The sequence below is a fragment of the Bacillus sp. JFL15 genome, assembly GCF_001184225.1.
Classification (GTDB): Bacteria; Bacillota; Bacilli; order Bacillales; family Bacillaceae; genus Bacillus; species Bacillus siamensis.
Genome location: NZ_KQ236689.1, coordinates 2340487 through 2392977 on the forward strand (window position 1 = coordinate 2340487; position 52491 = coordinate 2392977).

Here is a 52491-nt window from a genome sequence, read left to right on the forward strand (position 1 = left end):
AATAACAGGAAGGAGCAACAGGTTTAACCGGAGCAACCGGAGTAACGGGAGCAACCGGAGTAACGGGAGCAACAGGGATAACCGGTGCAACCGGAGTAACGGGCGCGACCGGGGTGACAGGAGCCACCGGAATAACCGGATCGACAGGAGTAACGGGCATAACCGGCTCAACTGGAGTAACGGGAGCAACTGGAATAACAGGAGCAACAGGAGCAACTGGTGTAACCGGAGCAACCGGAGTAACGGGAGCAACCGGAGTAACGGGAGCAACAGGGATAACAGGAACAACCGGGGTAACAGGAACAACCGGAGTAACGGGAGCAACCGGAGTAACGGGAGCCCCTGGAATAACAGGAGCAACAGGGATAACCGGAGCGACAGGAGTAACAGGAGCAACTGGGATGACTGGCTCAACTGGAATAACAGGAGCAACCGGGGTAACGGGAGCAACTGGGATAACAGGTCCAACCGGGTTAACCGGAGCAACAGGTTTAACCGGAGCAACAGGTTTAACCGGAGCAACTGGAATAACAGGAGCAACAGGTTTAACCGGAGCAACCGGAGTAACTGGAGCAACTGGGATAACTGGAGCAACTGGGTTAACAGGGACAACCGGAGTAACCGGAGCAACAGGAGTAACGGGCATAACCGGAGCGACAGGAATAACAGGAGCAACCGGAGTAACTGGTGTAACCGGAGCAGGCGCGATCATTCCTTATGCTTCAGGTCTTCCGACTGCCGTGACCACGATTGCCGGCGGATTAATCGGAACGGTGAGCCTTGTCGGGTTCGGCAGTTCTGTGACGGGCGTCAATGTCGGAGGGGGAGGCGCAATTGATCTTACCGGAGCCGGAGGGACTCTGCTGAATTTTGCTTTTTCTGCTCCGAGAAGCGGAACCATTACATCAATTGCCGCCTATTTCAGTACCACCGCAGCATTGTCGCTTGTCGGCTCGACTGTTACCATAACTGCACAATTATACAGTTCCACTGTGCCGAACAATACGTTCACGCCGATTCCCGGAGCATCCGTCACTTTAGCTCCTGCCCTTACCGGCGTATTGTCAATCGGCAGCATCAGCAACGGAATCACTACAGGGCTGAACATTGCGGTAACTCCTCAAACCCGGCTGTTAATGGTATTCTCCGCCACTGCGTCAGGTGTTTCCCTTGTTAACACGGTAGCGGGATACGCAAGCGCGGGAGTTACGATTTCTTGAGCGAAAACGGCCAGACTGGTGTGAATCATCTAAGCTTGGAGAAGAAATCACTTTTCTTCAAGCTTTTTTGTTTTTTCGTCTTTCTGAGTAAATAAAAGATGACGGGTATTTCCCGACAGCCAAAAGAAGTATTTATTTGTTTTCATGCCCGGAAGATAATCAGTATCTTAAAGAGATGACGATGTTTTTAATGAGTCGAGATCATCCGTTGTACCAGAGGTGTGAAACATCATCAAAAGGCGATCAAGCACGGCATGGTGGGTGGGCGTTTTATTTACTTATTCCACTTACCTTAAAGCCAATGCCAACAAGCATAAATAAACAAGTTGGAAGTGAAGGTGTTTAAAAATAATAGAGAAAACATATTTATAAGCCGATAATTTTTTTTGAAGTCTAGTGAAAAAGTTTTTTATTGTTTTTTGTTGTATGTTTTCTTAAGTAAAAAAAGAAAATCTTTAATAGTAGGAATTATAGAATTGTATTATTATAAGGGGATATATTTGGTTTTTGATCATTTTGTATAAATAGGAGAGTAATATGATTTTAGTAAAAGTCTTAGTAACCATTGCACTTTTAATTTTATCCGTAACAGCTACTGCTTTTGCGTTTGCAAAAGAAAAGGATGAAAAATTTTTCTCGGAAATGATATCAGATGGTTCCGGTATTCTTTTTTTTTTTGGTGTACTTGGTTTGTCGGTTTTCAAATTTTTAAAGTTTATATTACCTGAGATGTTCCATCTTTTCATCTATAAATTGGTTTCTCTGCTTATTGCAGCTCTCTGTATTATTGCTTCAATTATAGTTTGGATAGTGTGATATGTTTTGAAGAATAAAAAATGTTTCGATCTTATCTCTGACGGCAGTGGTTGGCCTCTTTTTTAATAATCTATTCGGTCTGTATATAGTCTTTTTTGGAAACAGTATCTATTACATAGCATAACGAAAAGGCAGACGCAGTCTGTCTATTTGCCTATTCTAAGAGATAAAGTTGCAGTATGTCTGTCGTGTTCGTATGCTTCTTTGTCCTATTCTTCCTAAAATTATTGCCGGCTGATTAATCAGAACGGTGAGCCCTGCCGGATCGTCTATCACCATAACTGCACAATTATACAGTTCCACTGTGCCGAACAATACGTTCACGCCGATTCCCGGAGCATCCGTCACTTTAGCTCCTGCCCTTACCGGCGTATTGTCAATCGGCAGCATCAGCAACGGAATCACTACAGGGCTGAACATTACAGTAACTCCTCAAACCCGGCTGTTAATGGTATTCTCCGCCACTGCGACAGGTCTTTCTCTTATTAATACAGTGGCGGGATACGCAAGCGCGGGAGTTGAGATTTCCTGATAGAAAGAAGGCTCACTTCGGTCAGCTTTCTTTTTTTGTTACATAAATCCTCAAAAGTGAAAATATGCCTATCATCCTTTTTGAAAATCGGCAAGAGAAAAAGATCACGAAAATTCTTAAAAATAAAAAATAAGGATATAAAAAGTGGTATGATTTTAGGAGGAAAGGACGGCTGGTGCTGTGTTGGAAGAGAAACGGTTTTATGTCTCTCTGCAAATGAAAATTGCCGGATTAATTACGGCTTTATTAATACTTGTCATCGGAACGCTCACCGTTATATTTGCCTTTCAGCAATTAAAGGAAGGCCAGAAGCAGGCGGAACAGCTGGCGGTGCAGACGGCAAAAACCATATCATACATGCCGCCTGTAAAAGAGGCATTCCGGCTTGCGGATCAAAATGCTTTTAAAAAGTTAGACGTCATTGAACAAATGAAAGAACAGGCAGGTGCGCACGCCGTCTACATTACCGATCAAAAAGGGCGTGCCGTGTTTCATTCGGATCGCAGCAGCATTCCGAAAGATAATCAAAATCTGAAAAACAAAGCCGTCATGTTCGGCGGGGCTCCGGTTTCTGACGGAATGAAGGCCGTCCGGGGAAGCGCACCGGTTATTCTGGAGGAAAAAAATCATAACGAAGTCGTCGGAACGGTGACAGTCGAGTTTCTGCAAGATGAGATAGAAAAAGATATGAAAGCGCATCTGCGGCACTTAAGCTATTTTGCATGTTTGGTGTTTCTTATCGGCATCGGGGGAGCGGCGGCGCTCGCAAAAAGCATCCGTAAAGATACACTCGGCCTTGAACCGCATGAAATTGCGGCGCTGTACCGGGAGCGAAATGCGATGCTCCTTGCGATTAAAGAAGGGATTATCGCCGTAAACAAAGAAGGTGCGGTGACCATGATGAATTTGTCTGCGGCTGATATGCTGCATCTTCCGGAACCGATGATCGGAAGGCATATAAAAGAAATCATGCCGGGCGCAAGGCTCATGCCCGTTTTTGCAGGCGGAGAATTACCGCCGAACGTGGAGGTGCGAGCCGGGGATAAAGTGTTTATCTTAAACGTAAAAGAGATGAGACAGGCCGGGCAAGTATACGGAGCGGTCATAAGCTTCCGCGAAAAAACGGAGCTCAAGAAGCTGATTAACGAGCTGACTGAAATAAAAAAATACTCGGAAGATCTCCGTGCGCAAACGCATGAATTCTCGAATAAGCTTTACGCGATACTCGGTCTGTTAGAACTGGGAGAATACGATGAAGCCATTGAACTGATTAAAGAAGAGTACGCCATCCAGAATGAACAGCACGAAATCCTCTTTCAAAACATTCATTCACAGCGGGTTCAGGCCATACTATTAGGAAAAATGGGAAAGGCATCTGAGAAGAAAGTGAAGCTTTCAATAGATGAAAACAGCTTTTTAGAATCGCTGCCGGCGCATGTGGGCTCATCCCAGCTCATTACAATCATCGGAAATCTTATTGATAACGCTTTCGAAGCCGTCGCCGAAAAAGAGAAAAAAGAGGTATCCTTTTTTATGACTGATATCGGAAGGGATATTGTCATAGAAGTGGCGGACTCGGGAGATGGGGTGCCTCAGGAAAAAACAGAAACGATATTTGAAAAGGGATACTCTTCAAAGGGGACAAGGAGAGGATACGGCTTAGCCAATCTGAAGGAAGCTGTCAGTGAATTGCAGGGATGGATAGAGATTTCACAGCAAAAGAGCGGCGGTGCCGTATTTACGGTGTTTATACCGAAAGAAAGGCCAAAGGGGGAATCCGTGTGATTAATATCGCGATTGCAGAGGACGACTTTCGAATCGCGCAAATCCATGAAAAATTCATCGAACATCTTGATGGATTCAATGTCATCGGCAAAGCAATCAATGCCAAAGACACCATATCGCTGCTTGAGAACCGGCAGCCTGATCTGCTGCTTTTGGATATTTATATGCCGGATGAGCTGGGGACAGATTTGTTGCCGCTCATCCGCTGCCGTTTTCCTTCTGTTGATATCATCATTATTACGGCTTCTGCCGAAACAAGATTGCTGCAGGAAGCGCTCAGATCAGGCGTTTCCCACTATGTCATAAAGCCGGTTTCGGCACATAAATTTACAGAAGTGCTTTTGCAGTACCGTGAAAAAAGAGATTGGCTGCACTCACAGCCGGAGCTGAGCCAGTCCGTCATCGATATGTTTTTCGGAAGCGGCCAGAAAGAACAAAAACAGCTCAATGATCTGCCCAAAGGCATTAATTCTATTACACTTCAAAAAATCAAAAACGCGCTCAGGACTGCCGAAAAAGGGATGACGGCTGAAGAACTGGGTGAAAAAATGGGGGCCTCCAGAACAACGGCGCGGCGCTACGCCGAGTTTCTCGTTTCTCAGGAAGAAGCGCTCGCTGAATTAGAGTACGGCATTATCGGCAGGCCGGAACGGAAATATTATTTAGCACATGAATAAGGGATGGGAGAAATGAAGCGGTTGGGAGTGCTCCTTGTTTTGCTGGCGGCGCTGGTTTCATTTGACGGACGGCAGATGGCGGGCATCCGCTCAGCCGGAGGACCGATTGAAATCGTCGTACCCGCAGCGCCTCAAGGGGGCTGGGATGTAACGGCAAAAGCCTTGCAATCGGTAATAGAGCGGAAGCATATATTAGACCGGCCCGTAAAGATTGTCTATAAGCCCGGCGGAGGCGGAGACAGCGGCTGGAAATATGTAAACGAACGCAAAACGGATGTCATCAGTATGAATTCAAGCCTGCTGTTAAGCAATGAAATTTTAGGACAAAGCCGGCTGAAGGCAGATGATTTTACGCCTTTGGCGATTATTGCAAAAGAGTGGCAGACTGTCGCTCTTCCGAAAGATTCAAAGATAAAAAGCGGAAAGCAGCTGCTCGGCGATATTAAAACACATCCGGGCGGCATAAAGATCGGATTTGCGCCCGGTCTCGGAAATGATGACCAGCTCTCCTTTGCGAGAGCCGCGGAAATGGCGGGAATTTCGCCGTTTGATATCCGCTTTTTTCAATACGGGAGCAGCAATGAAGTCATTGAAGCTCTTATCAATCATGATATAGATGCCGCCTCGATGACCATTTCAGAAGCGAGAGACACCTATCAAAAAGGGAAAATCACATTAGCGGCCGTTACTTCTGACAAAAGGCTTTCGGGCTTCAGCGATGTCCCGACATGGAAAGAACAGGGGGTGCCGTTTGTCTTTGCCCACTGGAGAGGCATCATGGGACCGAAAGACATGACCGAAGGCGAAATCGCTTATTGGGATCAGGCTTTGAAACAGATTACCTCATCTGCGGAGTGGAAACAAATGATGAAAAAACAGGATTGGGAGAGCTTTTATAAAAACAGCAGCAGCGCAAAACACTTTTTAGAAGAGCAGACCGAGTTTTATAAAGAAATGATGAGCAGCGAAAAATAAAGATTCCGCAGACATGCGGAATCCTTTTTTATTATAAATGAACAAAATGAACGAAAAGGTTATAAAAAATTAAAAATCTTTAAAATCCAAAATATTTACTTCAATATGCAATTCTCATAATATAGCAAAAAGGCGGATAAAGGGGAATTGGGCCTTTAAAATGTAAGCGTATTCATAATAAGGGGGACATACTGTGTTAGCAATCTTAGGCTTTCTTATGATGGTTGTTTTTATGGTGCTGATTATGACAAAACGGCTTTCGGTGTTAACGGCGCTCGTATTGACGCCGATCGTATTTGCGCTGATTGCCGGCTTTTCATTTAACCGGGTCGGCGGGATGATGATCTCCGGTATTGAACAGGTGGCGCCGATTGCAGTCATGATTATGTTTGCGATTCTTTATTTCGGCATTATGATTGATACCGGTTTATTCGATCCGATGGTTGCGCATATTTTAAAGCTGGTCAAAGGCGATCCGCTCAAAATTGTTGTCGGAACAGCCGTGCTGACCATGCTTGTCGCGCTGGACGGAGACGGTTCGACGACGTATATGATTACGACTAGCGCAATGCTGCCTTTATATATTATGCTCGGAATCCGTCCGATTATTTTAGCGGGAATCGCCGGGGTCGGCATGGGGATTATGAACACGATCCCATGGGGCGGCGCGACGCCGCGTGCGGCGAGCGCGCTCGGCGTGGACCCGGCGGAGCTGACGGGACCGATGCTGCCTGTTATTGCGAGCGGCATGGTGTGTATGATTGCGGTCGCTTATGTACTCGGAAGGATGGAAAGGAAACGGCTCGGGGTGATCGAATTAAAGCAGCCGTCCCATACAAATGAAACGGCTGCGGCTGCGGAAGATGAATGGAAGCGGCCGAAACTGTGGTGGTTCAATTTACTGTTAACGCTTTCTTTAGTCGGGTTTTTAGTATCAGGAAAAGTGAATTTAACCGTGCTGTTCATCATCGCGTTTTGTATCGCGCTGATTGTCAATTATCCGAAGCTTAACGATCAAAGGGAGCGCATTTCAGCCCATTCGAGCAATGTGCTTGCGATCGGGTCGATGATTTTTGCCGCAGGCGTGTTTACCGGAATTTTAACGGGGACGAAGATGGTTGATGAAATGGCCATATCTCTCGTTTCGCTTATTCCGGAGCAGCTGGGGGGATTTATTCCGGCGATTGTTGCCTTAACGAGCGGTATTTTTACATTTCTGATGCCCAATGACGCCTATTTTTACGGCGTGCTGCCCATTTTGTCCGAAACCGCCGTGGCGTATGGTGTTGATAAGGTGGAAATCGCCCGCGCTTCGATTATCGGCCAGCCGATTCATATGTTAAGCCCGCTCGTGCCGTCGACGCATTTATTAGTCGGGCTTGCCGGGGTAACCATTGATGAGCATCAGAAATTTGCGATGAAATGGGCGGTTCTTGCCGTTATCGTCATGACTGCCTTTGCACTTCTTATCGGCGCGATCACGATTTTTTAACATAAAACAGCCTGTTCGTTGCACACTAAAGGCATCAGAGGAGGTGCCATGATGAGTGATCCGTTTATGCCGCTTTTTTCGGTTAAAAGCGGCGTCGGTTTTAAAGCGGCGGACGGCGTTTACGGACTGACCGTGCAGATTGCGAATGTTTACTTTATCGAAAATCCCTCAGTTCCGGGGGAAATCATTCTTGTTGACGCGGGAATGCCGCAATCGGCGGAAATGATTACAGATGAAATGAAACGCCGGTTCGGGCAGGGGTATCAGCTGAAGGCCGTCATTTTGACGCACGGCCATTTTGACCATGTCGGTGCGATGGAAGAGCTGCTTAAGCATTGGGATGTACCGGTTTATATTCATGAACATGAGCTCCCGTACGTCACGGGAAAAGCGGATTATCCGCCTGCCAGGCCGGATGCGAAAAAAGGGCTTGTCGCAAAGCTGTCACCGCTGTTTCCCCGCCATACGATCCGCATTCCGTCCGTTCAGGCGCTGCCTTCAGATGGCGCCGTTCCATTGCTTGAAGATTGGAAATGGATTCATACGCCCGGCCACACCACCGGCCATATTTCATTATTCCGGGAGAAAGACCGCGTTTTGATTGCCGGTGATGCCGTGATCACTGTTGAGCAGGAATCCCTTGCGGACGTTGTCATTCAAAAGCAAGAGCTTCACGGGCCGCCCGCCTATTTCACAGCGGATACGCAGACTGCGGCAGCATCCGTTCAAAAACTTGCCGAACTGGAGCCGGAAGCGCTTTTGACGGGTCACGGGATTCCGATGTCAGGAAAAAACTACCGTGATGATTTGCTTACACTGGCTGAAAAACTGCATTCCGTTTTGTGAAACACCTGCGAAAATCACAGGTGTTTTTTCTTTGCACTTTCCAGTATGAGACAAAAAAACCATTGTGTTCACCCTTAAAAACGATACAATGGGAAGCAGATGTAAATTGAAGGAGAGAGTTTTTTGAAACATACGGAATTACTCTGGGATGAGGCGAAGGATTTTATTGAGGTCTGCTATCAGGAACTCGGCATGGAATCGCAAATCAATGCGCGTCTTCATGCGATAAAAGATGAGATAGATCGAACGGGCAGTTACGTCCATACAGCGGAAGAGCTTGAACACGGGGCAAAAATGGCATGGCGCAACAGCAACCGCTGTATCGGGCGTCTGTTCTGGCAATCGCTGAACGTCATTGACCGGCGCGGCGTGAATACAAAAGAAGAGGTGCGCGACGCTTTATTTGAACATATCGAAATCGCGACGAACGGCGGAAAAATTAAACCGACAATTACGATTTTCCCTCCTGAGAAGAATGGGGAGAAACAGGTCGAAATCTGGAATCATCAGCTCATTCGCTATGCGGGATATGAGACTGAAAAAGGAAGAATCGGCGATCCGGCATCGTATGAGCTGACGGCTGTCTGCGAAAAACTCGGCTGGCGCGGAAAGCGGACCGATTTTGATATTTTGCCGCTGCTGTTCCGGATGAAAGGGGACGAGCAGCCCGTTTGGTACGACCTGCCTCAGGCTCTCGTGAAAGAGGTGCCGATCTCTCATCCTGATATTGAAGAGTTTGCCGATTTGAATATCAAATGGTACGGGGTTCCGATTATCGCCGATATGAGGCTTGAAATCGGCGGACTGTCGTACAACGCGGCGCCTTTTAACGGCTGGTATATGGGAACCGAAATCGGCGCAAGGAATCTTGCTGATGAGAAACGGTATGATCTGCTCAGAAAAATCGCGTCGGCCATGGGGATTTCATCCAGCCTGAATACCGACCTGTGGAAAGATCAGGTGCTTGTAGAACTGAATAAGGCAGTGCTCTATTCATACAAAAAACACGGTGTCAGCATTGTCGATCATCATACGGCGGCAAATCAGTTTAAGCGTTTTGAAGAGCAGGAACAAGACGCGGGCAGAAAGCTGACGGGAGACTGGACCTGGCTGATTCCGCCGATCTCGCCGGCTTCCACCCACATTTTCCATAAATCATACGACAATACGATTGTGAAGCCGAATTATTTTTATCAGGACAAGCCTTATCAGTAGCTGATGGAAAAGGTGCGGTACCCTTTCAGATGGCGTGATTCTTCGATGGTTACGCCTGTTACATTTGAGAAGGAGCTGCCTTTTCTGACGGCTTCGGCAAAGTGTTTTAACGACTCTTCAGGGCCTTCGGCAGGGATTTCAACCCGGCCGTCATCGCGGTTTTTGACCCAGCCGGTAATCTTATGTCTGTCTGCTTCCATCTGGACGAAGTAGCGAAAACCGACGCCTTGAACCCGGCCGTCTGCAAACATATGATATTGAAGCATGGAAAAACCACCTTTTTCCTACTATGATAAAGGATAAATATGATATTTCGCAAAGGATGTGAACGGGATGACGCAAGACTATTCTGTCTTATCTATCAATCTCGGAATGCCGGCAATTCATGAATTTGCCGGCAGACAAATCAATTCCGGCATCGTCAAGCGGCCTGCGGATTCTCCCGTCATGCTGTATAAAACCCATTTTGCGGGGGACGGACAAGCCGATCTGAAGAATCACGGCGGCCCTGATAAAGCGGTGTGCGTGTATCCCGCCGAGCATTATTCATATTGGGAAACAACGCTTGCGAGAAAACTGCCCGCCGCAGCGTTCGGAGAGAATGTAACAGTCAAAGGGCTGGCCGAACAGGACGTATGGCTCGGAGACGTGTTTCAGCTGGGCGAAGCCGTCGTGCAAGTAAGCCAGCCGCGCCAGCCCTGCGTCAAACTCGCCCTCAAATACGGCATCAAAGATATGGTGCTCCGTGTACAGCAGACGGGATTTACCGGCTTTTATTTCAGGGTGATTGAAGAAGGATATGTCGATCCGCATCCGGTCCTCAAGCGTTTGTCGAGAGGCAAAGAAAGCATTTCCGTCTGGTATGCGAATGAAGTGAAATACCATGATTCAGGCAATCTGCCGGCAATTGAAGAAGTCCTGCGGGAAGAAGCGCTGTCAGAAAGCTGGAGGGAGTCCTTCCTTAAAAAAAGAGACAGGCTCTTGAATGTATAGAAAAAAGCCGTGCTGCACTGACAGCACGGCTGATTGACATTATGCTTGTTTCTTTGTTTCCAGCAGATTGGCAAGGAAATACTTTTTGAAGCTTTGAAGCTTTCTTCCTTCATAGTGGGTAATTCCTTTTTTCTTTAATTCTTCTACATACCAGCCTTTACTGCCATAATGCATGTCAGAAAACTCCTTTCTCCGTTCTCCCGCAGGGGAGAGTTTCTTCAGTTTTTGCCAAACTTTTGGCATTGTAACATCTATAAAAAGACGCTGAAAAGGGGGAAAGCAAAAACTGAGCCTTTCGATTCAGAGATGTAAAGCTTTCTTACATATATATGTAAAGGGCGGTCTTTTCATGCTTAGTGGCCGGTTAATTTTAACAGCACCGTGCCGAGTGTCATGATTCCGAATACGATGCCGAAATAAATCAGCATTCCCTTCTTTTTCTTCACCCCGTAAACGGTCAGAATGATGCTTTCAATAAAGAAAATAAACCCGAAGATAATAAACCACATATTGAAAAATGGCTCCTTTCACAGACATATGTCCAGTGTAGCACACCTCTTGTCACGAAACATAAAAAGCCGGGCACTGTATCAGTGTCCGGCAAGTTTGACGAGAAGCTGGGCCAAATGCTGTTTTTCATTGTCATCCGCAATATCCCACAGCTCTTGTAAAAGTTTTTCTTCCGCATTGCGGGGCTCCTCGTGCTTGGCGAGATAGTCCCCGAGGATGGCGGCGCTTTTGATGATTTTGCTGTCATCCAGGCCTAGTTTCTTTCCGGCGGAAATTTTCTGGTGAAGGTACGCTTTAAATTCCTCGAAATCCTCTAAAATCTGCTGTTTCGTAACGCCGTGCATGGCGTGTATTTCGTTTTCGATTTTGATTTTTTCTTTATCTTTTTTCATGCGTCTCCCTCCTTCGGGTTAGTTGTTGTATACCTGTTTGGGAGGGAGACGAAACATTACAATGCCGTTAAAATAATCGGTTTGTCTTTTGTGATGACGATGGTGTGCTCCACTTGGGCGACAAGGCTTTTATCCGGTGTTTTATATGTCCAGCCGTCTCCCGCTTCAACAATGGTTTCAGCCTTCGTGGAAATAAACGGCTCAAGCGCGATCACGGTGCCGTTTTTAAACAGCGCGTTATCAAACGGATCGTAGTAATTCATGATGTGGTTCGGCGCTTCATGGAGGTTTCTGCCGATTCCGTGGCCCGTCAGCGTTTTAATGACGGTAAATCCGTTGGAGCGGGCTTCATGGTAGACGGCTCTGCCGATCTGATTTTGGCGTTTTCCGGCTTTTGCCTGATCCAGTCCCTTTTGAAACGCGGATTGTGCGCAGTTGCAAAGCTTTTGCAGACGTTCTTCGCCTTCTCCGAGCACGAATGAAATTCCCGTATCGGAATAAAAACCGCCGAACTCCGCCGAAATATCGATATTTACAAGATCCCCGGCTTTTAAGATTTTAGAGGCGCTCGGAATGCCGTGAGCGACTTCGTCATTTACGCTGATGCATGTCACGCCGGGAAAATCGTATTCCTTCTCCGGAGCGGAAGCGGCTCCGTGTTCGTCAAGCACCGCCTTTCCGATCAGGTCAAGATCTTTCGTGCTCATGCCGGGCTCTGCCTTTTTCTTCATTTCTTCACGCGCCAGGGCGACGATTCTGCCGATTTTTTTAAGACCTTCTAATTCTTGATCGTTCGTTACAATCATTGTCATTCCCGCTTTCTATGTTTAATCATCTGATTCAAGCTTACCACAACTGCTTTATAAATAGAAAACCAACAAGCCTTATGTGCATAAATGAAGGGAAAATTGGTATAGATCACTAGATAACTTATGTGATATATTTAAGAAAAAAGAAGGGGGATGGGTAAAATGCTTCAATTTTTGCAAAAACTCGGAAAATCCTTTATGCTTCCGATTGCCGTTCTGCCCGCCGTGGGTATTATTTTGGCCATCGGCAGAGAGGATTTATTAAATATTCCGTTCATTTATGCGGCGGGGACAGCGGTATTTGATCATTTGCCGCTGATTTTTGCGATCGGAATCGCGATCGGGATCTCAAAAGACAGCAATGGGGCCGCCGCTCTGTCGGGAGCAATTTCCTATATTATGCTGGACGCGGCTGTAAAATCAATCAATTCGACAAATAATATGGCCGTTTTCGGAGGGATTATCGCGGGGTTAATTGCGGGATACACGTATAATCGCTTTAAGGATACGAAGCTGCCTGAATATCTCGGATTTTTCAGCGGGCGCAGGCTCGTTCCGATTGTAACGGCGCTGATTACCATTATTTTGGCCGGGATTTTCGGCTTTGTGTGGCCGCCGATTCAGTCGGTGATTACGTCATTCGGGGAATGGATGATCGGGCTCGGAGGCATCGGCGCCGGGATTTACGGGATTTTTAACCGGCTTTTAATTCCATTCGGTCTTCATCACGTGCTGAATAATATTTTTTGGTTCCAGTTTGGCGATTTTCACGGAAAAACGGGAGATCTGGCCCGCTTCTTTGCGAAGGATCCGACGGCCGGGACTTATATGACGGGATTCTTTCCGATTATGATGTTCGGGCTTCCGGCCGCTTGTCTGGCAATGATTGCCGCAGCTAAGCCAAGCAAGCGCAAAGCGACGGCCGGGATGATGATCGGCCTTGCGCTGACGGCATTTATTACCGGAATTACAGAACCGATTGAATTTGCATTTATGTTTTTATCACCGCTTCTGTACGGAGTTCATGCTTTATTAACCGGGTTCTCTTTATTTATCGTCAATATTCTCGGCATCAGGTCAGGCTTTTCGTTCTCAGCGGGGGCGATCGATTATATTCTCAGCTACGGTATTGCGGAAAAACCGCTTTTGCTGCTCGTTGTCGGGCTTTGTTATGCGGTAATCTATTTTGCCGTCTTCTACGTGCTCATCAAATCGTTAAACTTGAAGACGCCGGGACGGGAAGATGATGAGGAAGAGGAAGAAGTGCTTAGTGAGGATACGGCCGGTTCGGTTGAAGAACATGCCATGCTCAAGGGGCTCGGCGGCAGACAAAATCTCGAAACGATTGATCACTGTGCGACCCGCCTCAGACTGACCGTTCAGGATACATCCCTCATTAATGAGACGGCACTTAAAAAAGCGGGAGCAAAAGGGGTTATCAAAACGGGGAATAAAACGGCGCAGGTCATTATCGGGCCGAACGTCGAATTTGTCGCAGAAGAGCTGAAAGAGGCCGTCCGCCATGACGGTCAGAAGTAGACCGAAGCACGAATCATCTATGTGATCCGGGTTTTTTTGAACATATATCAAGTTTCACATAATGGACAAAAAACAACGTTTCCTCCTGTGGTAAGATTCATGTAGAACAAGTATGGAGATGATGTAAGGTGACGTGGATTGCAGTTGTTTCAATTGTTGTCATAAGCCTGATTAAGATTGTGCTGACATGCCTTCCTACCGGAGCGGTGGAATGGATTCTCCGAAAATTTGAAACCCATTCGAAGCTCAGTGACGCGTCCGCTGCCGTATCCCTCGGCGGAAAACGTCTGGAAGGCGAAGACAAACGCCGGGTGATTGATGATTTTAACGAAGCCGTATTTATCGAACGGCATTATATATACCCAGGTGATGAAGAGCGGTATCTTCATCCGCAGAATGGAGCCGACCCGCTTGTCATTAAGACGAGAAAAGGGAAAAAAGATATGACGGTATTTGTATACAGCTACGAAGATCATGTAGATGTCGTCAAACAGCAGAAAAAGAAAGTCGTCGCTTATTCGGTTCTTTCCGACAGCCTGCAAAAGCGCTCTATGGCCGCTGCCGGGAGCTGAACATAAAAAAGCCAGATCATTGATATGATCTGGCTTTTGTTTATTCTTTTTGATCATCTGCTGAAGAATCTTCACGCTTTGTATAATCGATTTTTGAAGGATCCACTTTCTTGAAGCCTTTCGGCTGATAGAAGCGAAGCAGATCTCCGTTGATGATTTTATCAGACATTTCAAGCTCAGTCTTGACGAGTGAGTCTTCTTTTTTGTCGACTTCTGAATCATCTAAAAGTCTTCCGGTTTTCGTATCGTAATACTTGCCGGATACTTTCGTGTAGTTCGGTGAGATAAAGTCGCCGTTACGGAACGGAATCACTTCTCTGTGCTCTTTCGATAAGATATCAGAACCTGACATGAGATAATCTTTCGTATCGACGCCGAGCAGATGGAGAACGGTCGGCGCGACATCGACATCGCCGGCAAATTTATGATTGCGGCCGCCCTTCACGCCTGGAGCGTGGATAAAGAGCGGAACCCGCTGAAGCTGGGCATTATCGTATTCATTGATCTCATCTTTGCCAAGCACTTTCGCCATCGCTTTATCATGGTTTTCAGAGATGCCGTAGTGGTCTCCGTACATCACAATAATCGATTTATCATACAGGCCGTCTTTTTTCAGGTCGTTAAAGAACTGTTCGATTGATTCATCCAGATAGTTCGCGGACTGGAAGTAGTTATTGACGACCGAATCGCCAAAGTCTCCCGCCGGGAAGTCCGTGTCTTCTTTATCCATCCCGAACGGGAAGTGGTTTGACAGCGTAATGAACTTCGTATAGAACGGCTGCGGCAGGCTCTTTAAGAGCGGCATGGATTCTTTGAAATACGGTTTGTCTTTCATGCCGTAGTTTTTCGTATTCTCTTCGCTCATGTCATAATAAGCAGAATCGAAAAACTTATCGATGCCTTCCGCTTTGTACATTTCGTTACGGTTCCAGAAAGTCTGCGTATTTCCGTGGAAAGCGGCAGACGTGTAGTTTTTGCCTTTTAAAATCGCAGGAACGGACTGCAGCGTGTTTTGCGCTTTATTGACGAAAACCGAACCTTGCGAGAGCGGGTACAGAGAGTTCTCCATCATAAATTCCGCATCTGATGTTTTACCTTGTCCCGTTTGGTGGAAAAAGTTATCAAAGTAGAATGTTTGATTGTCATGCGCCAGTTTGTTTAAAAACGGCGTCACTTCCTTGCCGTTAATTTTGTAATCAATGATGAAGGACTGCAGAGACTCTAATGAGACGTAGATGACGTTTTTTCCTTCGGCTTTTCCGAAGTAGACGTTGTTCGGCACGTCATAGTTGGCCTTCATATAGTTTTCCACATCCGTAACATCGCTTGAATCGGCAAGGGCGCGCTGGCTGTTTGACTTCACATTCTGCACGGCATCGTAAATCGTAAAGTTGTACGTGCCCAAGTATTTCACCAGATAGTTACGGTCAAATGAGCGTGTCAAAAGCTCAGGACGGTCGGTTTCCGCTACGGCGAGGTTGATCAGGAACACAAGCACGGCGGAAGCCAAAACGATTCTGAATGATTTCTTCGCCGGTTTTTCAGCCGGTTTTTTCATCTTAAGGGCCAAAATAATCAAAATGACGGTATCCAGGAAGTAGAAGACATCTGTCCATCTCATTAATGAGAACGCGCTGTCTCCGAGCTGGCCGCCGTTTGTTTTTGCCTGCATCATGACCGGGATGGTAATGAAATCATTAAAGAATCTATAATAGACGATGTTTGCATAAAGCAAAAAAGACAATAAAAAATGAATCACAATAATGGCTGTCTGCTGTAATTTTTTCTTGAAAAGAAGTCCAAATCCAAGAAAGAACAGGCCGGAGCTCAGCGGATTCACAAAAAGCAATATTTTCTGGATCGTGTTGTCTATGCCGAGGTTAAAGTTTAAAATATAAGCAGCATATGTTTTCACCCACAATAACACGACCGCTATCAAGAAGAAGGCAAGTCCTCTTTCTTTTATAAATGTTTTCATTGTTACACTCCTTTTTTCCGATCACGGTTTACACGGAACGATAGAAAAAACGAACGTAATCAATATACCATGAAACCAGCAAATAGAAAAGGTGGAAAAGGCTCATCGGAAAAAGGGAGAAAAACGCTGTCGCAACGGCGGTTTATCTGTTGAAAGCCGGCTATGAAAAATCCGAATGGAACAAAATGGGATCAGGATTTTTGTATGGATATGATCCGGTCTAATTGAAAAAAGGAGGTAACAAGTGATGGATATTGCCCATATCGTGGCTGAAGATAAAATCAAGCGCGCCATTAAGGACGGAGAATTCGCCGGCATCAAAGGCATGGGAAAGCCCCTGCCGAAAGACGATGCCGCACATCTTCCGGAGTCGCTCAGAATGGGCTACCGCCTGTTGAAAAATGCCGGGATCGCCGAGGATGAGGGCGCGCTGAAGAAAGAGCTGATGACGCTCGATTATTTGATCGCCAAGTGCCGCAATGAAACGGAGCTGGATCACCTGCGGAACAAACGGACGGAAAAACAAGTCAGACTCGACAAGCTGACGGAGGAGAGAGACATGTTCTCAGAACCCGCATCTTCTCATTATAAGGAGAAAGTGTACAGACGCCTGAACCGTCCGTAAACCGGTTCCTTATATTTTCTGCTGAAAAGGAATGTACTCCATAAGGCGCGGATAGGAAATGTGGAGCAGGCCGTTCATGCACTGCGCCTGCAGCAGATGGGGCTCAGCCGGTTCAGGAAGTTCAATCGTCTCATCAATTTCTCCGTAATACCGATTTTGGCAGATCCTCATGTCCTTTGGAAAAAGGGGAGTGATGTTTCCTTTTATATGCAGCCGCGTTCTTGACACCAGCCTCAATGTCAATTCTTCTTCGTAAACGCCGGGCATTTCCACAATGACAAATGTGTGCTGTTCATCCTGATAGATATCATAAACCAGGGTGTTTTTTTGTAAGGAGAAAAATTCTTCGGGAGATTTCCGTTTCAGGACATTGGTCCAAAAGTCGCTGGGCTTGTGCTCGTTCGTAATCTCAAGCCACTTTCTCATTTTTTCGATATCCACTTCAGCAAACCCCCCTTATATTTGATTTGCGATCGGCATTGACGGGTTGGCGATCTGATCCTGGTCGCTCACATCAGGGTCAAGATGGCCCGAATTCAAACATCCGGCGGCCGGTGAAAAGTCTCCTAAAGAAAAGTTCGCGCCGACAAATTTGCTGTTGGCGGTATGGCTGTTTTGTACGGTCTGACCGATATCGACGTTTCCGTTTTGGGTGGCTCCGTTTACTTTTATATTGACGACGTTAATTTGGTAAGGCATTCATAAAAACCCCTTTAATCTATAATGGGCGGCACCGGTGTAATATTTGCGGTATCTGCGGTTCCGATGGCTGTCTGGTCGTTTACATCAGGATCATTTAACAAGTTCTCCATCATCGATTCTATAGGTGACGTATCGCCGAATGAAGAGTTCAGTCCTTGTGATTTGTTGTTTGTGGTGGGACTGTTGTATGCCGCTTCCCCAATCGTAATAGATCCGTTGCCAGAAATACTGTTAATCTTCAGATAGTACAGGTTGATAACAGTGGATGGCATCTCTTCACACCTCTTTAACTTAGTTGTACAGTACTGTATGCTTTTTGCGCTCCTGTTGTGAATTTCGCCCGGATTCAGCCATATGGCAGTCGTGAAAAACCGTGTCTTTTTGGAGGACACCAGCTTCTTTCAGTAACGGAAAGCCGGCACAGGCTCGATACATTCCGTTTCGTCGGCTTTGCGAGAAGAGAAAAATAAAAACGGATTGCCGCGGCAGCCGTTTTTTTGTCAGTATCAAAATGAATACTATCCAACAAAAATGTGCGTACTGGTACTTTCAAAAATAATGGCTACAATAGTACATAACGAGATAAAAAGGAGAGATCATGATGTCAGATAAAAAACAGCAGATCATCGAAGCGTATCAATTCAGACACGCCACAAAGGAATTTGATCCTGAGAAAAAAATTTCAGAAAGCGATTTTGAATTCATTTTAGAAACGGGAAGACTGTCCCCAAGCTCACTCGGTTTGGAGCCTTGGAAATTTGTCGTCGTTCAAAACCCGGAGCTTCGTGAAAAACTCCGCGAGTTCACATGGGGCGCGCAAAAGCAGCTGCCGACTGCAAGCCACTTCGTACTTCTGCTTGCCCGGACGGCAAAGGATATCCGTTTTGACGCCGATTATGTCAAAAACCACTTGAAGGAAGTCAAAAAAATGCCGGAAGATATGTATGAAGGCTATATCAGCAAAACAGAAGATTTCCAGAAAAATGATTTCAATCTGCTTGAATCAGATCGAGCGCTGTTTGACTGGGCTTCAAAACAGACATACATCGCACTTGGCAATATGATGACAGCCGCGGCGCAGATCGGAATCGACTCTTGCCCTGTAGAAGGCTTCAACTACAAAGAAATCCACCGGATCCTTGAGGAAGAAGGACTTCTGGAAAACGGAAGTTTCGACATCTCTGTCATGGCCGCATTCGGTTACCGTGTCAGAGAACCGCGTCCGAAAACAAGATCTGCCGCAAAAGACGTTGTAAAGTGGGTATAAAATCAATAAAAAAAGCTGCCGGGATTTTCCCGGCAGCTTTTAACGTTTCGTCTGTTTCGCTAAAAAACAGGCGGTGATCCAGGACGTAACGGGAATGATGATGCCGATCCCGACGCCGGCGCAAAGAATGGTGACGGCTTCCGCGCTGAAGACTTTTGAGTTCACTATTTTTTCAGCAGAGTATGATAAGTCTTTAAACCAGATAATTAAAGCCAAATAGCTGCCGAAAAAAGCAAAGAATAACGTATTCGTATTCGTTCCTAAAATATCTCTCCCGATGCTTAAACCAAATTTGTACAGATCTTTTCGGCTCATGGACGGGTTGTAGCTGTAAATCTCTCTCATCGGTGATGTAATGGAGATCGCGACATCGGTAATTGCTCCTATCGTGCCCATAATGATCATAGCCGCGGTAACCTTCACAAAATCCACCCCGACAAAAAGTGTGAATATGCCGATATCACCCAGTTCTTCTTCACCAAACCCTTGAATCGAAGTCTGTTTCGTGACGGCCAGAATAAAAAACAGCATCAATACGATCGTCAGCATGGCAGAAATAAAGGCGGTTACGGTTTTGACGTTACCCCCGTTAATATAAAAAAGTGTAATGCTGCAAATCGCGGCGGAAGAGAGCAATGTTAAAACAATCGGATTGATGTGCGGGTCTGTCATTAAAATGATGGTGAGAAAGAGAACGCCGAAATTTAAAAATAGCGCAATAAAAGACCTCGCTCCCTTTTTACCGCCGATGAGAACCATCAATAGAAATAAAATCGCCGCAAGAATTACGATGACATTCATGAGCTTGCCTTCTTTCGTTTAATAAAAAAGACAGAAGCATACAGACTGGCGGGGATGGTTAATACAATTCCGATTCCCCCGGCCAATGCTCTGGCTATTTCCAAGGAAATGTTCATAGAAAGAGTGAATCCTATCGGGGAATCATTTTTCAAATACAAAAGCATCATCGGTATAGAGCCGCTGATATAAGCAAAAAACAGAATGTTGGTCATCGCCCCCATGATGTCTTTTCCGATCTCCATTCCGGAACGTTTGAGTGCTTGTAATGAGATACTCTTGTTTTCTTCATATAATCCAAAGACAGATGACGTCATGGTAATGGCCACATCCATGACCGCTCCCAGTGATCCGATAAATACTCCGGCCATGAACACCGTGTGATAAGGACGGGTTAAATACTGCATTTCTTCATATCTGAGACCTTTTTCTCCGGTTGCCGCCATCACCAAATACGTAATGAGCAGGGAGACAAAAGTGCCTGCGAGCGTCGCGGCTATGGCGGCATATGTTTTCGCGTGAAAACCGCTGACAAGCAGCAATGAAATGACAGTAAAGATGAGAATACAGATACCGCAGATGAAAATCAGCCCGATATTCGGGTGCTTTCGGTATAAATCTAATGCATAAGATAATAAAACAGCGTTAAACATCAGGCTGATGATCGAAAAGAAGCCTTGTTTTTTGCCGACGATCAGTAAGGTGAATATGAAAATCCAAGAAATCAGCAAAAGCTGTTTATCCCGTTTTTTATCTATAATGCTTCCGGATATATCCTTACTTGATGTTTTCCCTTTATCAATTGACACGAATACTTCATCGCCGGGCTGATATTTTTGATCATTCGCTCCGGATGAGGAATACTGATTGGACAAATGAATGAGCTTTCCTTTTTGACTGCCGTTTTCAAGTTTGGCTGTAATCGTCTGACTGAAAATCTTATCTTTGTTTTTGTGCATGTCCTGCACATCAGACTGGTGTTCCAATGCTGTTTTCGTCACTTTGGCCATCGGGCGCTCATAAAAAGAAGCGTTGTAATTGACGAAAATGAGCGAGCTGATACAGCAAAGCGCTGTTATCACGTAAAACAGCTTTATTTTGTAAGTCATGCTGTTTCGTTTGTTTTTTGTTATTTTCAAAAAAAGTCCTCCAAACAGGCCCCGCCGTGAAGTGTCAAGCTATGCAGCTGCTGCATAAATAACGCTCATATTTTATCATTCGGCCGTACCGCTGTCGATTCAGAAGGCGGACCGGGAAAAGCTCCCCTGACATCAGATCAGGAGAGCTTTTGGGAGAACCGCCCGAGAAAAGCGGCCTTTTTATGCTTCGTTCACTTTTTATGCTTCGTTCACTTTTTTTGCTTTTCTTCTTTGATACAGATACAGTGCCGTTCCGAGCGCGCTGATGAGAAACCCGGCAAGGAGGATGGAATACATCGCTGTGGCTGTATCAGGAAGCAGGCCGCCCGGCGATACTCCGTCCTGCGCTTGGCCGGATGAAGGGTTTTGGCCGTTTGGCTGCTTTCCGGAGCCGTGATCTCCGCTTGTCGGCGGCGAGCTCTTCGTGTTTGCGTTTAATATCGCGTATTCACTGAAATGATTGGTATAGCCCGTGACGAGATCGTGTGAAACCGATCCGTTGTCTGTTTTTGTATAGGCGTTCTTTTTCCGGTCTATGTGATAAATGCCCGGCTGTTTCGCCTTTTTCGTATTCTCAATGCGCATGGTAAGCTTTACAGGCGCTTTGAATGTTTTGATGTCTTTGTTTTTCTGCTTCATTGTAAAGTCGTATACGTTTGAAAGCGCGCCGCTAACTTTCTTTTTCGGCGTCACGCCGAACCGTGTCTCATCAGCTGCAGCGTTTGCCATCGGCATTTTCATGCTGAACTTGTCATGCAGGATCGTAAGGGAAGAATCAGATGTTCTGTCCTTTAACAGGCCGATCTGTTTTTTGGTTACGCTGAGATCAATCGGCTTTTTGGCGCCGTCATTCTTGTCGTAGTATACGATCGGTGTATTGGCGTTTTTGGCATAAGCCGCAAATGCGCTGTCATCTTCAAGCGTCCACGAGCCGTTCTTTTGCTTTGTCGGCAGGTATACTTCTTGCGCGCGGCCGTCAACTTTCGGTTCCACCGCTTTTCCCGCTTTTTCAAGCTGTTCGATGAAGACCTCATAGTCGACAAAGCCAAGGTCTTCTTTATGGGACGCTTCGTTAAAGACGGAATATCCGTCTCCGCCTTCGCCGACAAAATTACTGGTGGCGACTCTGTATGTTTTCTTATCAGAAATCGGCTTTACGCTGCCGTCATCCTGCACGGCCGCAGCTTGAAGAACGCGGTGTCCCGGCTTTTTATTCAGTGTAAACGTGTATGTTAAACCGGCAACTTGAGGGAAGGCGCCCCCTTGAGCCTCAATTCCGCTTAACCCTTGTTCCAGGGCTTGTTTGATCTGTTTCCCGGTTAAATCCGCGACGTAAAGCGTGTTGCCGAACGGCATCACATTCAGCACATCACCGAGTGTGATGTCTCCTTTATCAATGCCCGCGCGGATGCCGCCCCCGTTTGTGATCGCGATCTGGGCGCCGGCGGCTTCCTTCGCTTTTTGCAGCATGCCGTCCGCGATGAAGTTTCCGAGATTGGTTTCTTTAGAGCGGACATGCTCGCGCCGGCCGTCAAGCGCAACTTTCGTTGAGCCGACTTTTTCATTTTTAACGGAGATGAGCTCTTTTTTAAACGGATCAAGCTCTGTTTTCAGATCCGGATCTTCTTTCGTCTGCTCATTCACCGGCAGGGCTTGAAGAGAGGATTGTTCCGGCAGGACGACCCCGTTTTTGTCAAATGCGACATCCACCCGGCCTAAATATTCGCCGTATTCTTTTGCCTGGGCGACGATGGTCGGCTCTTCGTTTTTGACAATCTCCATTTTATCTACAAGCGTATGCGTATGTCCGCCGACGATTAAGTCGATGCCTTTTACTTTTTTGGCGAGAGCGAGATCACGCTGATGCCCGATATGGGTCAGGGCGATAATTTTATTGACATGTTCCTTGTTCTGTATCTCTTTTACCGTATCTTGTGCGGATTGGAAGGCATCATGAAAGACAATGCTTTTTCCCGGGCTTGATGTGACGGACGTATCTTCTGTCGTTAAGCCGAATACGGCCACTTTTTCTCCGTTTACATCAAGCAGAATGTATGGATAGATGCCTGCTTTTTTCTTTTTCCCTGCCGTAAAGGTGTCTGCTTTTTTCATGAATGGTCTGAGTTTTGACTCTTTGGACACATCGACATTTGAGCTGACGAGCGGAAAGTCAGGCGCTTGGAAATTGTATTTTCCGGACGGGTCAGCCGCGCTTCCGTTCCCGCTCAGGAAGCTGGCGAGAGCACCCGGGCCTTTATCAAATTCATGATTTCCGAAGGTCATTGCGTCGTAGCCCATGCTGTTCATCAATTTTAAATCAGCAAGCCCCTGCCACTTCGTAAAATAGAGATCGCCTGAGAAAACGTCTCCCGCATCAAGCAGAATGCTGCGGTCGGTTTCGCCTCTGATTTCTTTGATTTTCGTCATTCGCCTCGCCGCGTTATCAAGGTGGGCGTGCGTGTCGTTTGTATGCATAACGGTGAGCTTCCATGCGTCATCTTTCGGCGGATCTGTGCCCGGTTCATCATCTTTGAACTGGAGCTTGTACTGTCCGTAGCCGGCATTTTGTGATTTTCCGATATAGGCGACGTCATCTGCGCGGTCGGCAAACGGCTTTGCAGCCAAGGAGGATTCAAATGTCAGGTTCGTCCCTTTGACCGGAAGGATGGACCAGTTATGATCAGCCTGCGGATTAATTGTTTTCTGCTGGATGATGTAATCCATTAAGACCTGCCTGTTTTCATCGGCTGATGAGTATACGATTTTATCATTGCTTAAGTGAGGAAATCCTCCGCCTCCTGAAGCGCGGTAATTATTTGTGACGATCAGAAATTCCTGCTTGGCGCTGACGGGCTTTCCTTGGTAAGAAAGGTTGACGATCCGGCTTGCATCGGGATGAATGACTGTTCCGTTTTCGTTGTATTTCGCCGGTTTAGTGACATCGACCTGATAGGTGACGCCGTCAATGACATCAAAATTGTATGAGCGGTAGGCGTCATTTAAAAGCGCTTGGCTGCCGCCTTTTGCCTGATCGATCTGATTAAATTGCCCTGCGGACATTTCAAGCCAGTCTTTCACTTCGCTGCCGTTCAGCTTGACGATCTGTACCGTGTTGTCATACAGGTATAAATCGCCGATATTTTTGATGGCGAGGTCACCTGCGGAAATGTTTGTATAGTAGTTTGAACCGTTCCGCCCGCCGGCTTTAAACGGAGCGCCCGCCGAGAGGATTGGCAGATCTTTATATTCCGTATCTTTCATCTTATTTTCGGCGTACCATTTTTGCGCATCCGTCACGATTTGAATGGACGGATCATCTTTGACTTGGGCGAAAAAACTGTTGATATCGGCTTTTGTCTGGCCGACGGGTTCTCTGATGTATTGCAGTGTGCTTTCATGCGCTTTTTTGACGGTATTGACGACGGTTTCGTTTTCCGAAGTCACATTGCCGGCAATCGGCTCGATCCTGCCTTTCCCACTTTCCACATGCCATGCGCCGTCTGTTTTTGCAAGCCGGAGGTCGATGACGCCCGCATATTTGCCCCAGCTGCTTGACATGACAACGGGGATGCCGTTAATGGTGCCTTTATCGACGTCGAATTGATCAGCGCCTTTGTATTCAGCATCGGGGAACAGACCGTGCTGATGGCCTGATACGATCGCGTCAATTCCGCTGACTTTCGTTGCCAGATCAAAAACGGCATTTTCCGCACCGGAGGACTGTGCTTTTTTTTCGATGCCGCTGTGGGCGAGGGCGATGACGATATCAGCACCTTCAGCTTTCATTTTCGGAACGGTTTTCTTCGCGGATTCCACAATGTCCTCGACTTGAACGCGTCCTTCAAGATTTTTTTTATCCCACGTCATGATTTGGGGAGGGACAAAGCCGATGTAGCCGACTTTTAGCTGGTGTTTTCCGCCGTTTTCATCCGTGACGGTTTTGTTTTTTATGACATAAGGCGTATAACGGTTTTCACCGCTCAATGTTTTCACATTGGCGTTGACGATCGGATAATCAGCGCCTTTCATCGTCCCGTCCAGAAAATCCAGCCCGTAATTAAATTCATGATTGCCGAGTGTTCCTGCGTCATAGTGCAGACTATTCATCACTTCAATAATCGGATGGGTCTTTGCGCCTGAAATGATCTCGTTTTTCTGATATTTTACAGCGTATTCTCCGAGGGGATTCCCCTGAATCAGGTCTCCGTTATCGACAAGCAGCGTATTCGGATTTTCGCTTCTGTGTTTCGCAATGAGCTGAGCCGTTCGGGCCAGCCCGAATTCCGTTGTCGGTTTGTCGCTGTAGTAATCGTAGTCCATCATATTGGCGTGAACGTCAGTTGTCGCTAAAATGCTGAGATTCACACTGGAGGATTTGTTTTCTTCTGCTTTAATGGGTGTGATTGGGAGGATTAGACTAAGTATCATAACTAGGGGCAGCAGAATACGGAGAGTCTTATTGACGCTGCATCGTCTTTTCTGTATTCTCACCTGTTCTCCACCTTTCAACAAATTTTGTCATGCAGTACCATTGTAAGAATATTTTGTGAAAGTTTATATAGATTTCATGATGATTCTTGTAAAAAGAAGAAAAATGAGGATAATGACCTATGTAAAACGAATGGGCGGCAAATGAGTCTTTTATGTTTGATGTTAGTGTGGCTGGGGTACATGGATTTATGTAGACTTCATCAAGCAGGAGGTAGTAACTATGGGTAAAAAAATTGCAGTTGTATTAACGGATTATTTTGAGGACGTCGAATATACGGAACCTGCGAAAGCTTTTAAAGATGCGGGTCATGAATTAACAGTGATTGAACAGGAAAAAGGAAAAACAGTCAAAGGCAAACAAGGGGAAGCGGAAGTGAAAGTGGATGCGTCCATCGATGATGTGAATCCGAAAGACTTTGACGCATTGCTGATCCCGGGCGGATTCTCACCTGACATGCTGCGTGCGGATGACCGTTTCGTCAAATTTGCCAAAGCGTTTATGGATGATAAAAAACCGGTTTTCGCCATCTGTCACGGCCCTCAGCTTCTCATCAACGCGAAAGCATTGGACGGGCGCAAAGCGACAGGATTTACATCCATCCGTATTGACATGGAAAACGCAGGCGCAAATGTGGTGGATGAAGAAGTCGTCGTCTGCCAGAACCAGCTGGTCACAAGCCGCACACCGGATGACATTCCGGCATTCAACCGCGAATCATTAAAACTGCTTGCATAATAAAAAGCGGAGCGCCGTATCAGGCGTTCCGCTTTTTTTGTGAAGATTCACGAATGACCAGCTCAGGCGCCAGAATAATGCGCTGTTTTTGGTGCTGGGAATTGGTGATTTTATGATGCAGCAATTGAGCCGCTTCTTTTCCCGACTGCCGCGGAAAAGAAGAAACGGTTGTAAGCGGGGGATAAGAAATTTCAGCTTCCGGCACGTTGTCAAAGCCGACAATGTCAATATCTTCGCCCGGGATGAGTCCTGCTTTTCTGATCCCTTGCATGACGCCGAACGCGACCAAATCACTGAAGCAGAAAATCGCGGCCGGGTGCTCAGGCCGGCGGAGCAGCTCCATCACTGCCTCATAGCCTGCCTCGCGGGTCGGCGCGCTGTCAATCACAAATTCATTTTTCACTTCAAGATCCGCTTCACGGAGCGCTTTTTTAAAACCTTTCATCCGTTTCGTCCATGTTGATGAGTGCTTCACGCCGCCCAGAAACGCAATCTCCTGGTGCCCTTTCTCAATGAGGTGGCGCACTGCCTTATAGGTGCCTTCCTCATAGTCAGCTCCGACAAAATCACAGTCCGCATCGGCAATCTCCCTGACGGCGAGCACGACCGGAATATCAAGCTGCTCAAGGCGGGAAAGTGTTTCCTCAGCTGTGCCTGAAACCGGGCATAAAATCAATCCGCCGACCCTGTGTTCCAGCATGGTCGAGATCAGCTGCTCCTGCTTGGCGACGGAATCAAATGTCGTGCCTAAGAGCACTGTTAATCCGACTTCCTCGAGTGTATTCTGCACGCCGATCAGAAACTCTGAGAAAAACGTATTGGAAATGTCAGTGATAATCAATCCTACCGTTGTGGACGTCTGTGATCGTAAATTCGCTGCGACCCGATCATATACGTACCCAAGCTCCCGCATGGATTGAAGCACTTTCTCACGGGTTGCTTCGGAAATTCGCGGATTATTGCGGACGATTAATGAGGCGGTGGATGTTGAGACGCCGGCATGCTCAGCGACCTGCTGCAATGTCACCCGGCGTTTTTTTTGCTGTTTCATACGTCGCATTCCTCACTTGGTTATTATTCGTTACCTCCATTATAAGCGTTTTGGCGCGTGAGAAGAAAGAGAGAGGGGGAGAAAAAGATAAAGCGCCGGAAGACGGATTGTCCTTCGGCGCTTCTGTCACAATAAATTATTCAAACATCTGCTCTTTAATATACTGAACCGGCATTTCATGGCCTGTCCAATATTCAAACGCCATGGCGCCCTGCCAAAGCATCATGCCGAGGCCGTTAATGGTCTGGCAGCCGGCCGCTTGAGCCTGTTCAAGCAATTTCGACGTAACGGGGTTGTAAACAACGTCTGTCACAATCAAATCCGGACGGAGCATGGATGTGTCTTCAATGACGCTCAAGCCTTCAAGCGGTTTCATGCCGACACCCGTTCCGTTTGTGAAAATATCGCTTGAAGCGATTTCAGCACGCAGCGCATCTTGATCTTCGAGCGGGAAAAGATTCGCTTTACAAGAAGAGCCCTTCATTTCTTCATTGATGATGCGGACATTCTCTTCCGCTTTTTCGAAAAACGCGTCATTGCGGGCGAAAATTGAGATTTCGCCGAGGCCTTCCAATGCGGATTGAATCGCAATCGGAGTAGCGGCTCCGCCGGAACCGACCAGCGTCATTTTTTTGCCTGTGATGTCGATGCCGTGTTCTTTTAGGTTGCGGACGTATCCCATACCGTCAGTGGAGTGTCCGATCAATTTTCCGTTCTCATTCACCACTGTATTCACCGCACCGGTGAATTTCGCTGAATCCGCGAGTTCATCGAGGTAAGGCAGAATGTTCATCTTATTCGGCATCGAGACATTGAAACCTCTGACGTTTAAGGCGCGCATTCCCGTCACCACATCTTCAAGCTGTTCATTGCCGACTTCAAATGCGAGGTAAGCGTAGTTCAGCCCTAATTTTTTGAACGCCAGGTTGTGCATCGTCGGAGATAAAGAGTGTCCGATCGGTGTCGCGAATAATCCGATAAGCTGAGTTTTTCCGTTAATCCGTCCTAAATCTTTCTTCATGATGTATTCCTCCGTTAGTCCATTCATTTGTTTTTCATTCCGCTTGAGGGAAGAAAAACGCTGGTTACATATTTTTATTTAAAATGCTGAGTACATTTCGCAATTCAGCAACGGGAATCTGTCCGGGCGCAGATGCTTCTTTGCCCGCGCCGAACGTACACGCCGAGCCGAAGACTTCCCCGGCCAGGCGGCTGATCAGGCCCGTTCCCGCCATTGACATCGTGATGATCGGCCGGTCTGCGTATTGTGTTTTCATCGTGTGAGTGGCATCCAATAAGACGAAAACATCTTCAGTGCTTTGCGGCATCACCGCGATTTTCGGAATGTGCGCGCCGTACGCCTGCATTTTCCGCAGCCGGGAGATGATTTCTTCTTTTTTTGGTGTCTGATGAAAATCATGATTGGACATGACGACATATACGCCGTTGTCTTCAGCAGTTTTCACAATTGATTTGACTTCCGCTTCTCCCGTAAACAATTCAACGTCTACAAGGTCAATGTGTGTTGTTTCAATTACGGTTTTAAGCAATTCAATGTAAAGGCGGACGTCAAGAACTTTATTTCCGCCTTCTTTATGGGTTCTGAATGTAAAAAGCAGCGGTGTTGCGCCTGCGGCTTTCCGCACCTTTTCAAGCATGCCTTTTACGGCGTCCGGGCTCTCAACGTGCTCATATACATCCGCCCGCCACTCAATGATGTCCGGGTTAAGCCTGTTGACGGCTTCAATTTCTTCAAGGAGTTCTTTCTCTCGGGCTGCCATCAGCGGCACAATGATCTTCGGAAGTCCTTCGCCGATGACCGTGTTTCTGATTGTAATAGATTGCATGATATGTTCTCTCCCTTTAAAAAATAGTCAGGCTTTCATCACTTGCTTAAAACGGATACCGATAAACAATGCGAGGAGGGCGCTGACGGCCGCAATTCCGATATCAAGCAGAAAAACAGGGGTCAGGCCGGCCGTTTTGGATATCGCTCCCGTTACAAGCGGAATGACAATAAAAGATAAGCTTGATGCTATATTAACAAAAGATGTGATGGTTCCTTTATTTTTAGGGAATAAAACAGCCATAACCGTCATCGCCAATTGCAGAATGCCCGCGGTTGAAAGTCCGATGACGAAGGAACTGATGACCGATACGGCCGGCTGCTGAATGAAAATCAGAGCAAGCAGCGCGATTCCCGCGATCACCGGGTACAGCACCATTACCGTAATCGGCTGAATCACTCTGTTTAACAGCACAGCCAGCAATAACACGGACACAAGCGCCCCTATGCTGTAATAGCTCAACAATTTGACGGCCTGCACTTCGGGCATGCCCAAAACAGATTGACCGAACTTAGGAAGCCATACTTGAACGAGCATAAACAGCGCCGTTGATGAAAAGCCTAACAAAATAATGGCAAGGCCTTCGCGCCATATCGACGGCTGTGATCTGAACGTGTCATCAGACGGAGAAGCATCCGTCCGGCCGCCGTCATCTTTTTGTTTATGATTCGGGAACGGAACTTTCAACAGGAAAAAGCCGTTCAGGAAGAAAATGATGCCGGGCACGAAAAACGTCCACCCGTAAAACAAATGCCTGTCCGCAATAAATGCGATAAAAAACGGAAGCACCGTCGCGCCGATGGATACAAACGCTTTGATTAACACGGTTGCAGAGCTTGCGTTTTTCGGAAATCCTTCAATAAGCGCCGGATATGTGCCGGAATCCAAAAATGAATTGGCGATCCCTGCGAAAATAGCAAAGATAAACGCTTCCGTATAGTTTGTCGAAAGCGGAATCCCGATTAAGAAAATCAGATACAGAAATGCGCCCGCCACGATAAACGGCCGTCTCCCGAATGTATCCGAAAGCTTCCCGGCAAACAGAAGCGAGATCAGCTTCCCGATCCCGATGGCGGAGACCAAATAGCTGACCCCGGCTGCGGATGTATGAAGCTGTTTTGATAATGCTTCCATATTCGATGCGATAATAATATTGATCATGCCCAGCAGGAAATAGTTGATATAAAGACCCGCTGCCATTTTGGTGTATATGTTTTTCATGATGACATCCCCTAATGCGGTTATTAAAGTTAAATTATTTTTTAAATTGATAAACGCACAGAACCATTCCCCTTTATTGAACCACTGCCTTTCTTTAAAAACTGGTTTGATAAAACGGCTGCAGGTATACTTGATTAACACTGATAAGACAGCAAGTATATCGTTCTACTAAATAAAAACAAATTAGCGGCCCGCTCTTTTAGTATATCGTTCTACCAAGTTCACAGTTACTATACGCCTTCTTTTTAATTGTGTCAAACCGATGAACTTTTATTTTTTACTTTTTTAAATCAAAAAAGCCCCGCTGTTTTTCGGCGGGGCTGACACGGGTTTATTTTCTGAGAGAGGCGAGCTCCTCAGCAATGGCCTGCATTTCACTCGGACTGAATGATGCTTTTTTCATGACCATTTGATGAAGGTATGTAAGATCTTCTATTTTTTCATCACTGAAATCTTCCGCTCTGATGACGCCGACATTGAGCATGTTGAGCTTCTGCGAAATGTCTTCAATCATTTTGTTTAACGTTTCTGTTTGTTGGCTCGGCAAATTCATGCATCCTTTCATGACCGTTTTCGTACCCTTTATTCTAACAGAATTCATTTAGAATAAAAGCTTATTTCCACAGCCGCAGAAAAATTGCTAAGATGTTGATAAGGTTTTTGATCCTCAAAATGCGGGGAAAGAATAGGGAGGTTATCGATATGATACATGTGCTGTTTGTCTGTCTGGGAAATATTTGCCGTTCGCCTATGGCAGAGGCGGTATTTTCTGATATGGTGAAGAAAAACGGGCTGAACGGGCAGATTAACATTGATTCAGCGGGAATCGGCGCCTGGCATGCGGGAAATCCGCCGCATGAGGGAACGGAGCAGATCCTTAAAGAGAAAGGGATCAGCACAAGCGGTATCACGGCGAGACAGGTCCGTGAGTCTGATCTGACCGATTTTGATTACGTCATTGCGATGGATGCTGAAAATATCGGGCATCTGCGCAGCATGGCCGGTTATAAAAAAGCGGCGCCGCGTATCGCAAGGCTGCTTGATTATGTACCGGAGTCGGATCTTGCGGACGTGCCTGATCCGTATTATACCGGGAATTTCAGCGAAGTGTACGCTCTGATCGAGTCCGGGTGCCGTCATTTGCTGGAAACAATAAAGAAAGACCATCATTTATAAGGGGGATTGACCGATGAAGCAGACACGCATCATGGCAAAAGCGATTCTGATCGGCGCTGCCGCCGGCGGAGCACTTTCTTTATTACATAAGCCGACAAGAGAGGCATGTTTCCGGAACATGGACGCGTGCAGGCGGCGTGCGGCATTTTACCGGAATAATCCCGAAGCCTTGAAACAGCAGGCTTCTGCAAAACTGGATCAAGTGAAAAGCATCGCCAATACCGTATCGGACGATCTGAGTTTTTTAAACGGACAGATCACCAAGCTGAAGCAGACGACGCCGCAGGTCATTGACCTGTTAAAAGAGACGAAGGAGCATTTTTCGAAAAACGATCATTGAGGTGGGATGTCATGAGTTTTATAAAGGAGCTGTTTGCAAGATTTTCTCTGCATGAAGGACAAAGTAAATCGGCGGAGCTGGCGTATTTTTTTCTTCTGTCATTGTTTCCGTTAATGATTTTCATGCTGACGCTCACGGCCTATCTTCCCATATCGGCAGAAGACGTGCTCGGCGCAGTCGATCAATACGCGCCTGACAGCGCAATGTCCATGGTGAAATCCATTACGGAGCAAACGCTGAACAAACGCAGCGGCGGCCTTTTGTCATTCGGGATTATCGCCGTCATCTGGTCGGCTTCTAACGGTATGAACGCGATTGTCAGAGCATTTAACCATGCCTACGAAGTCGAGGAAAACCGCTCATTTATCATCATTCGCCTGACCTCAATTTTTTTAACCATCGCGATGGTGGTTACGATTTTAATCGCACTGCTTCTGCCGGTATTCGGCAGAGAAATCGGACTGCTGGCCGCGGATTTTATCGGCGCCTCCGGCCTATTTTTGCAGGTGTGGTCGGTTGTCCGCTGGGGTATCAGTCCGCTTATCCTTTTAATCGTCTTTACCGCGCTTTACATTTTCGCGCCGAATAAAAGGCTTTCCCTCCGTTTTGTGCTGCCGGGAGCCGTATTTGCGGCAGCCGGCTGGATTATCGTCAGTATGCTGTTCTCATTTTACGTCGGCACCTTTGCCAACTACAGCGCCACATACGGGAGCATCGGGGGAATTATCGTCCTTATGATCTGGTTTTACCTTACGGGAACCCTGCTGATTTTAGGAGGAGAAATCAACGCGCTTTTACATAAACGTAAAAAGCTTCCTGATGAAAATCCGTACCGCGAGAGCAAGCTATAGAGGAACGGATGACGTTCAAGCTGAAAAACGGAGGGGAATCGGCTATGACCAAGCATACGAAAAAAGGCGGAAGCCATAATAAACAAAACTCAAAAAACGGCCCGAAGAATAAAACAAGCGGAAGCGCCAACGGGCAGAACGGATACCACTAGAAAAAAGCCGCCTGGCCTAAATCAGGCGGCTTTTTATGAGGCGGGAAAAGAATGGGATTCGGATGCGGCGCTGTGCTTTGTTTTCCCGAAGACGAGCGCAAGCCAAATACAGACCAGGATCACTGTAATAAAGTAAAACAAATTGGCGCTTTCAAACCGCTGCATATACCAGCCGCCCGCCACCGGCCCGATCATGCTGCCGAGGCTGAACGAAATCCCGCAGAGCAGATTGCCCGCCGGAAGAAGATGGGACGGCAGCAAGTCGCTCATATAGCTGATGCCGAGGGAAAACATACTGCCGACCGCCATCCCTGCCATGAAAAAGCAGCCGCCGATGACAGAAGGCGACGGAAACAATCCGGCCGTCAAAAAGCAAAGGGCACCCGTTAATAAGATGACGAGCAGGACACGTTTTCTCCCGAATCGATCGCTTAATAAACCGAGAGGGAACTGGAATACAATACCTCCGATGGCGAAAGCGGGCAATATCAGCGCGACGGCATCAACGGATATGCCTAAGCGCAGGGCGTACACGGGAAAACTCCCGTTCAGCGCCGTTTCTAAAAAACCGTAGCCGAAAGCCGGGAGAAAAGCGACCCAGCCGAAAAGAAGGGCGCGGTAAAACCGTTTTGCGCTGTTGTCCCCGGATGTTTCATCCGGACCTTGCGCCGGGTACTCGTTACGTAAGGCAAACACAAACAGCCAGGCGGCAAGACTGATACAGCCGGATACGATAAACGGAAGGGACGGACTTGTTTTCACAAGAGGGACCATGAACGGGCCGACAGCGAATCCAAGCCCGAAGGACAGTCCGTACAGCGAAATGTTTCTTCCTCTGTTTTGGGGCGTTGACTTGGAAGTCACCCACGTTTGGGTGGAAAAATGCAGCATATGATCCCCGATTCCGATCAGCAGCCGAAGAAAAAACCATAACCATATGGATTGAAGCCAAATAAAACTGAATAAGCTGATGATGACAAGAAATCCGCCCGCGACCATCAGAGGTTTGAATCCGAGCTTTCTCAGCGGCGCTTCCATAAATGGCGACGCGAGAAGCACGCCGATATACAAGCCTGTTGCGTGAAGGCCGTTTATGGCGGCTGATTCTCCGTTCGTTTCAAAAATGACGGAAATCACCGGCAAAAGCATGCCTTGGGAAAAACCGGAGATGGAAACAAGCAGAACCAAAATAAAGAAGTGCAGTCGTGACATCGCGTATTTTCTCCTTCTTCAGTATCTTTCTTGATCGTACACGGATTTTTCGCGTCCGGCAACCTGAAAATGCCAATTGGGATTTCTCCGGAAGTGTAATTGAGGGAGTTTTTGAGAAGGATAAAAAAGACTCATTCGAAAAAAGGAGCCAGGCAGAATATGAATCGGATTTTTTTCTTTACCGCTGCGGCGGGAGTGCCGCTGTCAGTCATCGGAAGCCTGATGCACTGGCCGTCAGCTGTTTTGTTTATGATTTATTGCTTGACGATTATCGCGCTTGCAAGTTATATGGGGAGAGCGACTGAATCTCTGGCCATTATCGCGGGTCCGCGGGTCGGGGGGCTGCTGAATGCCACGTTCGGCAATGCGGTAGAGCTGATTATATCGCTATTTGCCTTAAAGGAAGGGCTGACGGGCATCGTGCTTGCTTCACTGACCGGTTCGGTGCTCGGCAACCTTCTGCTTGTCGCGGGATTGTCGTTTTTTATCGGCGGTTTGAAATACAAGCGGCAGGAATTCAATATTCATGATGCCCGGCATAATTCAGGCCTGCTGATATTTGCCATTATCGTAGCTTTTGTCATTCCCGAAGTGTTTTCCATGGATATGGGGGAAAAAAGCAAGCTTGATTTGAGTGTCGGCATCAGCATCATCATGATCCTTTTATACGTGGCGGCTCTTTATTTCAAGCTCGTCACCCACCGCGGTGTTTATCAGCCGAACCAGCCGGAGGCCAAGGAAGAAGAGGAGCAGCCTGAGTGGTCGGGGAAAAGAGCGACAGCCGTCTTATTTATCGCAACCATTATTGTCGCCTACATATCTGAAAACCTTGTTCATACGTTTCATGCGGTGGCTGAACAGTTTGGCTGGAGCGAATTGTTTATCGGGGTGATTATCGTCGCAATCGTCGGAAATGCCGCAGAGCATGCGTCGGCCATCATTATGGCGTACAAAGACAAAATGGATGTCGCCGTTGAAATCGCGGTCGGCTCGACTTTGCAGATCGCCATGTTTGTAGCCCCGGTTCTTGTGATCTGTTCCATCTTTTTTCCGGTCAATATGCCGCTGGTATTCACATTGCCTGAGCTTGTCGCGATGATATCATCCGTCCTTTTGATGACGATGATTTCAAATGACGGTGATTCGAACTGGTTTGAGGGGGCTACTCTCCTTGCCGCTTATGTCATCATGGCGATCGGATTTTTCCTGCTTTAACCTGTAAAAAATGCGGATAACAACGATTACGGAGGAAAAGACTAAAGGAAAATGCTATAGAAAGAGTGATATGATGAAAAAGCTGTTTCATGCCACATTGATTCTGCTGTTATCCTTTAGTTTTTTTGCAGCGCCGTCTGCCGGTGCAAAGAAACCGTTTAAGGTTCCCAACTCTGTCGTCAGCATTTCCAAGGAAAATACGTATCCGAATGCTTCACAGGACCAGCCGATGCTTCAGCCGAGCAAACTGGCAAAGGAATTGTTAGATACATCAGAGATCAACATCGAAAATCCGCATCTGATAAAGATGCTGAATGAATCCTCGGTTTCCGGTTCACCGCTTGCCATCGGATACCGGGCGACAATATTTCTCGGGAAATGGGCGCTCGGTTATCAATCGAACGAAACGGTCGCCAACTGGGAATATAAAAAAATCAACACGAACAGAGCGGATAACCGGGGCGGGCAGCAAGCCGCGGAAATCTCATACGCCCAAGAACAGCAATACAAAATCAAAGGCGGGCTCACAGCGAAAGTGCCGAACGCAGAAGACGTAAAAAGCATGATGATGCAAAAAGCGATGAAGAAAACAAAACTGCCGCTTGCGTTTGAAACGGTCATCGGCGCCGGCACAAAACGCGATCAGATTTATAAAATTTCTCCGCAGCGGCTCGGCTATTTACATGCCTATGCCCCGGCCGTTAATGAAAAAGGAAAAGTAACATACGGCGAAGTGTATTTGGTGCTGAAAGGCAGCAAGCGGAAACTTGTCGTCAAAAATGTGACCTCGCAAGGAATCGGTGCTTGGATTCCGGTGCAGGATCATGTCACATTCGGTTTTCAAATGACAGCGCAGCCGAGATAAATAAAAAAAGCTGATTCCGGTTTGGGAATCAGCTTTTTTGTGTATGATTCATTTCCTCAAGCAATTGCACATTGTTGTTGTACAGTTCCCGGGCAAGAACGCGTCTCACCGCAAGGCTCGCCGAGAAATATTCTTTGTCTTGAACCATGCCTTTGACGGTAAACTCAATGCCTCTCGTCAATTTGTTCAGGCTCATGATTCCATGCACTTGAAACGGTTCCGTTGCATTGAGAAATTCATCCCGCTTCAGTGAATCGCGAAGCTCATCATTGAGCATGTCACAGGCTTTTTCTAAGACGGCGTATACCCGCTCAGGATCTTCCTTGTAACTGATCACGACAGACTCGGTAATCCTCATAAAATCAATGTTATAGTTTTGAAGCTGTCTCACCTCACCATTTGAAATGGTAAGCAGCTTGCCGGAGAACTCACGGATCTGCATGGAACGGAGCCCGATTTCTTCGACTGTGCCGTTGAAGAGATTATTAATCGTCACGTAATCGCCTTTATGCAGCTGGCGTTCATATATTAAAAAGACACCGGCCAAAATGTCCTTGATTAAAGACTGGGCGCCGAAACCGATGACGATACCGGCAACGCCCGCTCCGGCTAAAATTCTGCCGAAATCATGAACGAATAAAGAAATGACGTAAAAGATAAATCCGATCGTCGCCGTATACTGGGTGATGGATCGGACGAGGCTCTCAATCGTTTTCCCTTTCCGTTCCTCCAAGAAATCTGTGCGTTTAAATAACACCTGAACAAAGCGGTTGATCAGAAAAACACCGGCGTAAAGCACGAGAGCGACGATGATGATCTCAACCACTTTGCTTTTCAAAATATCCGTAATTGTCGTTTCCATCTTCTGTTATCCTCTGGCTTTTCGTAATGAAAAATCTGTCTCCTGATAATAACTGTTTTTGACAAGGACGTTCGGTCCGAGGCATCGGACGTTTGTACAGCGGCAGTTCAGCTCTTTGCTCAGCTTCGTCTGTCTCCACTTGTCATACGCTTCAGGAAGGCTGTCAGTTTTAATATTGCCGAGCGGCGGTGTATCACCGAAATCCGTGACAATGATATTTCCGTCAAAGATGTTGACGTTCAGACGGGAGCGGCCGTCAGGATCGTTTCGCACCGTAACGTTTTTCGCTTCCCGCAGTCGGCGGAGGAGCTTCTGATCTTCTTCATCAGGGCTGCATGCGTAAAACGGGAGCGTACCGAACAGCATCCATGTTTCTTCATCGCGAATATCAAGCAGATGATGAATGGCCTGTCTCATGTCCTTCAGGCTGAGTGATTCAAGCGCGCTGGCGAAATCACTCGGATACATCGGATGGACTTCGTGGCGCTGGCATTTCATTTCTTCCGTAATCTGCCGGTGAATATGTTCAATATGCGGAAGCGTGCGTTTATTCAGCATCGTTTCCGCTGAAACCATCACGCCCGCTTCGACCAGCGTGCGGCTGTTTTCAATCATTTTGTCAAAATAGCGCGCCCGCTGTTCAAATGTCGGTTTCTTCTCCATCATCGCAAATCCGATATCGGCAAAGTCCTCGACCGTTCCCCAGTTGTGGGAAATGTGAAGAACGTCTAAATAAGGAATAATCCGTTCGTAGCGGCCGATATCAAGCGTCAGGTTTGAATTGATCTGTGTGCGCACGCCGCGTTCATGCGCATATTTCAAAAGCGGGACGACATATTCCTTTACCGATTTCAGCGAAAGCATCGGTTCGCCGCCCGTAATGCTGATCGAGCGTAACAGCGGAATTTCTTCAAGCCGCTTTAATAAAAGGTCAATCGGCAGCGCATTCGGATCTTTCGGCTGAAGCGTGTACCCGACCGCGCAGTGCTCGCATCTCATATTGCACAAGGTCGTCGTTGTAAATTCAACGTTCGTCAGTTTCATATCTCCATACTGGTCGACATCCATGTACGCTTCCCAAGGATCGTACTCCGGTGTGATCGGACGCAGTGCTGTGTTTTGTGTCATGACTATCTAACTCCTTTATAAATGGGCATACTAACGTCTGCCAACTGTTAATTTTAGACCTGATCTGCCAAGATCGCAAGTAGCGGAACCATTGAAAAACGGCAAAAAATACGCTACCATTATAAAAAATGAATGGAGTGGAAGTATGGGGAATGCAGTAAACAGCAAAGATCAGCAGCTCGATTACTTGAAGAACAGACTCGATATGTTTATGAATGTCATTGATTCATTAGACCCTGAATCAACGGACGTTGAAGATATAGACCGGCTCATCGGCATGCTTGATGATCTGGAAGCGAAATACGAACGCTTCAAAAAAGATTGGGAATAAACCCCGGCAGCCCGCCGGGGTTTTTCTCTTTCCATAATGCGGCTGTATAAAAGGGGTGAGCCTACTGCAAAATAAGGAAAAATGCAGAAGGAGTGCTGGGCATGAAATGGTTTTGTTCAATTTGCTGCATGGCTGTTTTACTTGCGGGAGGCATAAACAGTGCAGAGGCCGTGCCGAATGAACGGATAAACTGGGGATTTAAACGCAGCGTCAATCATCAGCCGCCGGATGCCGGCAGACAGCTGGACAATCTTGTCAAAAAATACGATGCCTTTTATTTAGGCAATACGAAAGAAAAGACCATTTACTTAACGTTTGATAACGGATACGAAAATGGGTATACCCCGAAAGTGCTTGATGTTTTAAAAAAACATCATGTCACAGGCACTTTTTTTGTCACAGGCCATTTTGTGAAAGAGCAGCCTGATTTGATTAAACGGATGTCAAAGGAAGGCCATATTATCGGCAATCATTCTTTTCATCATCCTGATTTGACGACAAAAACGGGCGATCAGATTCAAGATGAACTCGATTCCGTCACGGAAGCTGTTTACAACATTACCGGAAAGCGGGACAATCTGTATCTCCGTCCGCCGCGCGGCGTGTTCAGCGAATATGTCCTGAAAGAAACGAAGCGCCTCGGCTACCAAACCGTTTTCTGGTCCGTCGCATTTGTCGATTGGAAGGTTAACGAGCAGAAAGGGAAAAAATACGCCTATGATCACATGATAAAACAGGCGCATCCCGGCGCGATCTATCTTCTCCATACTGTTTCCAAGGACAATTCAGAAGCTTTGGACGATGCGATTACCGATTTGAAAAAAGAAGGATACACGTTTAAAAGCATCGATGATCTGATGTTTGAGAAAGAAATGAAGCTGCCGCGTCTGTAAAAAACACCTCTCCGTTATAAGGAGAGGTGTTTTGTTATTTCAGACATTTAATCAAAGCGGCCCAATCCAGATCCCCGAAGCCTTGTTCGATCCCGCTTTCAAAATGGCTCTTGGCCAGCTCGGCAAGAGGAAGTTTGGCGGAAACCTGTTCTGCGGCGGTGAGCGCCAGATTGGTATCCTTCAGCCCTAAAGACATTTTGAAACCGGCCGGCTCAAATGTCTGCTCAGCCATAATGGTACCGTAATTTTGATAGACAGGAGAGCCAAAGAGCGCGTTGACGATTTCTAAAAATTGTTTCCGTTCTAAACCGTACTTCTCCATCATTAAGAATGATTCTGATAGCGCCTCCAGCATAGAAACGAGCAAGAAATTGATGCTGATTTTCGCAGCATTGGCGGTCTTTGTTTCTTCACCGACGTCAAATATCTGCTGGCTCAGGCTTTTTAGCAAAGGCTCGGCCTTTTTCTTTGCTTCTGCCGGTCCGGCTGTGATGATGCGAAGCTCGGCCTTCTCAGCGGCATCGGGCCGGCCGAGGACGGGAGCGGCGATAAAGGATTGGCCTCTGCCCGAATGTGCAGCGGAAAGCTGTTCTGACAGCGCCGTACTGATGGTGCTCATTGAAATATGGATGCCGTTTTCAGATAACCCGGCAATAATGCCGCAAGCTCCGAACGTCACGCCTGTTACGGCTTCATCGTCTGACAGCATTGAAAGCACAATGTCCGCATGTTCAGCTGCCTGGCGGGGCGTTTCGGCATATTCAGCCCCTTTTTCCAGCAGATCAGCCGCTTTTTCCTTCGTCCGGTTATATACAGTCAGACTGTATCCGGCTTTCATGATATTTTCGGCGATGGGGTGTCCCATGTTGCCGAGTCCCGCGATGGCGATCTTCATTTGACAGTCCCTCCAATGTAATGTTTTCCGCTATTATACATGCAAAATGTTTATTGTGCTGTGTACAGGCTTGCCACTTTCAGTTCTGGGTCTGATGACCAGCCGGAATCTGATGCGGCTTTCCCCTTATGAAATCCGGTAAACCGCGTCTTGATGATTGTTTTTGAACGGGGCTTTACTGTGAACGTTTTTGATTTGAATGTGACGCCTTTTAAGTCCTCAGATAAGTCCGGCGTGACAGAAATGGCTTGTTCCCCTTTTCCGTAGTGATTGACATAAAGCGTACAGCTCATGCTCGCTCTTTTTCCCTCAATGAAATGGCTGCATTCGCTGCGGTGCTTCAAATATTCGACAGCCTCTTTTTCGGGCGCGAATTGTTTTAAGGAAAAAGCGGCATATTCGGTGGCGGGACTGATACCGGAAGCGGCCCCCATACTGAGAAACATCAAAAACAGCCCCGCTGCGGGAAGCGTCCGCCTGAACGCGGCGGCACACCAGATTAACGCCGCAAAGTAAAGGACGACCCCGGGAATGACGGAGATATGGGCTCCATCTTCAGACCAGGGAGAAAAGCCGAGCGATTCAAAGATGTAATCAGACATCGTACAGCCGTTATACAGCGGGGCAATGGACATGACACAAAAAAGCAGGAGGACAGAAGAAATGGTTTTATGAGAAAGCATGATAACGGCGCACACCTCTTTACGTTTTTTTCCAACATATCATGTTTCCTCAAAAAAAAGAACAGCCGGCAGCCGTTCTTACTTGAAAATATTAAACCAGCCTTTGCGGGCGAACCAAAACAGCATGGCGGCCACAAGAACGGCCATGACGCCCAAAACGATAAAATATCCGTATTTCCAGTGAAGCTCAGGCATGTTATCAAAATTCATACCGTACACCCCCGCGATGAACGTCAGCGGTATAAAGATGGTCGAGACGATGGTTAATGTCATCATAATGGCGTTCATCCGGTTTGAATTCAGCGTTACGTAACTGTCCCGCAGATCTGACGTCATATCACGGTTTGACTCGATCAGCTCAGCGAGTTTTAACAGGTGGTCATAAATATCGCTGAAATAAGCCTTCGTTTCACGGCTTTCTTTTACATGGTCAAGGCTCAAAATCCGGTACATTAAATCGCGCATCGGAATGATCGTCCGTCTCAGGTTCAAAAGATCAGTCCGCAATTCAAACACTTCATTCATTAAAGTGCCGTAAGATTTATGTGTTCTGCTGTCTTCAATCTCATTCAGCCGGTCTTCAATTTTGTACAGCACAGGGAAATATTCATCGACAAGCTGATCCATAATCATATAAGTGATATGTCCGGGCCCTTTTTTAGCTAACCCCGGAGAAGCGAAAAACCGTTCTCTCACCCTTGAGACACCGGGCGATTCGTGCAAATGGAAGCTGACGATGAAACGGTCGGACTGAAAGATGTCCACCTCTTCCATTTCCAGTGTGTCCGGGTTTAAAGCGTGGAGCACATAAAAACGGTAGCCGTCATAGTGGTCGATTTTCGGCCGCTGCATGTGCTGAAAGCAATCCTCGATCGCAAGCGGATGAAAATGAAAATAATCCCGCAGCAGCTCGGTTTCATCATTCTCGGCGCCGAAAAAATCAACCCAGTACCATGCAATGTCCGGTTGTTCTGTACGTGATAGGGGGATATTATCTAATATCTCATTATGTGTTGTGATTGCGGTTATATGTATCATAAACAACCCTCCGCCTGCCATTATATCATGCTGCGTTATGAAGAAAAGTATACGAATTGCCGCCGGGCCGCTTCATGATATACTTGGACAAAAAGGGGTGGAGCATATGTGGGAGGAAACGGTTTCGGTCACGCCGCCGTATCATTTTGATAAAGTGCTTGAAAGGCTGTCACTCGATCCGCTGAACGCGGTCGATCTTAAAGCAAGATCAATCAAAGTGCCGCTCAGAACACGGGACGGCAAACTGTCCGTCATCACGGTTCAAGCGGAAGGCACCGCCGCAGACCCAGTTTTTCTCGTCAGCGGAGAAAGTGACCGCGCGGAGATGATTGAACGGATCAAACACATTTTTCAGTGGGAGCAGCCGCTTCAGCCGGTGCTTGATCATTTCTCAAAAACAAATCTGTCGGCGCTTTTTGAGGAGCATGCGGGGACCCCGCTCGTCTTAGAATATGACGTCTACAACTGTCTTATGAAATGCATCATCCACCAGCAGCTCAACCTGTCCTTCGCTTTTACGTTAACGGAACGGTTCGTCCATGCCTTCGGTGAACAAAAAGACGGCGTCTGGTGCTATCCCGAACCGAAAACGATTGCGGCGCTTGATTATCAGGACTTGCGGGAGCTCCAGTTCAGTATGAGAAAAGCGGAATATGCGATTGACATTTCACGGATGATTGCAGACGGGGCGCTCAATCTGGCGGAACTTTCCCATCTATCGGATGAAGACATTATGAAAAAGCTGATCACCATCAGAGGCATCGGGCCGTGGACCGTCCAAAACGTCCTCATGTTCGGCCTCGGCCGCCCGAACCTGTTTCCTTTGGCGGACATCGGCCTGCAAAACGCCGTCAAACGCCGCTTTGCCCTTGAGGATAAACCGTCAAAAGACGTGATGCTCCAGGTAAGCAGCGAATGGGCGCCGTATTTAAGCTATGCGTCCTTATATTTGTGGAGAAGTATTGAATGAAAACCGCTTTGATCATTTTTTGGAAACTTCCAATGAAAAACATGAAGGAACCGCCGGCTGCATGTTATACTGAAAAGATGCGGTATTTCAAATCAGCTGTTTTCCCATGAGGAAGGCTTTATATAGAAACGGAGAGAAAAAAACGTGAATCAACATCAAAAAAAGGCGCCTGCCGAATTGAAAATCGGACAGACATTTCCGCTGACCATCAAACGTCTCGGCATTAATGGAGAGGGCGTCGGTTACTTTAAGAAAAAGGTTGTCTTCGTTCCCGGCGCTCTGCCCGGCGAAGAAGTCGTTGCCGAAGCGACAAATGTGCAGCCGAAATTTTCAGAAGCACGCGTCAAAAAAATCCGCAAGCCGTCTGAACACCGCGTCACACCGCCATGTCCGGTCTATGAACAATGCGGCGGCTGTCAGCTTCAGCATCTGGCATACACCCAGCAGCTTCGCGAAAAACGCGATATCGTCATTCAGTCTTTGGAACGTCATACGAGATTCAATGCCGAAGAAATGAACATTAAAGAAACGATCGGAATGGACAACCCGTGGAATTACCGGAACAAAAGCCAGTTCCAAGTCGGACGCTCGCAAAGCGGCAGCATCATTGCCGGCTTATACGGACTTGACTCCCATAAAATTGTTCCGATCAAGGAATGCATTGTCCAGCATCCGGCGACAAACAAAACAACAGGTATCGTCCGCCGCATTTTAGAAAAACACAACGTATCTGTTTATAATGAACGGACCAAAAAAGGCGATGTCCGCACGATCGTGACGAGAGTCGGTTTTGAAACAGGCGAAGTGCAGGTCGTGCTTGTCACTGCGAAGGAGACACTGCCGAATAAAGACGAAATCGTCAAAGCCATTCAAAACCGTCTGCCGGAAGTGAAATCGATTATTCAAAACATCAACGGCGCGCGCACATCCGTCATTTTCGGTGACAAAACAAAAGCGCTGGCCGGAAGCCATGCCATTCAAGAAGTGCTTGGCGACGTGTCATTTGAACTGAGCGCCCGCGCTTTCTTTCAGCTTAACCCTGAGCAGACGGTCAAGCTGTATGACGAAGTGAAACAAGCGGCGCAGCTGACCGGAACGGAGAAAGTCGTTGACGCGTATTGCGGCGTCGGTACGATCGGCATGTGGGTCTCAAGCGGTGCAAAAGAGATCCGCGGCATGGACGTCATTAAAGAATCAATTGATGATGCGAAGAAGAACGCTAAAAAACACGGCATCAAAAACGCGGCATATGTCACAGGAACAGCCGAACACTGGCTCCCGAAATGGACGAAAGAAGGTTTCCGCCCTGACGTGGTCATTGTCGACCCGCCGAGAACCGGCTGTGACAGAACATTTTTAGACACCATCAAAAAAGTAAAACCGAAACGCTTCGTCTACGTATCCTGCAATCCTTCCACACTGGCCAAAGACTTGCAGGCGCTGTCGAAAGACTATCGCGTCGAATATATTCAGCCTGTGGATATGTTTCCGCAGACGGCTCATGTGGAAGCAGTAGCGAAGCTTGTGTTGAAATCGTCTCACTAAAATTAAACAATTTCTCATCAGATCTGGATTTCGGCAGAATGAACATTGCTGATTTCCGGGTTTTTTTATGTGCAGTCCTTATCCTGACTGTCTTTCTCATCGTCCAAGTCTCTTAAATACTTGTAACTAATGTAATAATTTCACAAACTCCTTTCTTAAAGAATAAAGCCCCTGTTACTCACTATATGTGAATAATGGCTCCTTATAATGATCTATCGCTTGATTCATACAATATTGAAATAGAAAGTCTCCATAATAGCAGATAAAAAATCAATATGATCTGTTTATTCGGACTAATGGTCGGATAATGGTCAACAACCTGATAACCACTTTTTGGATTAGCATAGACAACATGCTGATGCTCTAGTTCCACTAATGCCATTGCAACTGTATTTTTTGTGCATGGAATTGTTCAGCAATTACCCTGATAGAAGGTAATTAGTCTCCTGCTTTAAGCTGGCATTCTGTTTAATCCATTCTAAGATTTCTCTATATTCTCGTCATATATTCTCCTTAGCATCTGTCTTATGACAGATGCATTTTTTTATTTATTAATAATAGTCTCGTATCAATTACATTATGCTTAATTAGCTAACTGTTTACTATGATTATGAAATGAATTTGTGAAGGGGGAAATTTGAATTGAAAGCAATGTAAAAAGAGGTCTAATACTTGGATTATTGGAGTGATTTGTTTTAGTTTAACAATACTTGCTACAAGTATCGCTGTTTCTTATTTTGGTGAGACAATTGTTGGATTGGGTAGGACAGCATGGGGAAGAGAGATAAAAAGAGTGTTTGAGACCGCTAAGAACTAGTAAGAATTATTCTACAAACAGAAGGAAAACCAACTAGAGTGAGCCCTGCAAATATTAGGAGTTGGTTCATGGTCCCGTAATGAAAAAATACATAAAAAAGTGGAAAGTATAGAGGGGTTAGGCTAATAAAGGCTAATGAAGAAAATTAAAGCAAGGGAAAGATTGGTCTGTTTATAAGGTACTGTTACATACTGGGTCTAGTGCGGGTAAAGAAATCAACAGACCCTGCAGCTAAAGAATTGAATACTCAGGCTGAAAAAAATATGACACAAGCAACTTAGTAATAGTAGTAAGTTGCTTGTGAAATCAACTTGTTTAGTTATTCTCAATATAGTATCTCGTAAATTCGGTTTATTTCATCTCTAGCTTCATCATCATTATCGTCTAGTAATCTTTCTTTATTTATTGAAAGTTCGATAACTGCTTAATTCTTCTATCTCTCAATATTATGCAATGCTATGTAAGCATTTACGATACCGCTGCCTACTTCATTCTTATCTAAGTTTTCAACGTGGTCTGTGTTCTGATATAAGTTTTCTTCAACCTTACGACTTGGCATCTCTTCCCCATATTTTTCGTAGTATTCTGTCTTTAATAGGGCTGCTGTAGCAGTTACCATTGGAGCTGCTACACTTGTCCCTAAAGTAGGTTCATACCCCTTTTGAAAGCCTAGTGACTTACTTAGCGGAGTTTGCGGGATATTTACAGGGGAAGTAGTCCATACTAAGCTATATAGATCAACCTTATTTGTATCCAGAAAACTTGGGTCAAGATCACCGCCTGGAGCTGCAATTGAGATGTTTTTTCCATAATTTGAGTAGGAAGCTTTTGTATTTTGCGCTGTGGTGGCAGATACAGTAATTACATCATTATCTCCACCAGGAAGATGTAGGATATTGTCCTTTGGTTTACCTAATTGTTGTGCAAGTTTTTTTGAATTTGAGATATCATATCCATGGTTTCCAGCAGCTGCAACAATTAAAGTATTGTGTTTCCTAGCGTATTTAAAAGCTTTTTTAAAAAGTTTTATAGTCTCTCTATCTTCTTTATTTTTTTTTGATAAGAAAGTAGATAAACTTAAATTAATTACGTCCATATCATCTTCCGTAGCTGTAACAATTGCACTTATAACCCAACTTGTTTTAGATTTACCGTTCTTATCAAATACTTTATACGGTACTAAACCAAGATTTGGTCCAACTCCTTTTACGTCTCCATTAGCAGCAATTATCCCAGCCACAGAAGTTCCATGCCCATAAAAGTCTTGTGTATTATCTTCAGCTGGAACAAAAGACTCTCCAGTATCTACAATATTATTTTTGAGGTCTGGATGATTGAAATCTATGCCTGAATCGATTACCCCTACTTTTGTATTATGAGATCCTTTGTTTATATGATAACTTCGATAATCATTTGTAACTTGCTTGATATTCCATAACCAGCTGTCATAAAGGGTGTCATTACCTTCTGTGAATTGTGATGAAAGTATCCCATTAGCAGGAATCTGTTTACTTTTATCAGGAAGAGACAACTCTTTATCCTCAATAATTTCTTTAGCGTCTAATCTTTCTTTAGCAATATCTTTGATTGCTGAAGATTGGCTTGGTTTTATATTGTCGATTACCAATAAATCTAGTTCTTTAATATAATTTGTTTCTATATTTGAATATTTTTCCTGAACCTTGTTGATTGTCGATTCGCTTACTTTTGAATCGAGATTAATTAAGATAGATTCATCATAATTTGATTCTTCAGCATGAGAGCTAATAGGCTGTAAGCTGGATACAATTACAAATATGAAAGCCATCGAAATTCTTCTTAAATTCTTCATTTTTATACTCCTTCCTCTTGATACATCTCAAAATACCTGCCTTCCAAAAAATGAAATATAAGTATTTTTGATTCGATTTTATAAAATATAAGTAGATTAGTCAATGAATATTTTTTTAATTATCAGTAATTTCCCAAAAAGTTTCCCTTTAGCGTGTTTGAATTAAATTTCTTTATAATCTTTTATGCTGCACCTATGGTTTTGTGGGTGAAAATCACTAAGCAAAAATATATGTACCATAATATATATGAGTAGAACAATGTAAAACTAAAGACCTGTTTTTTTCTAATTTGTAAAATTATATATTGACTTACAGTTATTATGTGTGAAATATTGTTTATAGGAATATTAGGAAAGGTATGGCGTATATCATTCATGAGTCATTCGATATAAAAATTGAAACATTGGAATAAACGGAAGAGGTGAAAATGATGACCAACCCCAATTTTAAATCGAAAGAGTTTTTCTTCTTACTGAGAAAAACCAGACCGAATATAAGATTATTTATATTGGCAATATTTTTAAGTGGATTAAGCGCAATAGCTTCTACTTTAGTGCCTCATTATTTAAAAAGTCTAATAGACAATTACAATATCCTTAATAAGATTAATTTGCGGGATCTTTTAGGACTATTGGGGATATTTTTGAGTAGTGGAGTAATTGGAGCAGTTGGTAGTTATATGTTAAGCGTAGTAGGATATAATGTTGTCGCAAATCTCAGAAATTTATTATGGGAAAAGATAGTTATACTGCCTGTAGAGTTTTACGATAAGAATCGTTCTGCGGATATAGCAAGTAGATTTGTTAATGATACTACGGTGATTTACAACTTAGTAAGTAACTCTTTTTCGCAATTTATCAATGCTATATTAATAGTGCTTTTTTGTGGATTTTGGTTATTTTACTATGATTGGCAATTGACACTAGTGATTATAGCAGCAATTCCAATTTATTTGTTGATTTTTATACCTTTAGGAAGAATTTTGTCTAAATTATCTAAAATGACACAAAGCTTAACAGGAGAATTAAATGTAAGAGCTGTTGAAACAATATCCGCAATAAGACTGATTAAATCTTCGACTGCAGAAAAATTACAAGCAGAAAAAGGAAAAGAAGATATTGAAGCTTTAAGAAACATAGGACTAAAGCAGACAAAATGGATGGTTATTTTAAACCCTATCATTAATTTAATGATGATGCTTATCATTATTAGCATAATTGGATTCGGAGGGGTTAAATTAGCCAATGGAAGTTTATCGCCAGGAACGTTCATAGCATTTCTGACACTTATGTTCTATATCATAGGTCCACTTAATAATTTTGGGTTATTCTTTACTCAAATACAAAAGACAATAGGTGCAACAGAAAGAATTTCTCAATTGATATTTGAGCAAGGAGAAGATCAGCATAAAGGAAAAGAATTAGCGGAAACCTATAAAGATTTAGTGATTGAAAATTTATCATTTTGCTACGGTAAAGAGGATAAAGCATTTTCCTTGAAAAATATTAATTTAATAATAAAAAGGGGAAGTGTTAATGCCTTAGTAGGTCCTAGTGGTAGTGGTAAAACCACAATTATTTCTATTCTGGAAAGATACTACAAGCCCAATAGCGGAAATATTTATTTTGGTGAAGAGAATATTGAGTTATTTTCATTAAAATCATGGCGTAGCCAAATAGGATATGTAGCACAGAATCATGATTTAATAAGCGGTACTATTAGAGACAATCTCATCTTTGGTTTAGAAAATCCCCCAAATGAAAAAAGAATAGTAGAAGCATGTAAGAAGGCATATGCATGGCAATTTATAAGTGAATTGCCTAACAGTTTAGAAACTAATATTGGAGAAAAAGGTCTCAACTTATCAGGAGGACAACGACAAAGAATTGCTATTGCGAGAATGTTTCTGAAGAATCCAAATATAATCTTTTTGGATGAAGCAACTGCAAGTCTTGACAGTAATTCTGAACGAATTGTGAACGAAGCAATGAAGAAGCTCATGAAGGATAGAACCGCTATTATAATAGCACATAGGTTATCAACCATTATAAACGCTGACAATATCATTTTTATGGAAAACGGTGAGATCACAGGTCAAGGGAATCATTGGGAGTTAAAACGCAGTCATAAATTGTATCATCAATTCTGTGAGCAGCAGTTTAAAGAAGATAGTACCGATCCATTAGTATTAAACAATTGAGAGCGCTTAAGAGAGGCGAAAACAAAATGGACAAAAAATTAGTTTATTTCCAACATATGAGTGAAGATTCAAAATACTATACTGAGAAAAGCCCAAATACAAAGACTGATCCATACGAAGTACATAATATACCAAATTACTATACTGTTAGTACAGAATATAAATCACCGTGGAAGTTTTATAATAATCCAAATCATAACCTTAAAGAACAAGGCTGGAAAATACACGTAAGTGCGACAATGAATAATGCTCAGGATATATTGAAAGTTGTAAGTCAAATTATGTTCAAACATCAGATCCCATTTAAGCATATTAAAGATAAACAATCGCTATTTAACATGAATTCAAAGCATGGTAATCGAACTTCATCTGGAAAATTTATCGCTATCTATCCTTCCTCTAATAACATGTTCTTCGAGTTATTAAATGAACTTTATGAAGAATTAAAACATTATGAGAATGGGCCATACATACTGAACGACAAATCGTGGAAGGATAGTAATATATATTACCGATACGGTGCATTTAAGAATATTTACAATGAAAGAGGAGAACTTTGCATTAAAGACGAAAACGGAAATTTAATTCCAGATAATAGGAATCCGTATTATAAAATACCTGATTTCGTAAGTGATTTTGATCAGTTTTTAGATACCAAGAATAACTTATTAGATACTCAAGATGTAAGTAATTTTAATGATTATGAGTTCCAAGGAGTCCTTAGGTTTAATAATGGTGGCGGTATATATACTGGAATAAGGAAATCAGATGGAAAAAAAGTAGTAATCAAAGAAGGAAGACCTAAAGTAGGGTTAGATGGGCAATATAATGATGCAATTGATAGATTGAATATAGAATACGAAGCATTAAATAAACTGACAGAAGTCGAAGGTGTTGTTAAAGCGCTTGATTACTTTAAATCGTGGAAGCATGTGTTTTTAGTTGAAGAGTTTGTAGAAGGTGTAACTCTTCAATCATGGTGTGCAATCAATTATCCGTTCAACGTTGAGACGGATAAAAACGAATACATTAGTAAGGTGAAAAAAATAATTAACAGCTTGATAAAAGCAATTAAACTAATGCATAGTAAAAATGTTGGTATGGGAGATTTGCAACCCCAAAATATAATGATTACCCCTGAATTAAATGTAAAGATTATTGATTTTGAGGCTGCTAGTGCTCTCTCTGAAGAAAATGGAGCGTTGCAAACAATTGGCTACACACATAAGAAAAATAAAAATCATAAGGAGCGAGATTGGTATGCACTAAAAAAAGTTTTAAGATTTTGTATTCTGCCAATAGGTCCAGTTGCTGATATAGAAGAAACTATAAAAAAGAAACATGATATGTGGATAGAGGATGAGTTTGGCAAAGATGTCTATCAATATGTTGTAAACACAGAAAATCTATGCGACAGATACTTATCTGATACCAAAGAAAAGATATTCAACAATAATTATGACAGTAAAATACAAAAAGAAATGGACATGTCAAAAATTATTAAAGGATTGAGAAAAAATATAGAGAGTAATATATTACCCAACAGCTCGCTAATTCATGGCGATGTACGCCAATTTGTAATGCCATCTGGAAAGTTAAATGTACTAACTGGAGGAACTGGAGCTGCATTGGCATTGTACAGATCTGGAAACATCAACAAGCGAGTTCAGGATTGGATTGAAAATGTGTTACTTGAAAATTTGAATGTACTTAATGATGAGAATGGGTTATTTACAGGAAAAGCTGGTATCGCAGCAACATTGTATGAATTGGGATACACAGAGCAAGCTGTGGATATATTCAATAATCTGTCATATGAAGATATGAAAGATATTTCATTAAGGTCAGGACTGTCAGGAATAGGTCTATCACTAATTAGCTTATACTTGGAAGAAAATAATGATGATCTTTTGGTTACTTCTGAAAAAATTGCTGATCATATAGAAAATAGGATTATTGAAGATGATGAATTATCAGTTACTGATTTTGCAGCAGTACCTATAGGTTTGATTGATGGTTGGTCAGGAATATCTTTATTCTATGCGGCATTATATTCAGTCACTAACAATGAAAAATATTATTTGAAATCAAAAGAATATATTGAGCGAGATTTAAAACATTGTAAGGTGGATGAAGAGACGAATACTTTGCAAACTTATGATGATCAAAACCCTCGATTATTACCCTATTTATCTGGGGGATCAATCGGAATAGGGATTGCTATTTGGTATTTAAATTATGTAAGAAACACTAATTTATTTAGAGAAGAATTAGAGCAAATAATCAATTTAAATAAAGTAAGGATCGCATATAGCGGTGGATTGTTTGATGGGATCGGTAGTTTCTTGTTAATCCCACCAATGACTAAGGAAAAAAATGATCAGCATATTGAGCTGGCATTGAGAAAACTAGAGTTGTTTCTTATCCGCAAAGATGATCAAGTATTATTCCCTGGAAACTTCAGTTTTCGTTTAGCCGATGATTACTACTCGGGAAGTGCCGGCATAATATTGGGCATAAACTCTATCCAGTTTTCAAATCCGTTATATTGGTTGCCAATAATAAAAATAGATAGTTTCTTACGAAAGACTAAAAAAGAATTGTTATTAAACAATTAAAACTCTAACACTTATATTCGATGACAAATCATTGAAGATTGGAATTAAAGCAGTTAATATACAAAACTTATGAAGGGAGGTGAGAAAAGAAAATGAAAGAGGTGCTAGTACTTCAACAATTTGATGAAAAATCTGAAGTAGAGCCTACGGCATGGACTGTTACTCTAACAACTATTTCAGTTACATTATCTACCCTTAGCAATCATTGCTAATGAGAGATGAAGCATAATCAAAGAAAGAGTACTTGAAAGGAGGTGAAACCAAATGAAAGATGTATTGGAACTTCAACAAATGAATGAAGGATCTGACGTAGAAGCTTCAAAAGGCAAAGGCGGCTTACTTACACTGATCACAACGATAGTTGGCTCATCTACTATTAGCAACAACTGTTAAGGATAATTAAGAGGAGTGGATGAACAAATGAATGAAGTACTAGAGTTGCAACAATTGAGTAAAGGTTCTGAAGTAGAAACAGCTGGGTGGACACTTCTGACAACCCTCATCGGTACATCTACTATTAGCAATAGTTGTAATAAATAATAAAAAGGAGGTGAAATTGAATGAGAGATGTATTGGAACTTCAACAAATGAATGAAGGATCTGACGTAGAAGCTTCAAAAGGCAAAGGCGGCTTACTTAC

General features: G+C 44.8%; 52 protein-coding genes and 4 pseudogenes. 32 read left to right on the plus strand and 24 right to left on the minus strand.

The features are described from left to right. Positions 1–11: 11 nt before the first annotated feature. From AD710_RS20070 to nosA, 9 genes and pseudogenes are all read left to right on the plus strand, one after another. Positions 12–1220 (plus strand): annotated as a pseudogene (locus AD710_RS20070) (exosporium glycoprotein BclB-related protein); the annotation flags it as partial. Positions 1221–1757: 537 nt separating this feature from the next. Beyond that, positions 1758–2036 (plus strand): hypothetical protein, encoded by a 279-nt coding sequence (locus AD710_RS11680; RefSeq protein WP_049628083.1) that lies wholly within the window; start codon positions 1758–1760, stop codon positions 2034–2036. 250 nt (positions 2037–2286) lie between these two features. Continuing rightward, positions 2287–2568 (plus strand): annotated as a pseudogene (locus tag AD710_RS19180) (exosporium glycoprotein BclB-related protein); the annotation flags it as partial. A gap of 180 nt (positions 2569–2748) precedes the next feature. Beyond that, entirely contained in the window at positions 2749–4353 is a 1605-nt protein-coding gene (locus AD710_RS11690; protein WP_049628085.1) for a sensor histidine kinase, read from the plus strand. Then, positions 4350–5030 (plus strand): response regulator, encoded by a 681-nt coding sequence (locus AD710_RS11695; RefSeq protein WP_016936789.1) that lies wholly within the window; start codon positions 4350–4352, stop codon positions 5028–5030. The genes AD710_RS11690 and AD710_RS11695 overlap by 4 nt, the downstream gene beginning before the upstream one ends. Before the next feature lie 12 nt (positions 5031–5042). Continuing rightward, positions 5043–6005 carry a tripartite tricarboxylate transporter substrate binding protein gene (locus tag AD710_RS11700; protein ID WP_049628086.1) on the plus strand — a complete coding sequence of 321 codons (963 nt, stop codon included), beginning with the start codon at positions 5043–5045 and terminating at the stop codon, positions 6003–6005. Between the two features lie 193 nt (positions 6006–6198). Next, positions 6199–7497 (plus strand): Mg(2+)/citrate complex secondary transporter CitM, encoded by a 1299-nt coding sequence (locus AD710_RS11705; protein WP_049628087.1) that lies wholly within the window; start codon positions 6199–6201, stop codon positions 7495–7497. Between the two features lie 51 nt (positions 7498–7548). Continuing rightward, a complete protein-coding gene (locus tag AD710_RS11710; RefSeq protein ID WP_049628088.1) occupies positions 7549–8343 on the plus strand; it encodes an MBL fold metallo-hydrolase in 795 nt (264 codons plus the stop codon). Between the two features lie 123 nt (positions 8344–8466). Continuing rightward, the gene (gene nosA / locus AD710_RS11715; RefSeq protein ID WP_049628089.1) at positions 8467–9558 is read left to right on the plus strand and encodes a nitric oxide synthase; all 1092 of its coding nucleotides are present in this window, start codon (positions 8467–8469) and stop codon (positions 9556–9558) included. On the opposite strand, the gene AD710_RS11720 is transcribed toward nosA, so the two are convergent. Further along, entirely contained in the window at positions 9552–9824 is a 273-nt protein-coding gene (locus AD710_RS11720) for an acylphosphatase (RefSeq protein WP_049628090.1), read from the minus strand. The genes nosA and AD710_RS11720 overlap by 7 nt on opposite strands. Before the next feature lie 67 nt (positions 9825–9891). Here AD710_RS11720 and AD710_RS11725 point away from each other — a divergent pair, with 67 nt between their 5' ends. Further along, positions 9892–10551, plus strand: coding sequence for an MOSC domain-containing protein (locus AD710_RS11725; protein WP_016936783.1), 660 nt, complete (start codon positions 9892–9894; stop codon positions 10549–10551). Positions 10552–10590: 39 nt separating this feature from the next. Here the strand turns inward: AD710_RS11725 and AD710_RS19185 are convergent, their stop codons facing one another. The 4 genes from AD710_RS19185 to map form a co-directional block, all read right to left on the minus strand. Continuing rightward, a complete protein-coding gene (locus AD710_RS19185) occupies positions 10591–10725 on the minus strand; it encodes a YflJ family protein (protein WP_003155609.1) in 135 nt (44 codons plus the stop codon). A 179-nt stretch (positions 10726–10904) separates the two neighbouring features. Beyond that, positions 10905–11060, minus strand: coding sequence for a hypothetical protein (locus AD710_RS19585; RefSeq protein WP_015417022.1), 156 nt, complete (start codon positions 11058–11060; stop codon positions 10905–10907). Between the two features lie 81 nt (positions 11061–11141). Beyond that, positions 11142–11453 (minus strand): DUF3243 domain-containing protein, encoded by a 312-nt coding sequence (locus AD710_RS11730; RefSeq protein ID WP_003155607.1) that lies wholly within the window; start codon positions 11451–11453, stop codon positions 11142–11144. Between the two features lie 56 nt (positions 11454–11509). Next, positions 11510–12259: a type I methionyl aminopeptidase gene (gene map / locus AD710_RS11735; protein ID WP_049628091.1), complete on the minus strand. Its 750-nt coding sequence runs from the start codon at positions 12257–12259 to the stop codon at positions 11510–11512. 165 nt (positions 12260–12424) lie between these two features. On the opposite strand from map, the gene nagE reads away from it, so the two are divergent. Together nagE and AD710_RS11745 are read left to right on the plus strand one after the other, a co-directional pair. Further along, complete coding sequence (gene nagE / locus AD710_RS11740) at positions 12425–13801, plus strand: N-acetylglucosamine-specific PTS transporter subunit IIBC (RefSeq protein WP_049628092.1); 1377 nt, start codon at positions 12425–12427, stop codon at positions 13799–13801. 128 nt (positions 13802–13929) lie between these two features. Further along, positions 13930–14373, plus strand: a complete 444-nt coding sequence (locus tag AD710_RS11745) for a YfmQ family protein (protein ID WP_032870670.1) — start codon at positions 13930–13932, stop codon at positions 14371–14373. Positions 14374–14413: 40 nt separating this feature from the next. On the opposite strand, the gene AD710_RS11750 is transcribed toward AD710_RS11745, so the two are convergent. After that, the gene (locus AD710_RS11750) at positions 14414–16351 is read right to left on the minus strand and encodes a lipoteichoic acid synthase (RefSeq protein ID WP_049628093.1); all 1938 of its coding nucleotides are present in this window, start codon (positions 16349–16351) and stop codon (positions 14414–14416) included. 247 nt (positions 16352–16598) lie between these two features. Here AD710_RS11750 and AD710_RS11755 point away from each other — a divergent pair, with 247 nt between their 5' ends. After that, positions 16599–16976 carry a DnaJ family domain-containing protein gene (locus AD710_RS11755; RefSeq protein ID WP_047476476.1) on the plus strand — a complete coding sequence of 126 codons (378 nt, stop codon included), beginning with the start codon at positions 16599–16601 and terminating at the stop codon, positions 16974–16976. A 9-nt stretch (positions 16977–16985) separates the two neighbouring features. Here the strand turns inward: AD710_RS11755 and AD710_RS11760 are convergent, their stop codons facing one another. Genes AD710_RS11760 through AD710_RS11770 form a run of 3 tightly spaced genes read right to left on the minus strand, consistent with a single transcriptional unit; the run spans position 16986 to position 17950 of the window. Further along, positions 16986–17417, minus strand: a complete 432-nt coding sequence (locus AD710_RS11760) for an Hsp20/alpha crystallin family protein (RefSeq protein ID WP_049628094.1) — start codon at positions 17415–17417, stop codon at positions 16986–16988. A 15-nt stretch (positions 17418–17432) separates the two neighbouring features. Beyond that, positions 17433–17675 carry a spore germination protein gene (locus tag AD710_RS11765; protein WP_003155595.1) on the minus strand — a complete coding sequence of 81 codons (243 nt, stop codon included), beginning with the start codon at positions 17673–17675 and terminating at the stop codon, positions 17433–17435. Between the two features lie 14 nt (positions 17676–17689). Further along, on the minus strand, positions 17690–17950 hold the full coding sequence (locus tag AD710_RS11770; RefSeq protein WP_007408496.1) for a spore germination protein: 261 nt from the start codon (positions 17948–17950) through the stop codon (positions 17690–17692). Positions 17951–18020: 70 nt separating this feature from the next. Between AD710_RS11770 and AD710_RS19190 the strand changes: the two are divergent. Together AD710_RS19190 and AD710_RS11775 are read left to right on the plus strand one after the other, a co-directional pair. After that, a pseudogene (locus tag AD710_RS19190) lies at positions 18021–18148 on the plus strand (trehalose operon repressor); the annotation flags it as partial. A 131-nt stretch (positions 18149–18279) separates the two neighbouring features. Further along, positions 18280–18945 carry an NAD(P)H-dependent oxidoreductase gene (locus AD710_RS11775; protein ID WP_016936776.1) on the plus strand — a complete coding sequence of 222 codons (666 nt, stop codon included), beginning with the start codon at positions 18280–18282 and terminating at the stop codon, positions 18943–18945. 39 nt (positions 18946–18984) lie between these two features. Here AD710_RS11775 and AD710_RS11780 read toward each other — a convergent pair whose 3' ends face one another. From AD710_RS11780 to AD710_RS11790, 3 genes are all read right to left on the minus strand, one after another. Continuing rightward, the gene (locus AD710_RS11780; protein WP_047476487.1) at positions 18985–19746 is read right to left on the minus strand and encodes a YibE/F family protein; all 762 of its coding nucleotides are present in this window, start codon (positions 19744–19746) and stop codon (positions 18985–18987) included. Beyond that, positions 19743–20882 (minus strand): YibE/F family protein, encoded by a 1140-nt coding sequence (locus tag AD710_RS11785; RefSeq protein ID WP_049628095.1) that lies wholly within the window; start codon positions 20880–20882, stop codon positions 19743–19745. The genes AD710_RS11780 and AD710_RS11785 overlap by 4 nt, the downstream gene beginning before the upstream one ends. A gap of 198 nt (positions 20883–21080) precedes the next feature. Then, positions 21081–25373, minus strand: a complete 4293-nt coding sequence (locus AD710_RS11790) for a multifunctional 2',3'-cyclic-nucleotide 2'-phosphodiesterase/3'-nucleotidase/5'-nucleotidase (protein ID WP_156187167.1) — start codon at positions 25371–25373, stop codon at positions 21081–21083. Between the two features lie 220 nt (positions 25374–25593). Here AD710_RS11790 and AD710_RS11795 point away from each other — a divergent pair, with 220 nt between their 5' ends. Next, on the plus strand, positions 25594–26109 hold the full coding sequence (locus AD710_RS11795) for a type 1 glutamine amidotransferase domain-containing protein (RefSeq protein WP_016936772.1): 516 nt from the start codon (positions 25594–25596) through the stop codon (positions 26107–26109). Positions 26110–26128: 19 nt separating this feature from the next. Here AD710_RS11795 and AD710_RS11800 read toward each other — a convergent pair whose 3' ends face one another. The 5 genes from AD710_RS11800 to AD710_RS11820 all read right to left on the minus strand — a co-directional run bounded on the left by AD710_RS11800 (position 26129) and on the right by AD710_RS11820 (position 30775). Then, complete coding sequence (locus AD710_RS11800; protein WP_049628096.1) at positions 26129–27160, minus strand: LacI family DNA-binding transcriptional regulator; 1032 nt, start codon at positions 27158–27160, stop codon at positions 26129–26131. 136 nt (positions 27161–27296) lie between these two features. Next, entirely contained in the window at positions 27297–28181 is an 885-nt protein-coding gene (locus AD710_RS11805; protein WP_049628097.1) for a shikimate dehydrogenase, read from the minus strand. A 64-nt stretch (positions 28182–28245) separates the two neighbouring features. Beyond that, positions 28246–29007 carry a type I 3-dehydroquinate dehydratase gene (gene aroD / locus AD710_RS11810; protein WP_049628098.1) on the minus strand — a complete coding sequence of 254 codons (762 nt, stop codon included), beginning with the start codon at positions 29005–29007 and terminating at the stop codon, positions 28246–28248. A gap of 27 nt (positions 29008–29034) precedes the next feature. Next, entirely contained in the window at positions 29035–30228 is a 1194-nt protein-coding gene (locus tag AD710_RS11815) for an MFS transporter (protein WP_049628099.1), read from the minus strand. A gap of 331 nt (positions 30229–30559) precedes the next feature. Next, the gene (locus AD710_RS11820) at positions 30560–30775 is read right to left on the minus strand and encodes a DUF1128 domain-containing protein (protein WP_003155571.1); all 216 of its coding nucleotides are present in this window, start codon (positions 30773–30775) and stop codon (positions 30560–30562) included. A gap of 155 nt (positions 30776–30930) precedes the next feature. Here AD710_RS11820 and AD710_RS11825 point away from each other — a divergent pair, with 155 nt between their 5' ends. The 3 genes from AD710_RS11825 to AD710_RS11835 are packed head-to-tail and all read left to right on the plus strand — an operon-like array spanning position 30931 to position 32595. After that, positions 30931–31404 carry a low molecular weight protein-tyrosine-phosphatase gene (locus AD710_RS11825; RefSeq protein WP_016936767.1) on the plus strand — a complete coding sequence of 158 codons (474 nt, stop codon included), beginning with the start codon at positions 30931–30933 and terminating at the stop codon, positions 31402–31404. Positions 31405–31417: 13 nt separating this feature from the next. After that, a complete protein-coding gene (locus AD710_RS11830; protein ID WP_049628100.1) occupies positions 31418–31744 on the plus strand; it encodes a hypothetical protein in 327 nt (108 codons plus the stop codon). Positions 31745–31755: 11 nt separating this feature from the next. Beyond that, positions 31756–32595 (plus strand): YihY family inner membrane protein, encoded by an 840-nt coding sequence (locus AD710_RS11835; RefSeq protein ID WP_049628101.1) that lies wholly within the window; start codon positions 31756–31758, stop codon positions 32593–32595. A gap of 185 nt (positions 32596–32780) precedes the next feature. Here the strand turns inward: AD710_RS11835 and AD710_RS11840 are convergent, their stop codons facing one another. Next, complete coding sequence (locus tag AD710_RS11840) at positions 32781–33959, minus strand: MFS transporter (RefSeq protein ID WP_016936763.1); 1179 nt, start codon at positions 33957–33959, stop codon at positions 32781–32783. 159 nt (positions 33960–34118) lie between these two features. Between AD710_RS11840 and cax the strand changes: the two genes are divergently transcribed. Then, on the plus strand, positions 34119–35174 hold the full coding sequence (cax, locus tag AD710_RS11845) for a calcium/proton exchanger (protein WP_049628102.1): 1056 nt from the start codon (positions 34119–34121) through the stop codon (positions 35172–35174). A 70-nt stretch (positions 35175–35244) separates the two neighbouring features. Beyond that, complete coding sequence (locus AD710_RS11850; RefSeq protein WP_095242108.1) at positions 35245–36039, plus strand: YfkD famly protein; 795 nt, start codon at positions 35245–35247, stop codon at positions 36037–36039. A 28-nt stretch (positions 36040–36067) separates the two neighbouring features. Here AD710_RS11850 and AD710_RS11855 read toward each other — a convergent pair whose 3' ends face one another. Both AD710_RS11855 and yfkAB read right to left on the minus strand, forming a co-directional pair. Beyond that, a complete protein-coding gene (locus AD710_RS11855; protein ID WP_049628103.1) occupies positions 36068–36901 on the minus strand; it encodes a mechanosensitive ion channel family protein in 834 nt (277 codons plus the stop codon). Positions 36902–36907: 6 nt separating this feature from the next. Continuing rightward, positions 36908–38029: a radical SAM/CxCxxxxC motif protein YfkAB gene (gene yfkAB, locus AD710_RS11860; protein ID WP_016936759.1), complete on the minus strand. Its 1122-nt coding sequence runs from the start codon at positions 38027–38029 to the stop codon at positions 36908–36910. Between the two features lie 145 nt (positions 38030–38174). Between yfkAB and AD710_RS11865 the strand changes: the two genes are divergently transcribed. Both AD710_RS11865 and pdaA read left to right on the plus strand, forming a co-directional pair. Beyond that, positions 38175–38360, plus strand: a complete 186-nt coding sequence (locus AD710_RS11865) for an SE1561 family protein (RefSeq protein ID WP_003155558.1) — start codon at positions 38175–38177, stop codon at positions 38358–38360. Positions 38361–38461: 101 nt separating this feature from the next. Then, positions 38462–39253, plus strand: a complete 792-nt coding sequence (pdaA, locus tag AD710_RS11870; RefSeq protein WP_016936758.1) for a delta-lactam-biosynthetic de-N-acetylase — start codon at positions 38462–38464, stop codon at positions 39251–39253. Positions 39254–39287: 34 nt separating this feature from the next. On the opposite strand, the gene AD710_RS11875 is transcribed toward pdaA, so the two are convergent. The 3 genes from AD710_RS11875 to corA all read right to left on the minus strand — a co-directional run bounded on the left by AD710_RS11875 (position 39288) and on the right by corA (position 41869). Continuing rightward, positions 39288–40148, minus strand: a complete 861-nt coding sequence (locus AD710_RS11875) for an NAD(P)-dependent oxidoreductase (RefSeq protein WP_049628104.1) — start codon at positions 40146–40148, stop codon at positions 39288–39290. 50 nt (positions 40149–40198) lie between these two features. Next, positions 40199–40846 (minus strand): hypothetical protein, encoded by a 648-nt coding sequence (locus AD710_RS11880; RefSeq protein ID WP_049628105.1) that lies wholly within the window; start codon positions 40844–40846, stop codon positions 40199–40201. A gap of 63 nt (positions 40847–40909) precedes the next feature. Beyond that, positions 40910–41869 carry a magnesium/cobalt transporter CorA gene (gene corA, locus AD710_RS11885; RefSeq protein WP_016936755.1) on the minus strand — a complete coding sequence of 320 codons (960 nt, stop codon included), beginning with the start codon at positions 41867–41869 and terminating at the stop codon, positions 40910–40912. Between the two features lie 106 nt (positions 41870–41975). Between corA and AD710_RS11890 the strand changes: the two genes are divergently transcribed. From AD710_RS11890 to AD710_RS20345, 3 genes and pseudogenes are all read left to right on the plus strand, one after another. Next, a complete protein-coding gene (locus AD710_RS11890) occupies positions 41976–42839 on the plus strand; it encodes a DNA-3-methyladenine glycosylase family protein (protein ID WP_049628106.1) in 864 nt (287 codons plus the stop codon). A 144-nt stretch (positions 42840–42983) separates the two neighbouring features. Beyond that, the gene (gene rlmD, locus AD710_RS11895) at positions 42984–44384 is read left to right on the plus strand and encodes a 23S rRNA (uracil(1939)-C(5))-methyltransferase RlmD (RefSeq protein WP_049628107.1); all 1401 of its coding nucleotides are present in this window, start codon (positions 42984–42986) and stop codon (positions 44382–44384) included. Between the two features lie 641 nt (positions 44385–45025). Then, positions 45026–45153 (plus strand): annotated as a pseudogene (locus AD710_RS20345) (EamA/RhaT family transporter); the annotation flags it as partial. A gap of 481 nt (positions 45154–45634) precedes the next feature. Here AD710_RS20345 and AD710_RS11900 read toward each other — a convergent pair. Then, on the minus strand, positions 45635–47032 hold the full coding sequence (locus AD710_RS11900) for a S8 family serine peptidase (protein WP_049628108.1): 1398 nt from the start codon (positions 47030–47032) through the stop codon (positions 45635–45637). A gap of 431 nt (positions 47033–47463) precedes the next feature. Between AD710_RS11900 and AD710_RS11905 the strand changes: the two genes are divergently transcribed. The 6 genes from AD710_RS11905 to AD710_RS20355 all read left to right on the plus strand — a co-directional run. Next, positions 47464–49233, plus strand: a complete 1770-nt coding sequence (locus AD710_RS11905) for an ABC transporter ATP-binding protein (protein WP_231595054.1) — start codon at positions 47464–47466, stop codon at positions 49231–49233. Positions 49234–49259: 26 nt separating this feature from the next. Beyond that, positions 49260–51851, plus strand: a complete 2592-nt coding sequence (gene lanKC, locus AD710_RS11910) for a class III lanthionine synthetase LanKC (protein ID WP_049628110.1) — start codon at positions 49260–49262, stop codon at positions 51849–51851. A 92-nt stretch (positions 51852–51943) separates the two neighbouring features. Further along, positions 51944–52063, plus strand: coding sequence for a class III lanthipeptide (locus AD710_RS20350; RefSeq protein ID WP_187265338.1), 120 nt, complete (start codon positions 51944–51946; stop codon positions 52061–52063). 52 nt (positions 52064–52115) lie between these two features. After that, positions 52116–52244, plus strand: coding sequence for a class III lanthipeptide (locus AD710_RS19840; RefSeq protein ID WP_197083936.1), 129 nt, complete (start codon positions 52116–52118; stop codon positions 52242–52244). A gap of 27 nt (positions 52245–52271) precedes the next feature. Then, the gene (locus AD710_RS19845; protein WP_187265387.1) at positions 52272–52391 is read left to right on the plus strand and encodes a class III lanthipeptide; all 120 of its coding nucleotides are present in this window, start codon (positions 52272–52274) and stop codon (positions 52389–52391) included. 20 nt (positions 52392–52411) lie between these two features. Continuing rightward, a partial coding sequence (locus AD710_RS20355; RefSeq protein WP_197083945.1) for a class III lanthipeptide occupies positions 52412–52491 on the plus strand: 80 nt, incomplete at its 3' end.

What these genes read in the sequence shown, in the direction of transcription:
- AD710_RS11680 (WP_049628083.1), top strand. Translation starts at nt 1,758, where the DNA reads ATGATTTTAGTAAAAGTCTTAGTAACCATTGCACTTTTAATTTTATCC.
- AD710_RS11700 (WP_049628086.1), top strand. Translation starts at nt 5,043, where the DNA reads ATGAAGCGGTTGGGAGTGCTCCTTGTTTTGCTGGCGGCGCTGGTTTCA.
- AD710_RS11710 (WP_049628088.1), top strand. Translation starts at nt 7,549, where the DNA reads ATGAGTGATCCGTTTATGCCGCTTTTTTCGGTTAAAAGCGGCGTCGGT.
- AD710_RS11720 (WP_049628090.1), bottom strand. Translation starts at nt 9,824, where the DNA reads ATGCTTCAATATCATATGTTTGCAGACGGCCGGGTTCAAGGCGTCGGT.
- AD710_RS11725 (WP_016936783.1), top strand. Translation starts at nt 9,892, where the DNA reads ATGACGCAAGACTATTCTGTCTTATCTATCAATCTCGGAATGCCGGCA.
- AD710_RS19185 (WP_003155609.1), bottom strand. Translation starts at nt 10,725, where the DNA reads ATGCATTATGGCAGTAAAGGCTGGTATGTAGAAGAATTAAAGAAAAAA.
- AD710_RS19585 (WP_015417022.1), bottom strand. Translation starts at nt 11,060, where the DNA reads ATGTGGTTTATTATCTTCGGGTTTATTTTCTTTATTGAAAGCATCATT.
- AD710_RS11730 (WP_003155607.1), bottom strand. Translation starts at nt 11,453, where the DNA reads ATGAAAAAAGATAAAGAAAAAATCAAAATCGAAAACGAAATACACGCC.
- map (WP_049628091.1), bottom strand. Translation starts at nt 12,259, where the DNA reads ATGATTGTAACGAACGATCAAGAATTAGAAGGTCTTAAAAAAATCGGC.
- nagE (WP_049628092.1), top strand. Translation starts at nt 12,425, where the DNA reads ATGCTTCAATTTTTGCAAAAACTCGGAAAATCCTTTATGCTTCCGATT.
- AD710_RS11750 (WP_049628093.1), bottom strand. Translation starts at nt 16,351, where the DNA reads ATGAAAACATTTATAAAAGAAAGAGGACTTGCCTTCTTCTTGATAGCG.
- AD710_RS11755 (WP_047476476.1), top strand. Translation starts at nt 16,599, where the DNA reads ATGGATATTGCCCATATCGTGGCTGAAGATAAAATCAAGCGCGCCATT.
- AD710_RS11765 (WP_003155595.1), bottom strand. Translation starts at nt 17,675, where the DNA reads ATGCCTTACCAAATTAACGTCGTCAATATAAAAGTAAACGGAGCCACC.
- AD710_RS11770 (WP_007408496.1), bottom strand. Translation starts at nt 17,950, where the DNA reads ATGCCATCCACTGTTATCAACCTGTACTATCTGAAGATTAACAGTATT.
- AD710_RS11775 (WP_016936776.1), top strand. Translation starts at nt 18,280, where the DNA reads ATGTCAGATAAAAAACAGCAGATCATCGAAGCGTATCAATTCAGACAC.
- AD710_RS11780 (WP_047476487.1), bottom strand. Translation starts at nt 19,746, where the DNA reads ATGAATGTCATCGTAATTCTTGCGGCGATTTTATTTCTATTGATGGTT.
- AD710_RS11795 (WP_016936772.1), top strand. Translation starts at nt 25,594, where the DNA reads ATGGGTAAAAAAATTGCAGTTGTATTAACGGATTATTTTGAGGACGTC.
- AD710_RS11800 (WP_049628096.1), bottom strand. Translation starts at nt 27,160, where the DNA reads ATGAAACAGCAAAAAAAACGCCGGGTGACATTGCAGCAGGTCGCTGAG.
- AD710_RS11805 (WP_049628097.1), bottom strand. Translation starts at nt 28,181, where the DNA reads ATGAAGAAAGATTTAGGACGGATTAACGGAAAAACTCAGCTTATCGGA.
- aroD (WP_049628098.1), bottom strand. Translation starts at nt 29,007, where the DNA reads ATGCAATCTATTACAATCAGAAACACGGTCATCGGCGAAGGACTTCCG.
- AD710_RS11815 (WP_049628099.1), bottom strand. Translation starts at nt 30,228, where the DNA reads ATGAAAAACATATACACCAAAATGGCAGCGGGTCTTTATATCAACTAT.
- AD710_RS11825 (WP_016936767.1), top strand. Translation starts at nt 30,931, where the DNA reads ATGATACATGTGCTGTTTGTCTGTCTGGGAAATATTTGCCGTTCGCCT.
- AD710_RS11830 (WP_049628100.1), top strand. Translation starts at nt 31,418, where the DNA reads ATGAAGCAGACACGCATCATGGCAAAAGCGATTCTGATCGGCGCTGCC.
- AD710_RS11835 (WP_049628101.1), top strand. Translation starts at nt 31,756, where the DNA reads ATGAGTTTTATAAAGGAGCTGTTTGCAAGATTTTCTCTGCATGAAGGA.
- AD710_RS11840 (WP_016936763.1), bottom strand. Translation starts at nt 33,959, where the DNA reads ATGTCACGACTGCACTTCTTTATTTTGGTTCTGCTTGTTTCCATCTCC.
- cax (WP_049628102.1), top strand. Translation starts at nt 34,119, where the DNA reads ATGAATCGGATTTTTTTCTTTACCGCTGCGGCGGGAGTGCCGCTGTCA.
- AD710_RS11850 (WP_095242108.1), top strand. Translation starts at nt 35,245, where the DNA reads ATGATGAAAAAGCTGTTTCATGCCACATTGATTCTGCTGTTATCCTTT.
- AD710_RS11855 (WP_049628103.1), bottom strand. Translation starts at nt 36,901, where the DNA reads ATGGAAACGACAATTACGGATATTTTGAAAAGCAAAGTGGTTGAGATC.
- yfkAB (WP_016936759.1), bottom strand. Translation starts at nt 38,029, where the DNA reads ATGACACAAAACACAGCACTGCGTCCGATCACACCGGAGTACGATCCT.
- AD710_RS11865 (WP_003155558.1), top strand. Translation starts at nt 38,175, where the DNA reads ATGGGGAATGCAGTAAACAGCAAAGATCAGCAGCTCGATTACTTGAAG.
- pdaA (WP_016936758.1), top strand. Translation starts at nt 38,462, where the DNA reads ATGAAATGGTTTTGTTCAATTTGCTGCATGGCTGTTTTACTTGCGGGA.
- AD710_RS11875 (WP_049628104.1), bottom strand. Translation starts at nt 40,148, where the DNA reads ATGAAGATCGCCATCGCGGGACTCGGCAACATGGGACACCCCATCGCC.
- corA (WP_016936755.1), bottom strand. Translation starts at nt 41,869, where the DNA reads ATGATACATATAACCGCAATCACAACACATAATGAGATATTAGATAAT.
- AD710_RS11890 (WP_049628106.1), top strand. Translation starts at nt 41,976, where the DNA reads ATGTGGGAGGAAACGGTTTCGGTCACGCCGCCGTATCATTTTGATAAA.
- AD710_RS11900 (WP_049628108.1), bottom strand. Translation starts at nt 47,032, where the DNA reads ATGAAGAATTTAAGAAGAATTTCGATGGCTTTCATATTTGTAATTGTA.
- AD710_RS11905 (WP_231595054.1), top strand. Translation starts at nt 47,464, where the DNA reads ATGACCAACCCCAATTTTAAATCGAAAGAGTTTTTCTTCTTACTGAGA.
- lanKC (WP_049628110.1), top strand. Translation starts at nt 49,260, where the DNA reads ATGGACAAAAAATTAGTTTATTTCCAACATATGAGTGAAGATTCAAAA.
- AD710_RS20350 (WP_187265338.1), top strand. Translation starts at nt 51,944, where the DNA reads ATGAAAGAGGTGCTAGTACTTCAACAATTTGATGAAAAATCTGAAGTA.
- AD710_RS19840 (WP_197083936.1), top strand. Translation starts at nt 52,116, where the DNA reads ATGAAAGATGTATTGGAACTTCAACAAATGAATGAAGGATCTGACGTA.
- AD710_RS19845 (WP_187265387.1), top strand. Translation starts at nt 52,272, where the DNA reads ATGAATGAAGTACTAGAGTTGCAACAATTGAGTAAAGGTTCTGAAGTA.